This is a genomic window from Agrobacterium sp. ICMP 6402 (assembly GCF_009498615.1).
GTDB classification, from domain to species: Bacteria; Pseudomonadota; Alphaproteobacteria; order Rhizobiales; family Rhizobiaceae; genus Agrobacterium; species Agrobacterium burrii.
On the sequence record NZ_QSNV01000006.1, the window covers coordinates 1 to 57671 of the forward strand.

48 protein-coding genes and 2 pseudogenes (1 of these 50 running past the window's edge) are annotated in these 57671 nt (G+C 57.6%); 24 read left to right on the forward strand and 26 right to left on the reverse strand.

The window, feature by feature from the left end:
- Nucleotides 1–354 precede the first annotated feature (354 nt).
- The gene (locus tag DXT96_RS16685; RefSeq protein WP_194287659.1) at nucleotides 355–567 is read right to left on the reverse strand and encodes a hypothetical protein; all 213 of its coding nucleotides are present in this window, start codon (nucleotides 565–567) and stop codon (nucleotides 355–357) included.
- 127 nt (nucleotides 568–694) lie between these two features.
- The gene (locus DXT96_RS16690; RefSeq protein WP_174374760.1) at nucleotides 695–1414 is read right to left on the reverse strand and encodes a GntR family transcriptional regulator; all 720 of its coding nucleotides are present in this window, start codon (nucleotides 1412–1414) and stop codon (nucleotides 695–697) included.
- A gap of 198 nt (nucleotides 1415–1612) precedes the next feature.
- Between DXT96_RS16690 and DXT96_RS16695 the strand changes: the two genes are divergently transcribed.
- The 10 genes from DXT96_RS16695 to DXT96_RS16740 all read left to right on the forward strand — a co-directional run bounded on the left by DXT96_RS16695 (nucleotide 1613) and on the right by DXT96_RS16740 (nucleotide 10937).
- On the forward strand, nucleotides 1613–2446 hold the full coding sequence (locus DXT96_RS16695) for an ABC transporter substrate-binding protein (protein ID WP_153515616.1): 834 nt from the start codon (nucleotides 1613–1615) through the stop codon (nucleotides 2444–2446).
- A gap of 67 nt (nucleotides 2447–2513) precedes the next feature.
- Nucleotides 2514–3296, forward strand: a complete 783-nt coding sequence (locus DXT96_RS16700; protein ID WP_153515617.1) for an amino acid ABC transporter ATP-binding protein — start codon at nucleotides 2514–2516, stop codon at nucleotides 3294–3296.
- Nucleotides 3297–3305: 9 nt separating this feature from the next.
- The gene (locus DXT96_RS16705) at nucleotides 3306–3968 is read left to right on the forward strand and encodes an amino acid ABC transporter permease (RefSeq protein WP_046802148.1); all 663 of its coding nucleotides are present in this window, start codon (nucleotides 3306–3308) and stop codon (nucleotides 3966–3968) included.
- Between the two features lie 9 nt (nucleotides 3969–3977).
- Nucleotides 3978–4643: an amino acid ABC transporter permease gene (locus DXT96_RS16710; RefSeq protein WP_153515618.1), complete on the forward strand. Its 666-nt coding sequence runs from the start codon at nucleotides 3978–3980 to the stop codon at nucleotides 4641–4643.
- A 25-nt stretch (nucleotides 4644–4668) separates the two neighbouring features.
- Entirely contained in the window at nucleotides 4669–5547 is an 879-nt protein-coding gene (gene dapA / locus DXT96_RS16715) for a 4-hydroxy-tetrahydrodipicolinate synthase (protein ID WP_153515619.1), read from the forward strand.
- 57 nt (nucleotides 5548–5604) lie between these two features.
- Nucleotides 5605–6843, forward strand: coding sequence for an NAD(P)/FAD-dependent oxidoreductase (locus tag DXT96_RS16720; protein WP_371418900.1), 1239 nt, complete (start codon nucleotides 5605–5607; stop codon nucleotides 6841–6843).
- Nucleotides 6844–6878: 35 nt separating this feature from the next.
- Nucleotides 6879–8354, forward strand: coding sequence for an aldehyde dehydrogenase family protein (locus tag DXT96_RS16725; RefSeq protein ID WP_153515621.1), 1476 nt, complete (start codon nucleotides 6879–6881; stop codon nucleotides 8352–8354).
- 11 nt (nucleotides 8355–8365) lie between these two features.
- Nucleotides 8366–9400: a proline racemase family protein gene (locus DXT96_RS16730; protein WP_153515622.1), complete on the forward strand. Its 1035-nt coding sequence runs from the start codon at nucleotides 8366–8368 to the stop codon at nucleotides 9398–9400.
- An 8-nt stretch (nucleotides 9401–9408) separates the two neighbouring features.
- Entirely contained in the window at nucleotides 9409–10167 is a 759-nt protein-coding gene (locus tag DXT96_RS16735) for an SDR family NAD(P)-dependent oxidoreductase (RefSeq protein ID WP_153515623.1), read from the forward strand.
- Nucleotides 10168–10181: 14 nt separating this feature from the next.
- Nucleotides 10182–10937, forward strand: a complete 756-nt coding sequence (locus DXT96_RS16740; protein ID WP_153515624.1) for an SDR family NAD(P)-dependent oxidoreductase — start codon at nucleotides 10182–10184, stop codon at nucleotides 10935–10937.
- A 284-nt stretch (nucleotides 10938–11221) separates the two neighbouring features.
- Here DXT96_RS16740 and DXT96_RS16745 read toward each other — a convergent pair whose 3' ends face one another.
- On the reverse strand, nucleotides 11222–11608 hold the full coding sequence (locus DXT96_RS16745; RefSeq protein WP_371418913.1) for a GFA family protein: 387 nt from the start codon (nucleotides 11606–11608) through the stop codon (nucleotides 11222–11224).
- On the opposite strand from DXT96_RS16745, the gene DXT96_RS27080 reads away from it, so the two are divergent.
- The 3 genes from DXT96_RS27080 (at nucleotide 11518) to DXT96_RS16760 (ending at nucleotide 14091) form a co-directional block, all read left to right on the forward strand.
- On the forward strand, nucleotides 11518–11757 hold the full coding sequence (locus DXT96_RS27080) for a hypothetical protein (protein ID WP_153515625.1): 240 nt from the start codon (nucleotides 11518–11520) through the stop codon (nucleotides 11755–11757). The genes DXT96_RS16745 and DXT96_RS27080 overlap by 91 nt on opposite strands.
- A 307-nt stretch (nucleotides 11758–12064) precedes the next feature.
- Nucleotides 12065–13462, forward strand: coding sequence for a cache domain-containing protein (locus tag DXT96_RS16755; protein WP_153515626.1), 1398 nt, complete (start codon nucleotides 12065–12067; stop codon nucleotides 13460–13462).
- Entirely contained in the window at nucleotides 13459–14091 is a 633-nt protein-coding gene (locus tag DXT96_RS16760; protein WP_046802201.1) for a response regulator transcription factor, read from the forward strand. The genes DXT96_RS16755 and DXT96_RS16760 overlap by 4 nt, the downstream gene beginning before the upstream one ends.
- Before the next feature lie 63 nt (nucleotides 14092–14154).
- Here the strand turns inward: DXT96_RS16760 and DXT96_RS16765 are convergent, their stop codons facing one another.
- The 3 genes from DXT96_RS16765 to DXT96_RS16775 form a co-directional block, all read right to left on the reverse strand.
- Nucleotides 14155–15267: a TRAP transporter substrate-binding protein gene (locus DXT96_RS16765; protein WP_153515627.1), complete on the reverse strand. Its 1113-nt coding sequence runs from the start codon at nucleotides 15265–15267 to the stop codon at nucleotides 14155–14157.
- Between the two features lie 81 nt (nucleotides 15268–15348).
- The gene (locus DXT96_RS16770) at nucleotides 15349–16854 is read right to left on the reverse strand and encodes a TRAP transporter large permease subunit (protein ID WP_371418914.1); all 1506 of its coding nucleotides are present in this window, start codon (nucleotides 16852–16854) and stop codon (nucleotides 15349–15351) included.
- A gap of 15 nt (nucleotides 16855–16869) precedes the next feature.
- Nucleotides 16870–17418, reverse strand: coding sequence for a TRAP transporter small permease subunit (locus DXT96_RS16775; RefSeq protein ID WP_153515628.1), 549 nt, complete (start codon nucleotides 17416–17418; stop codon nucleotides 16870–16872).
- A gap of 630 nt (nucleotides 17419–18048) precedes the next feature.
- Between DXT96_RS16775 and DXT96_RS16780 the strand changes: the two genes are divergently transcribed.
- Complete coding sequence (locus DXT96_RS16780; protein WP_153515629.1) at nucleotides 18049–18264, forward strand: hypothetical protein; 216 nt, start codon at nucleotides 18049–18051, stop codon at nucleotides 18262–18264.
- A 667-nt stretch (nucleotides 18265–18931) separates the two neighbouring features.
- On the opposite strand, the gene DXT96_RS16785 is transcribed toward DXT96_RS16780, so the two are convergent.
- From DXT96_RS16785 to DXT96_RS16810, 6 genes are all read right to left on the reverse strand, one after another.
- The gene (locus tag DXT96_RS16785) at nucleotides 18932–19552 is read right to left on the reverse strand and encodes a thioredoxin domain-containing protein (protein WP_153515630.1); all 621 of its coding nucleotides are present in this window, start codon (nucleotides 19550–19552) and stop codon (nucleotides 18932–18934) included.
- Nucleotides 19553–19570: 18 nt separating this feature from the next.
- Nucleotides 19571–20362, reverse strand: a complete 792-nt coding sequence (locus DXT96_RS16790; protein ID WP_153515631.1) for an amino acid ABC transporter ATP-binding protein — start codon at nucleotides 20360–20362, stop codon at nucleotides 19571–19573.
- Nucleotides 20363–20372: 10 nt separating this feature from the next.
- Complete coding sequence (locus tag DXT96_RS16795; RefSeq protein ID WP_153515632.1) at nucleotides 20373–21662, reverse strand: amino acid ABC transporter permease; 1290 nt, start codon at nucleotides 21660–21662, stop codon at nucleotides 20373–20375.
- A gap of 1 nt (nucleotide 21663) precedes the next feature.
- On the reverse strand, nucleotides 21664–22917 hold the full coding sequence (locus tag DXT96_RS16800) for an amino acid ABC transporter permease (protein ID WP_153515633.1): 1254 nt from the start codon (nucleotides 22915–22917) through the stop codon (nucleotides 21664–21666).
- 104 nt (nucleotides 22918–23021) lie between these two features.
- Nucleotides 23022–24038, reverse strand: coding sequence for an amino acid ABC transporter substrate-binding protein (locus DXT96_RS16805; RefSeq protein WP_153515634.1), 1017 nt, complete (start codon nucleotides 24036–24038; stop codon nucleotides 23022–23024).
- A gap of 149 nt (nucleotides 24039–24187) precedes the next feature.
- Nucleotides 24188–25426 (reverse strand): MalY/PatB family protein, encoded by a 1239-nt coding sequence (locus tag DXT96_RS16810; RefSeq protein ID WP_369809572.1) that lies wholly within the window; start codon nucleotides 25424–25426, stop codon nucleotides 24188–24190.
- Nucleotides 25427–25544: 118 nt separating this feature from the next.
- Between DXT96_RS16810 and DXT96_RS16815 the strand changes: the two genes are divergently transcribed.
- The gene (locus DXT96_RS16815; protein ID WP_153515635.1) at nucleotides 25545–26444 is read left to right on the forward strand and encodes a LysR family transcriptional regulator; all 900 of its coding nucleotides are present in this window, start codon (nucleotides 25545–25547) and stop codon (nucleotides 26442–26444) included.
- A 58-nt stretch (nucleotides 26445–26502) separates the two neighbouring features.
- Here DXT96_RS16815 and DXT96_RS16820 read toward each other — a convergent pair whose 3' ends face one another.
- Together DXT96_RS16820 and DXT96_RS16825 are read right to left on the reverse strand one after the other, a co-directional pair.
- Nucleotides 26503–27951, reverse strand: a complete 1449-nt coding sequence (locus DXT96_RS16820; RefSeq protein WP_153515636.1) for a multicopper oxidase family protein — start codon at nucleotides 27949–27951, stop codon at nucleotides 26503–26505.
- A 98-nt stretch (nucleotides 27952–28049) separates the two neighbouring features.
- Nucleotides 28050–28319 carry a hypothetical protein gene (locus tag DXT96_RS16825; protein ID WP_153515637.1) on the reverse strand — a complete coding sequence of 90 codons (270 nt, stop codon included), beginning with the start codon at nucleotides 28317–28319 and terminating at the stop codon, nucleotides 28050–28052.
- A 174-nt stretch (nucleotides 28320–28493) separates the two neighbouring features.
- Between DXT96_RS16825 and DXT96_RS16830 the strand changes: the two genes are divergently transcribed.
- Nucleotides 28494–29213, forward strand: coding sequence for a response regulator (locus tag DXT96_RS16830; protein ID WP_153515638.1), 720 nt, complete (start codon nucleotides 28494–28496; stop codon nucleotides 29211–29213).
- A complete protein-coding gene (locus DXT96_RS16835) occupies nucleotides 29210–30637 on the forward strand; it encodes an ATP-binding protein (RefSeq protein WP_207135070.1) in 1428 nt (475 codons plus the stop codon). The genes DXT96_RS16830 and DXT96_RS16835 overlap by 4 nt, the downstream gene beginning before the upstream one ends.
- Nucleotides 30638–30676: 39 nt before the next feature.
- Here the strand turns inward: DXT96_RS16835 and DXT96_RS16840 are convergent, their stop codons facing one another.
- From DXT96_RS16840 to DXT96_RS16875, 8 genes are all read right to left on the reverse strand, one after another.
- Nucleotides 30677–31534, reverse strand: a complete 858-nt coding sequence (locus tag DXT96_RS16840) for an alpha/beta hydrolase (RefSeq protein ID WP_194287661.1) — start codon at nucleotides 31532–31534, stop codon at nucleotides 30677–30679.
- 45 nt (nucleotides 31535–31579) lie between these two features.
- Entirely contained in the window at nucleotides 31580–32812 is a 1233-nt protein-coding gene (locus DXT96_RS16845) for an MFS transporter (RefSeq protein WP_153515640.1), read from the reverse strand.
- Nucleotides 32813–32864: 52 nt separating this feature from the next.
- Nucleotides 32865–33545: a cupin domain-containing protein gene (locus tag DXT96_RS16850; protein WP_153515641.1), complete on the reverse strand. Its 681-nt coding sequence runs from the start codon at nucleotides 33543–33545 to the stop codon at nucleotides 32865–32867.
- Nucleotides 33532–34572, reverse strand: a complete 1041-nt coding sequence (locus DXT96_RS16855; protein WP_153515642.1) for an alcohol dehydrogenase — start codon at nucleotides 34570–34572, stop codon at nucleotides 33532–33534. The genes DXT96_RS16850 and DXT96_RS16855 overlap by 14 nt, the downstream gene beginning before the upstream one ends.
- 3 nt (nucleotides 34573–34575) lie before the next feature.
- Nucleotides 34576–35739 (reverse strand): flavin monoamine oxidase family protein, encoded by a 1164-nt coding sequence (locus tag DXT96_RS16860; RefSeq protein ID WP_371418901.1) that lies wholly within the window; start codon nucleotides 35737–35739, stop codon nucleotides 34576–34578.
- Between the two features lie 11 nt (nucleotides 35740–35750).
- Complete coding sequence (locus tag DXT96_RS16865) at nucleotides 35751–36032, reverse strand: hypothetical protein (RefSeq protein ID WP_153515644.1); 282 nt, start codon at nucleotides 36030–36032, stop codon at nucleotides 35751–35753.
- Nucleotides 36033–36151: 119 nt separating this feature from the next.
- A complete protein-coding gene (gene gcvA / locus DXT96_RS16870) occupies nucleotides 36152–37078 on the reverse strand; it encodes a transcriptional regulator GcvA (RefSeq protein ID WP_153515645.1) in 927 nt (308 codons plus the stop codon).
- A gap of 32 nt (nucleotides 37079–37110) precedes the next feature.
- Nucleotides 37111–37614 carry a TetR/AcrR family transcriptional regulator gene (locus DXT96_RS16875; RefSeq protein ID WP_153515646.1) on the reverse strand — a complete coding sequence of 168 codons (504 nt, stop codon included), beginning with the start codon at nucleotides 37612–37614 and terminating at the stop codon, nucleotides 37111–37113.
- 106 nt (nucleotides 37615–37720) lie between these two features.
- Here DXT96_RS16875 and DXT96_RS16880 point away from each other — a divergent pair, with 106 nt between their 5' ends.
- The 7 genes and pseudogenes from DXT96_RS16880 to DXT96_RS16910 all read left to right on the forward strand — a co-directional run bounded on the left by DXT96_RS16880 (nucleotide 37721) and on the right by DXT96_RS16910 (nucleotide 47167).
- Entirely contained in the window at nucleotides 37721–38488 is a 768-nt protein-coding gene (locus tag DXT96_RS16880; RefSeq protein ID WP_153515647.1) for an SDR family NAD(P)-dependent oxidoreductase, read from the forward strand.
- 9 nt (nucleotides 38489–38497) lie between these two features.
- Nucleotides 38498–38848, forward strand: coding sequence for a carboxymuconolactone decarboxylase family protein (locus DXT96_RS16885; RefSeq protein ID WP_371418902.1), 351 nt, complete (start codon nucleotides 38498–38500; stop codon nucleotides 38846–38848).
- A gap of 272 nt (nucleotides 38849–39120) precedes the next feature.
- A complete protein-coding gene (locus DXT96_RS16890) occupies nucleotides 39121–40683 on the forward strand; it encodes a Wadjet anti-phage system protein JetA family protein (RefSeq protein ID WP_210251591.1) in 1563 nt (520 codons plus the stop codon).
- Nucleotides 40673–41323, forward strand: a complete 651-nt coding sequence (locus DXT96_RS16895) for a DUF4194 domain-containing protein (protein WP_194287662.1) — start codon at nucleotides 40673–40675, stop codon at nucleotides 41321–41323. The genes DXT96_RS16890 and DXT96_RS16895 overlap by 11 nt, the downstream gene beginning before the upstream one ends.
- Entirely contained in the window at nucleotides 41320–44754 is a 3435-nt protein-coding gene (locus DXT96_RS27420; RefSeq protein ID WP_153515649.1) for an SbcC/MukB-like Walker B domain-containing protein, read from the forward strand. Before DXT96_RS16895 ends, DXT96_RS27420 begins: the two co-directional genes overlap by 4 nt.
- Nucleotides 44751–45959: a Wadjet anti-phage system protein JetD domain-containing protein gene (locus DXT96_RS16905; protein WP_153515650.1), complete on the forward strand. Its 1209-nt coding sequence runs from the start codon at nucleotides 44751–44753 to the stop codon at nucleotides 45957–45959. The genes DXT96_RS27420 and DXT96_RS16905 overlap by 4 nt, the downstream gene beginning before the upstream one ends.
- A gap of 218 nt (nucleotides 45960–46177) precedes the next feature.
- Nucleotides 46178–47167 (forward strand): annotated as a pseudogene (locus tag DXT96_RS16910) (IS3 family transposase).
- A gap of 17 nt (nucleotides 47168–47184) precedes the next feature.
- On the opposite strand, the pseudogene DXT96_RS16915 reads toward DXT96_RS16910, so the two are convergent.
- The 4 genes and pseudogenes from DXT96_RS16915 to DXT96_RS16930 all read right to left on the reverse strand — a co-directional run.
- Nucleotides 47185–47872: pseudogene (locus DXT96_RS16915) on the reverse strand (transposase); the annotation flags it as partial.
- Nucleotides 47873–48013: 141 nt separating this feature from the next.
- Nucleotides 48014–49480: an HlyD family type I secretion periplasmic adaptor subunit gene (locus DXT96_RS16920; RefSeq protein ID WP_194287663.1), complete on the reverse strand. Its 1467-nt coding sequence runs from the start codon at nucleotides 49478–49480 to the stop codon at nucleotides 48014–48016.
- Entirely contained in the window at nucleotides 49477–51636 is a 2160-nt protein-coding gene (locus tag DXT96_RS16925) for a type I secretion system permease/ATPase (RefSeq protein WP_153515652.1), read from the reverse strand. The genes DXT96_RS16920 and DXT96_RS16925 overlap by 4 nt, the downstream gene beginning before the upstream one ends.
- A gap of 163 nt (nucleotides 51637–51799) precedes the next feature.
- Nucleotides 51800–57671, reverse strand: the 3' portion of a protein-coding gene (locus DXT96_RS16930) for a hypothetical protein (RefSeq protein WP_153515653.1). The gene runs 2480 nt beyond the window's last position; only the last 5872 of its 8352 coding nucleotides appear in the window; its start codon lies off the right edge, out of view; the stop codon is at nucleotides 51800–51802.

The following is a 57671-nucleotide window of genomic DNA, read 5'->3' on the forward strand; positions in this document are numbered from 1 at the left end:
GGGTGGAGCAGCCCGGTAGCTCGTCAGGCTCATAACCTGAAGGCCGCAGGTTCAAATCCTGCCCCCGCAACCAAATCATTCAAAAAACCGGGAAATATAAGCCGCCTAAAGGGCGGGTTTTTGTTGGTAAACGATTCGGGATTTAACCCTTCGTCAGCGGCCCGCTAACAGGCAAAAGTCGACCCAGCCACGCCAACCATGCCCATCATAGGTCCCCCGACGGCAATAGCGTAGTCAGGCGTGAAGCAGCGTCTCGCACCCTGAAAATGTTTGCCTCGGGACAATCGATCGGAATATGGGAAGCGCCGAACCCGAAGGTGAGGGTTATTCCGTCATGATGATGCGGCAAGCCGTTCAGCCGGAAGTGCCCTCTTCATATCTGTCACGCTGATGCAGGGATTGATCGCGCAGGAGTCCGCTGCCACTCGCGCCGAATTGGCGCATAATCCTAGCATTGCCCTTGCTCTCATAGTGCACGCTTTGTTTCTGCTGCGTGTCGATCTCGCCAGCCTCCAGCTTCTCGATGAAATCCGCATGCACCTCGGCAACGAAACGGCGTTCCATCAAGTCGAGAACGTCCATCTGCGCGAGGATGGAAGCGATCAGGCCATGTCCTGCAGAGTTGCCGGCTGGTGCCCGGGGCCATCGCTTCTGAAATTGTCCCGACGAAGCCCATGCTGTTGATGCTCAGGATCTACTCCGCAGCTCGCAATGGACCGAGCGTGACATCCGTTGTGTAGTTCTCGCGCATGAAGTTGATGAAATTGTCCTGGAACTGCCGCGTGTGAGCGTGGGCCAGCTCGTCAGCCAGATCGATATTCCGATCGCGGACGGCCTCGAACATCTTGGTATGCTCGTCAGTCAGGAGATAGCCTTCGTGGGTTCTCTCAAGATACTCGAAATGCAGATGAAGCATACGCTGTCCCTGCGAGAGAAGCTTCTCATAGAAGGACGCGAGATATTGGTTCTTGCCGGCGTAGGCGATCGCCATATGGAATTCTTTGTTGGCCTCCGACATGGCGAGGTGGTTTCCGGTCTTGACCGCGGCGGCGAACGCCTTGTCGCGCTTGGCGATAACCTTGAGGTCGGCGTCCGTTCGTAGCGCCGCCGCCAGCCGCGTGTTCATCCGCTGGGCGATATCGAGCGCCTCCACGTACTTTGGAAACGTCGCGACTTCGATCGGGGCGACGATCGTGCTGCGGTTCGAAAGTGTTACGACCAGCTCGTCCGAGCCGAGACGGATGAGAGCTTCGCGCACCGGAGCGCGGGACATGTTGAAGCGCTCTGCGAGCGTCGTCTCGTCTAGGAGCTGGCCCGGAGAAAGTGCGAGCGAGAGAATCTCATTTCTCAGGCTCTCATATACGCTTCGCGAGCCGGTTCCGCGCGCCCGCTTCGTTTCAGTCTCGTCAGACACTTAGGTCCCTTTCTTTCACAAATGTAGCATTGGGCCAGAAAACCCCGCTGCTCGCAATGTAATTTTTTCGCTTGACTTTGTCGACACGCTGTTGACATTTTATAGTCAGTCGACACCAAGACGACAGATAAGAGCAAAAGAACGGCTCAAGCCGACGAGTGGAACAACGCGCTTCGCGCACAGCAAAGAGGAATGCCGATGCTTTCGAAGATGATAACGTCCGCCTTGCGGGCGATGCCCGCGCTCGCCCTGGTGGCAGGTATGTCCGCCACCTCTGCCCACGCCCAGACCGCCGAAGGGTACTGGCAGGGCGTCCAGAAGGCCGGCGTTCTGAAATGCGGTGCGGCCGTCGCCCCGCCTTACATCATGCGTGATCCCGCGACTGGCGAATACTCGGGCTTTTACGCCGATCTTTGCCGTGAATTCGCCGACGCCCTCAAGGTCAAGCCTGAGTTCGTCGATACGACCTGGGACAACATAGTAGCGGGCCTGCAGGCGAGTAAGTGGGACGTCTCCCTGGCGCTCAACCGCACTCCGGCGCGCGCCATGGCCGTCCAGTTCTCGATCCCGGCGATGGAGTACCAGATCTCTCTCGTCTACAACAAGAACAACCCGAAGATCCCGCAGGGCGCAACGTCGGTCGCTGACGTTGACAAGGCTGGCGTCACGATCGCCGTCATGTCGGGTACCGCGCAGGACAAGGCCATTTCGGCCGCGGTCAAGACCGCCACGATCATGCGCCTGCCGGGCAACGACGAGACGCGCCTGGCGCTGACGTCCAAGCGCGCAGACATCCTGGTTGATGCCTCCGACACCAATTTGCTTCTGACGCAGGCGAATCCAGACTGGGCGGTCGCACTCAGCCCGACGCCGGCGCTCGCCAAGCAGGGCGTTTCGTTCGGCCTGCCGCACAACATGTCTACGGCCGATGTCGAAGTGGTCAACATCTTCCTTGAAGAGAAGGTCGCAACGGGTCACGTCGACGATCTGATCAAGAAGGCGGTCGATCAGGTCCTCAAGGGCTCGAACTAACATCGCCAACAGCGCTGACGCCTATTGGTCGGCGCTGTCCCGCACTCGATGTAAACCGAGATCGGCCATGACCATGTCTTTCAATTTACCTCTCGTTAAAATGCAGGCCTTGCACAAGAGCTACGGCGACGGTGCGATTCAGGTGCTCAGGGGCGTCGACATCGAAATGAAGCCCGGCGACCGCGTCGTCGTCATAGGCCCGAGCGGCGGCGGCAAGAGCACGCTTCTCCGCGTCATGATGGGCCTCGAACAGATTGACAGCGGTTCGATCAGTTTCGACGGCAAGCCTTACATCTCTTCGAAGGGGCCAGCCAAGAAGACCCTCATCGACACCAACGTTCGTCGTTCGATCGGCATGGTGTTTCAGCACTATACGCTGTTCCCACATCTTAGTGTCATCCAGAACTTGATGCTCGCACCACGCAAGGTCCGGGGCGAACCGAAAGCGTCGGCGCAGGCCCGTGCGCAGGCTCTCCTTGAGCGGTTCGGCCTAGGCGCGAAAGCCAAGGCCTACCCGGCCCAGCTATCGGGCGGCCAGAAGCAGCGAGTCGCCATCGCGCGCGCCCTGATGCTCGATCCCAAGCTGATGTTGTTCGACGAGGTGACTTCCGCGCTCGACCCGGAACTTGTCAGCGAAGTCGAGCAGGTGATCATGCAGCTCGCCTCGCAGAACATGCCGATGATGATCGTCACGCATGACATGTGGTTCGCAAAGAACATCGCGTCCCGCGTCATCTTCTGTGCCGGCGGCGTCGTGGTCGAAGACGGTCCGCCCGAACAGGTGCTCGGTTCTCCGAAGGAGGAGCGCACCAAGGAATTCATCGACCGCGTTTTCCACATCAAGCAATAGGAGGTGGCGATGAACTACACGTTCGACTTTAACTCCATTTCCTTTGCGCCGCTTTTGCGGGGGCTGGTGGTATCGCTCGAGCTGACGGTCGCTGCGAACATCATAGGCGTTATCGCCGGCTTCGGCCTCGCCCTGCTGCTGATGAGCCCGTACCGGCTCCTTCGCATGCCGTTCATGCTCTTCGTCGAGTTCTTCCGGTGTACGCCTGCCATCGTCCAGATCGTGTGGATCTTTTACTGCGTGCCAATGCTGTTCGACGTCTTCCTCGATCCAATCACGATGGGGGTGATGGCGCTCGGCCTCAACCTCACAGCCTTCAACGCCGAGGCTTACCGCGCGTCGATTCAGGCGGTTCCCAGGGAGCAGCTCGACGCCGGGATCGCGCTGGGGCTCAATCCTTGGCAACGCGTTCTCTACATCGTGTTTCCGACCGCGTTCCGCGCCTCGGTTCCGGTGCTTTTAACAAACGGCATCGTCATCTTCCAGCAGAGCGCGCTCGTCGCCATCGTTGCAATCGCCGACCTTATGTATGAGGCGAAATCGCTTGCCACCGAAACATATCGTCCGATCGAAACATTCACCGTCGTGGCCCTCATCTATTTCGCCGTGTCGTTCCCCGTCACCCAGATCGTCGGGTTTCTGGAACGCCGCCGTCAAATGCTCGCAAGCTAGGAGGTTCATATGTCGCTTGATTTCTCCGTCCTCGCAAGGTTCGACCATGCGCTCCTTCTCGGGCTCATGACGACGTTGGAGCTCACGGCGGTCTGTATTTTGTTGGGATGCATGCTTGGCTTCCTTGTCGGCCTGGCGCGAACATCGCGCAGCACCTTTCTTCGCCTTATTTCCGGAACCTACGTCGAGTTCTTCCGCGGCACGCCCGTGCTCATCCAGCTTTTCTGGATCTTCTTCTGCCTTCCTCTGATCCTGGGCGTCGAACTCTCCAATTTCGCCTCCGGCGTCATCGCCCTGACGCTCTACATGGGAGCGATCACTAGCGAGACGTTTCGCGCCAGCCTCAAATCGATCGGGTCTGAGCAGAGGGATGCATGCGTCGCCCTCGGCCTGCCGTCGTGGGTGCAGGTGACCAGCGTCATTCTTCCCCAAGCCGTCCTGCGCGCGATCCCGACGCTTCTGTCGAACTGCGTCAGCCTCTTCAAGGAGAGCGCACTAGTCTCGGCGGTCGGCATGGCAGACCTGATGTTCGTCAGTCAAAACATTTCCAACAACACGGCCAGGCCTGTCGAAGTGCTCACCGTGGTCGCTCTCATCTACTTCGTCATCGCTTTCCCGGTCACACGAGCAGTCACGCTCGTCGAGGGACGTATCCTCAAGAAACTCGCAATCTAGCGGCCCGTTACAGGAGAACAATTCCATGAAACTTTCCGGCGTCATGCCCGCGCTCATCACCCCGTTCGACGCGAACGGCAAGGTCGATTTTAAGGCCTACGAAAAGCACCTGACTGCGCTGCGTGCCGCCGGTGTCACGGGCTGGGTTCCGATGGGCTCGACTGGCGAGTATTCCGCCCTTTCCAACGACGAGCGCCTTGAAGTGCTCAAGTTCGTGAAGGACTTTGCGAATGACGGCGAGATCCTCATCGCGGGCACTAACGCGCCAGCCACCCGAGAGGTCATAGAGAACACGTTGACGGCCAAGGAAATCGGTTACGACACGGTGCTGCTCGCAACGCCGTTCTACACCCGTCCGACGCAGGACGAACTCCTCTCACACTTCAAGACGGTGCTGAAGGAAACCGACGTCAATCTCGTTCTCTACAGCTACCCCTACAAGGACGGCGTTGAGATTGGCTTCGACATCCTGGACGCGCTCGCCGACGATCGGCGCGTGCTGGGGATCAAGGAAAGCTCGGGATCCCTCCAGCGCGCCATCGACATCCATTCGCGTTACAGTGGCCGCATCGACCTCGTATCCGGTTCGGATGACATCGCTCTCGACTTCATGTTCTGGGGCGCCGACTCCTGGATCTGCGGACCCGCCAACTGCATGGCGAAGGCCTGCGTTGACCTCGACCAAACCTTCCGCTCGGGCGACCTGAAGGCCGCGCGGGAGAAGATGATCGTCCTCTATCGCGCGATGAACATCCTCGAAAGCGGGAAGTTCGTGCAGAAGGTGAAGTACGGCTGCGAGCTGCAGGGGCTTCCGGTAGGTATCACCCGCGCTCCGCTCGGAGAGCTGACCGCCGAAGAGAAGGCCGAATTCAAGGCTGCGATGCAGCCGATCCTGAATTGGTAAAAGATGCGGCCGGCCGGGACAGACCTCCGGCCGTCTTCCCCAGATCGAGGAGCTGAAGTGTCTCAAACCATCGTCGTCGGCGCCGGGATCATCGGCACAGCAATCGCATACCAATTACAGCGTCGTGGCGAGACAGTGGTGCTCCTTGATCGCAACGAGCCGGGGACGGGCGCGTCCTATGGCAACATGGCGAGCATTGCCGTGACTGAATTCATGCCTGCGTCCCGTCCGGGAATCTGGGTGCAGATGCCGGGATGGATGCTCGATCCCGAAGGCCCGGTTCGTATTCGACCCTCCTACATGCCAAAGCTTATCCCCTGGTTCCTGCGCTTTCTATCAGCCAGCCGACCTTCAAAGCTTCGCGAGCTGGAGTCGGCGGGCGCTGTCCTGTGCCGTCGCGTCTACGAAGACCTGGATGCGCTACTCGACGAGACCGGCCTCCGGCACATGATTTCCGCCGAGGGTTGCCTCAGCGTCTACACCGACGAGGCCGAGTTCAGAGCCGACCACGAACATATCGAAATTCTCGACCGGTTTGGCTTTCGATATGAAGTCCTTGGCAGCAACGCCATTCGCGACCTCGAACCTGCGATCACCACGAAGATTGGCAAGGCGGTGCTCTTCCCGGACAACCGGTCCATAACCAATCCCTATGAGCTCGTCGTAGCGCTTGCGGACCAGTTCAAGACGCTGGGCGGTTCCGTTCAGACCGGCGAGGTCGTGGGTTTTGAACATGAAGGCGGTGGCGTCAGCGCCGTGGGCTTGAAAGACGGACGAAGGATTGAAGCGGGTAGGGTGGTTCTCGCCGCAGGGGCATTCACTGGGCGACTGTCGGCCATGCTCGGCGAGCCGATCCCCCTCGAGACCGAGCGCGGCTACCATACGCAAATCCAGGCGCCCGGCGTCTCCATGCGTCACTCTCTCATCTGGCCGGCTCGTGCCTTCATGGTCACGCCGACCGCAGGAGGCATCCGTGTTGGCGGCACGGTCGAGATGGCGGGGCTGGACGCCGCCCCTGACTACCGTCGGGCTAAGGTGCTGGTGAAGCGGGCAAGGGAAGCGCTTCCCGAGCTGCAGGTGGAGGGCGCCACGGAATGGATGGGCCATCGGCCGGCTATGCCCGACACGGTGCCGGTGATGGGCCGGTCCGCAAAGAGAACGAATGTCTGGTACGCAACGGGTCACGGACATCTTGGCCTGACTTACGGGGCCACCACAGCCCGTCTGATGACGGATCTCATTACGGGCGCTGCGCCGCCCGTTGACATGAAACCCTATCGCGTCGACCGGTTCTAAACCGGCTGCGACCAACGAAGGCAAGGGAACTGACAATGCGAACCGAACTCTATATCGATGGTAAGTGGGCGAAGCCGGTCAAGGGTGGCTCTTCCACCGTGACGAACCCGGCGACCGAGGAAGTCATTCAAACGATTGCTTCCGCCACGGCCGAAGACGTCGACATCGCGGTGAAAGCTGCTCGCCGGGCGTTCGACAAGGACGGTTGGCCTAAGCTCACGGGAGCGCAGCGCGCCAAGTATCTGCGCGCGATCGCGGACGGTATCCGCGCCCGGCAGTCGGAGATCGCCAAACTTGAAGTCCTCGACAATGGAAAGCCGTTTCCCGAAGCGGACTGGGATATTGCGGACGCGGCCGGTTGCTTCGACTTCTACGCGGACCTCGCCGAGCAGCTCGACAACAATCCGGAAGAAATCATCGCGTTGCCGGACGATCGCTTTACATCCAAGGCGGTCAAGGAACCGGTCGGCGTGGCCGGCGCGATCATCCCCTGGAACTTCCCACTTCTGATGGCCGCCTGGAAGGTGGCTCCGGCCCTAGCGGCAGGATGCACGATCGTCCTGAAGCCTGCAGAACTCACCTCGCTTACGGCGCTTGAGCTTGCGGCGGTCGCAGATGAGGCGGGGCTTCCTCCGGGCGTCCTGAACGTCTTGACCGGCACCGGCTCGGTCGCCGGGCAGGCCATCATTGATCACAAGGGCGTCGACAAGCTGGCCTTTACGGGCTCTGGCCCGGTGGGCTCGAAGATCATGGCCGCCGCTGCGCGCGACATCAAGCGCATCAGCCTCGAACTCGGTGGCAAGTCGCCATTCGTGGTGTTCGAGGACGCGGATATCGACGACGCGGTCGAGTGGGTCATGTTCGGCATCTTCTGGAACCAAGGACAAGTCTGCTCCGGCACGTCGCGCGTTCTGGTCCAGGATACCATCTACGATCGTTTCATGGCCCGATTGGTCGAGGAGACGAAGAAGATCAAGATCGGTAACGGCCTCGACGAGGGCGTGCTCCTTGGACCGCTCGTATCAAAGAAGCAATATGAGAACGTCGTCGCCGCGATCGAGGGCGCGCGAAAGGCGGGAGCTACCGTCGCCAGCGGCGGCGAACGTCCGGAAGGCTTTGACAAGGGCTACTACCTGCAGCCAACGATCCTCACCGACGTGCCGCTGGATAGCGACGCCTGGATCGAGGAGATTTTCGGACCGGTCGTCTGCGTCAAGCCGTTCAAGACCGAGGACGAGGCGATCGAGCTTTCGAATGATTCCCGTTTCGGTCTCGGAGCGGCCGTGATGTCGAAGGACGACGCTCGCGCCGAGCGCGTCGCAGCCGCCTTCCGCGCCGGCATTGTCTGGATCAACTGCTCGCAGCCGACATTCACGGAAGCGCCATGGGGCGGCTACAAGGAATCGGGTATCGGCCGAGAACTCGGACACTGGGGTCTCGAAAACTACCTCGAGACCAAGCAGATCACCAAGTACGTGACCAACAAACCCTGGGGCTGGTACATCAAGTGAGGCCAGTGAGCATGGAATTCGGAAAGCACTTCGACCTTATTCTGGTTCATTGCCAGGGAGAACTTGGCCACGTCCTCGTCGGCGGCGCTCCGGAAATCCCCGGAGCGACCATGCTGGACAAGATGAACCATATCAATAACGTGGACGATAGTCTTCGCAGGTTCGTTACGTTCGAACCGCGTGCCAACGTCGCCATGTCGGTGAACCTGCTGGTCGCCCCGACACGGCCGGACGCCGACGCCGGCTTCATCGTGCTTCAGGCTGATCGCGCTCATCCCATGTCTGGCAGCAATTGCATCTGCGTCGTAACTGCCCTTCTCGAGAGCGGCCGCATTCCTATGGTCGAACCTGAGACGACCGTCAGGCTGGACACACCCGCGGGCTTGATCGTGGCCCTGGCCCGCTGTGAGAACGGTCGTTGCGTCGGTGTCAGCCTCAACAACGTGCCGAGCTTTGCAGAGCTGCTGGACCATGAGATCGACACCCCAGCGTGGGGACGCATTAAGGTCGATATTGCGTTCGGCGGCGTCTACTACGCCTTGGTGGACGTTGGGCAAGTCGACCTCACGATCGCGCCCGACAACGCCCGAAAGCTCGCGGAGGCAGGGATCGAACTCAAGTGGCTTCTTGCTGAGCAGGTAAGCGTGTCGCATCCGACGCTCCCTGGCGTCGACGAGATCGCCTACGTCATGTTCCGTGACAACGAACCGGACGGTGCCGTACGCACTTGCACCACACTCCAGCCGGGACGCGTCGACCGCTCTCCGTGTGGCACTGGAAGCTCGGCGAATCTCGCAACGCTTCACGCGCGGGGTCTCGTCACCGTAGGCGATGCGCGGACGTCCAGATCGATTATCGGCGGTGAGTTCATTGCCGAGGCGATCGGAGAGACCGAGATTGGCGGTCGCAAGGCCGTGCTTCCAAGTATCACAGGGCGTGGCTATGTGTACGGTCGAACCGAATTGCGAGTGGAAAGTGATGACCCGTTCATGACGGGTTTTGCATTGTCGGACACTTGGGGATCGCAGGTCGGCCTCCTGAAATGAGGTGAGAGATGACTAAGGCACTCGAAGGGCAGAACGTACTCGTGACCGGCGCCTCGGGCGGCATCGGCATGGCTGTCGTCAAGCAACTAGCTGCTGAAGGCGCTCGGCCGATCATCCACTACGGGCGAGACATCACGAGTGCCGAGCGATTGCTTTCCGACATCGGCGAAGTTGGCTGGATCGTGCAGGGTGACCTTTCATCTGACGAAGGCCCCTTCGAACTGTGGGAGAGATCCCTGGCGGTGGCGGGAAGGATCCATGCGCTCGTGAATAATGCAGGGGTCCGTACCGAAATCTCCATTGAGGCTTCCGCTTCGGACTGGAAGGCCGCCTGGCAACACGAGTTCCAGATCAACTTTTTCGCCGCCGCGGATCTCTCCAAGGAAGCTATCCGGCACTTCAAGGCGAACGGCGGTGGGCGCATCGTCAACATGGCGAGCCGGGCAGGCCAGCGCGGCTATGCGGCAGACGCGATGCCGTATGGATCGACGAAAGCTGCCCTCGTCAATCTGACAAAGTCGATCGCCCGCAGCTTCGGCCCCGATGGTGTGACTGCGATCGCGATCGCGCCTGGATGGGTACGCACCGACATGGCGGAAGAGTTTATCGCGGCGCATGGAAAAGCGGCGGCGGTATCGGACATTCCAATCGGCGAGATGGCCGAACCGGGCGAAGTCGCCGAACTCGTTGCATTCATTCTACGGCCGGGACAGGCGTCGCTTAACGGCGCGACACTCGACGTCAACGGCGGAAGCTATATCAGATAACTTGGAGAGATTCCATGAAACGGTTTGAGAACAAGGTTGCGATCGTGACGGGTGCGGGCGGCGGCATCGGCTCTGCGATCGCGCGTCGCCTGGCGTTGGAAGGTTCGTTGGTCGTGGTCACCGACGTAAACGAAGAGGCGGCTCGGGAAGTTGTGAAGGGCATCGAGGCGGAAGGCGGCGCGGCACTCGTGATCGCTGCCGACATCTCGAAGAAGGATCCGTGCTTCGATCTAGTCCAGAAGGCATTCGCTCTCAAAGAACGGATTGACATCCTTGTCAACAATGCAGGCATCAATCGGCGCGGAAACTTGCTGTCACTGTCCGACGAGGACTGGGACATCAGCTTTACTGTAAACCTCGACTCGATGTTCCATCTCTGCCGGGCTGCGCTACCGCATATGATCGCCGGGGGTGGCGGGGCGATCATCAACACCGCTTCGCAGTGGGGACTCTATCCGGCCCCGAACCACATCGCCTACAACACGACCAAAGCCGCCGTCGCCGCGTTCACGCAGAACCTTGCGCGCGACTACGCACCGGACAAAATCCGCGTAAACGCCGTCTGCCCGGGTGAAATCCATACGCCGATGCTCGAAGCCGGCGTCAAACGCTCGGGGCGGACGATGGCCGACCTCGACAAGATGGTTCCGTTCGGCCGGATCGGCAAGCCTGAAGAGGTTGCTGCGCTTGTCGCCTTCCTTGCCTCCGATGAGGCGGCGTTCATGTGCGGTTCGCTTGTCGAAATCACCGGCGCACAGGCCGTGGCCTGAACTGCCTCGGTGGCGACAAGGTGGCTTACGGCGGCCACGACTGCTACGATCAGGCCGCTGGAAATGGCTGGGCGGGAGCTGTTGTTGGTTTCGGGACTGAAATCCGACAGCAGCCGTCTGAGGTTCCATAGTAGCGGTTATGGCGCAGCCGATAAACTCGCAACGAATTCGGCTGTTTCCAGTGGCTTAGTACGCGATGGGCAAGGATCGGAGGTTCAGATCCCTTCAATAGCCATTGTGTGTAACCTCCTGAAAGCTCGTGCTGAAGCCTTCGGCCTTCATCTCTATCCAGAATCTCGAAAAGATAGAGAAACCCATGTATGGCGGGTCGCTTCATACACGCTCTGAGTTGGTTCCATAGCATCTGGGTCTTCAAAACAGCCCAAGGCGATGGCGACGAGGTTAGGCCGAAATTCCGGTATCCAGTAGACGGTTGATCCGCAAGTGGGGCAAAAACGGAACTCTAGGCGCTTTCCGCTATCTCCAGGTCGTATATAGGTTTGGTGTTTCCCCGACGCCCTGATTTGATCGGCAGTATAAAACACTGCGACACCGAACGCTGAACCGGTACGATGCTGGCATGCACGACAGTGACAAACGGATATCTTATGGGGTTCGCCGTTTGTCACCACTGTTAGCTGATGACATGAACAATGGGCTAGGCGCACAATGTTGCTCCCAATTCCAAATTTTTTTGATCCTGAATATGCGCGATGACGACGATATCGGAGCGGTCAGCTTTGAGCAAATTGACATTCGCAAGGTCGTACCGATCATGATCATCCTTGCGGTATCCTACACTATTCCGTTGCCGGTGTAGTCGCCAGCTTTATTGCCGCATCGAGCCGCCCACCGCAGGCGCGGTCCTGCGATATCACATAAGCGACCAGATAGGGCGCATAACACGGACGAGGGTGGGAACCTTTCAGTCCCCCCCGGCGAGGGCGAATTGTTCTATCTCAGCGGTTGGGTGACACTATTCGGAGGGCGTCACACTGTTCCTCGCGGCACAGATTTCCCGAACCTCTTTCTATCTCGCCTTAGGATCACGTTCTGACACGCTCGACTTGCCGTATGAAGTATTGTTAGCTGAGGGTAAGTGAGAGCGAATGTGTCGGAGGGGCCGCATGAGACTCAGGAACCAGATTCTCGCATTGGCCATCGGGCCTCTCGTTCTTGCGATTATCGTTATCACAGCGCTGATTACGTGGCAGTCCATGACGCTGGCGCGCACGAGCATCGATGCGTTCGAACGAAACATGCTCGCTGCAAAGGAGGCTGAACTCCTTAACCTCACCAATTTGGCCCTTTCGGCGATCCGTTCGGTCTATGACAGGGCGGGAACTGATGACGAGGCTGCGAAGGAGGAGGTCAAGCGAATTCTGACTGACCTCGATTATGGTACGGACGGCTATTTCTTTGTCTATGATTATGACGGCGTGAACGTCGTTCATCCGCGACAAAGCTTTCGTCCAGGGAGTAATTGGCTGGATCTTTACGATCCCGACGGCAACCGCGTCATCTATGACCTGATAGTCAAGGCGAAAGGAGGAGGCGGTCTCGTCCAGTATAAGTGGGAGAAGCCCTCGACCGGGAAGATGGCTGATAAGCTTTCTTTTGCAGCCGGCCTCAACAAATGGCACTGGATGATCGGTACAGGGGTTTATCTGGATGATGTTTTTGCCGCGACAGCGGCGGCGAAGGAGGAAATGCGTCGTTCCATTACATGGAATTTCCTGATTGTTGCACTGTTTGCGGTCCCTGCCGTGTTGCTGGTGTTCGCCACCTGCATGCTGCTCAATCTGCGTCAGCAGAGGCTGGCAGACGGACGGCTCAAGGAACTGATGCAGAGGGTTATCGATACCCAGGAAGAGGAGCGCCTGCGCATTGCTAGAGAATTGCATGACGGCATTTCTCAAAATCTCGTCGGAGTGCGCTTTGCGATTGATCTCGCGCGGCGCAAGGTGGCGCCTGACAATGTCGGAGCCGCCGAGGCGATCGGCAAGGGCGCCGTCGCATTAAATGAGGCGATCAAGGAGGTACGTCGTATTTCCCACGATCTTCGACCGCGTGTCCTCGACGATCTGGGGCTGACGGCAGCTCTGGAATCCCTCATCTCGAGTTTTTCCGAACGTACGGGAATAGCGGCGATGCTTGAATCCGTAGCCTTCAAGCATATGCTTGTCCCGGAGGCACGGGTTGCGCTTTACCGTGTCGCACAGGAGGCGCTGACCAACATCGAGCGCCATGCCGGCGCGACACAGGTCGCCATCCGGTTTTCCAGTCGCGATGAACGGGTACAGATGGATGTCAGCGACAATGGCCGCGGCTTTCCGACCGTTCGGACAGAGAACGGGATGCCGGCAAGCAAGGGGCTCGGTTTGAGAAACATGCAGGAACGCATGACGCATTTCGGGGGCAGGCTGGATGTCGAAAGCTCCGCAAGGGGAACCGTTCTGCGGGCGGTGCTGCCCATCACCGCTATGAAGGATCGCAATAGCGGCTTACAGGAGGCCGCCGAGTGACCGTTCATCCGATCCGTGTGCTGCTGATCGACAACCATCCTCTGGTTCTGGATGGGTTGAGGGCCGTCCTCGAGACTTACGAGCATCTCGCAGTCGTTGGAACCGCATTGTCCGCCATGGCCGGTATCGACGCGGCTGTCGCCACGCGGCCCGATGTGGTGCTGATGGATATCAACATGCCGCAGATCAATGGCATCGATGCCCTGGAACTGTTCAAGGAAAAGCAGCTTTCCGCCCGGGTGCTGATGCTGTCGATGCATGACAGCCGTGAATATATATCGACATCGGTCATGTATGGTGCGGCCGGTTACATTCTGAAGGACGTGGCGACCGAAGAAATAGTCGCCGCAATCGAAACCGTGGCTGCCGGCGGCACCTATTTTTCCTCTGGCGTTCGCGATGTGCTGATGGAGGGGTCTTCCGGCAGGCTGAAGGCGCTGACGACACGCGAGCAGGAGGTTCTGCTGCTGATCGCGCGCGGAAAGAGTAATCGCGACGCTGCCCTGGCGCTCGACATCGCCGAGCGCACGATGGAAACCCATCGCAAGAATATCAAGAGGAAACTGGATATAGCGACGACTGCCGGTCTCATTCGCTATGCGATAGATAACGGGCTTATCAAAGAATAGCCGCCAGAGGCTCGAGGCCCCGGAATGTCGCCATCCAGGGGCCTCGGTAAAGTCTATGTCGGCTTATTTGCCGGCCGTCTGCATGGCATAGCCGTAGCTGTCATAGGTATATTCGGCGACGCGGAACCATTCGAAGCTCTCGTCGCGGAATTTCTTCCAGCCCGGATAGATTTTGGCCCATGCGGGATGCTTCTGTGTGTACTCGTCATAAAGCTCGAAGGTCGCCTTGTAGGCGGCGTCGAGCACATCGCGGGGCAGCGGGCGAAGCTGCGTGCCCTTGGAAACCAGCGAGCGGATCGCATCCTTGTTCTTGACGTCGTAAAGCGCCTGCATGTTGATGTTGGCGGCCTTGCAGGCGGCGTCGAGTGCTGCCTTGTATTCATCAGGCAGGGCTGCATATTGGTCCTTGTTGACGAAGAAGTGGATCGTCAGTCCGCCCTCCCAGAACGCGGGGTAATAGTAGTATGGCGCGATCTGGTAGAAGCCGAGCTTTTCGTCGTCGTAGGGGCCGACCCACTCTGCGGCATCGATGGTGCCCCGTTCCAGCGCCGGATAGATGTCGCCGCCCGGGAGCTGCTGTGGCACGGCACCAAGCTTGGCAAGCACCTGCCCTGCGACGCCGGCAATACGCATCTTGAGGCCCTTGATATCCTCGACGCTCTTGATTTCCTTGCGATACCAGCCGCCCATCTGGGCGCCCGTCGCTCCACCGGGAATGCCGATGACGCCGTAGTCGGAAAGGAATTCGTTGTAAGCCTCGTTGCCGCCGCCATGGTAGAGCCATGCGTTCTGCTGGCGGGCGTTCAGGCCGAAGGGGATGGTCGAGCCGATGGCGAATGTCGGATCTTTCCCCGTGAAATAGTAGCCGCAGGTATGGGAAATCTCGACGGTATTGGCTTTTACGGCGTCGATGGCCTGGGCGCCGGGAACGATTTCACCGGCCTGGAAGACCTGGATTTCAAACTTGCCGCCGGTGATTGCCTTCAGCGCATTCGCCATGACCACGGCGCCGCCGTAGATCGTGTCCAGATTGTTCGGAAAGCCTGACGTCAGGCGCCAGCGAACGTTCGGTAAAGATTGCGCTATGGCTGGCGTGGCGAGCGTCGAAGCGGCCGCAGCCGCCCCGGCAAGCACGCCGCCGGACAAGAAGTGTCTGCGGTCCAGATTGTTCGTCATAAGATTACCTCCTCCTATTGAAGTGACCGACGCTTGGTGCGTCGATGGGGTGTGGCGGGCGCTTGTATGCCCGTCCGAATGTCAGGGGTTGCTTGGCTTGCCGAAGCTTGGTGCGTTGCCGCCAGGGGCGAAAGGATTAGCGAACGGATCGGCGTCGCCACCTGCGCCGGGCATCGGTACATTGATATGGACGGCCGAGGGATCGGCGACCTTGGCACCCGACTTGTAGTGCATCACTATTCCGGGGAAGGCGATGATGATGATGACCATGGCGAGCTGGATGAAAAGATAGGGAATGGCGCCGAGATAAATCTGGGTCGAGGTGACCGGCTGGATCGTCTGTCCCGTGATCCGATCCTTATAGGCACGCGTCGGTGCGACGGACCGCAGGAAGAACAGCGAAAAACCGAAGGGCGGGTGCATGAACGACGTCTGCATGTTGACCGCCAGCATCACGCCAAACCATATCAGATCGATGCCAAGCGCATCGGCGACCGGCGCCAGCAGCGGGATGATGATGAAGGCCAGCTCGAAATAGTCGAGGAAGAAGGCCAGGAAAAACACCAGCAGGTTGGCGACGATCAGGAAGCCGATCTCGCCACCGGGGATCGATGTCATCAGATGCTCGACCCAGACGTGACCGTTCACGCCATAAAAGGTCAGGGAAAAGACGCGCGCGCCGAGCAGGATGAGCAGAACGAAGGACGACAGCTTTGCCGTGGCGTAAAGCGACTGCTGGAGCAGGCCGAAATTGAGCTTACGGTTGGCAAGCGCAAGGGCGAGCGCGCCGACAGCACCCATGGCGCCACCTTCCGTGGGGGTGGCGATCCCGAGAAAGATTGTGCCGAGCACGAGGAATATCAGGACGAGCGGAGGCACCAGCGAGGTGATGACCTTGAGCAGCAGCTTGGTGCCGCGCAGGGTCCGCGCCTCCAGCGGCAGGGCCGGGACCTTTGTAGGGCTGATGATTGAGGTCACGATGATATAGAGCGTATAGGCCGCCACGAGCATGAGACCCGGAACGAGCGCGCCCTTGTACATGTCGCCCACCGAACGGCCGAGCTGGTCAGCCAGCACGATAAGGACGAGGCTGGGCGGGATGATCTGCGCCAGCGTGCCGGAAGCCGCGATCGTGCCGGCGGCGACCTTGCGGTCATAACCATAGCGCAACATGATGGGAAGCGAGATGAGGCCCATCGAGATGACCGAGGCGGCGACGACGCCGGTGGTGGCGGCCAGAATTGCCCCGACGAAGATCACGGCAAACGCAATGCCGCCGCGGACCGGTCCAAACAGCTGGCCGATCGTGTCCAGCAAATCCTCCGCCATGCCGCTCTTTTCAAGAATGAGCCCCATGAAGGTGAAGAACGGTATCGCCAGCAGCGTTTCGTTCGACATCTGGCCGAATATGCGATCGGGAATGGCCTGGAACAGCGTGGCTGGCAGCAGGCCGAGTTCTATCCCGATGAAGCCGAAGACAAAGCCGACAAAAGCCAGCGCGAAGGCTACCGGATAGCCGAACAGCAGCACGATGATGAGCGCGGCGAACATGATCGGCGCGAGATTTTCCGCAAGGAATGCCATTATTGTTTCTTCCTTCGATCAGAGCATTGCTGCCGCGGCATCAGCCGCTGCAACCGGATCGGGGATATCGCCGCGCAGGATTGCGACGCGTTTGATGAGTTCCGACACGCCCTGAAGGGCGAGTAAGCTGAAGCCGATTGGTATCAGCGCCCAGACCGGCCATTGAATGAGCCCGCCCGTGTTGTTGGAAACTTCACCGGAGGCAAATTTCTGCAGGAACACCGGCCAGGAGAGATAAACCGTGATGAGGCAGAAGGGCATAAGAAAAAAAATGGTCCCGAGGATATCGACCCACAATTGCCCCTTGCGCGGCAGGCTTCCGTAAATCAGGTCGACCTTCACATGCTCGTTGTTGAGGAGCGTGTAGGCGGCGGCGATCAGAAACACAGCGGAGAACAAATACCACTGGGATTCAAGCCAGGCGTTGGAACTCATCGAGAACGCCTTGCGCATGGCGGCATTGATGGCGCTGATGAGAATGGCGGCGAGCAGCAGCCACGAAATACCTTTGCCAATAGCAGAATTGGCGGTATCAATGGCGCGCGAAAGCGCCAGAAAAAACTTCATGAAATCCTCCCCGAAGCGGCCGCGTACTCCTCGATACGCGTGCTGCCGCTATAGTTCGGGCACGATATCAATGGCATCTTCACGCTCAAGGGCTGCTGCCGGCGAATTTCTTCAGGCGTACCGAGAACTGGGTATGTGAGGGGCAACTTCAGTAGGACGGCAAGGGATAATGAAATGAAAGAGCGTGCTTGGGCACCCAATACTTTGTCGTGCTCGACATCAACCCAGAGGGCAAGCGAAATACTCTTGGCCAACTGGTCCAGTTTGAAGGATTAAGATCGAATCTCGGAGTTGGAGCGAACTTCCTTTTGATTCCCGCATGGTCATGGAAAGAGGTTTGACAGTTCGTCCTGCCGTCAGTTCATCTTCACGCCCCGTTGCTCCAGCTTATCGAGAATCTCACTCGTCGCGTGGTTCGCTTTAAAGTGGCCGCTTTCTTAAATGATAGCATATCCAGCAATGCACAGAGGTTTTCCGACGGAATGTTGATCTCCGTAGGCTTCGTCACGGTTGGTCTCGCCACCAGTATACCCGTGCTTGTTATTGCTGTTGTGTGTGTCAGCGTTGGTGATGCCCTTGCAAAGCCGACTTACCTTGCGGCGCTGACGCCGACGTTTGCTTCAGGCGCGCTTGGAGCCTGGCCAGGCGCTCCTCAAGGTTGTCGAGCTCGGCGGCACGGTCGCTGATCTGCTGGATGATCTGGCGCTGCTCCTGTTCGACAGCCTTCGACTCCCCGGAAATGCGCTGGCGCTCGTCGGGTTCATTCTTGACGGTCGCTGCGAGGTTGCGGCGCGCCTGTCCGGCGACATCGTCGAACACATGCCGAAGAATGCGGCGGGCAGATAAGACAGCACCCGATCCTCTAGGTTCTTGCGCAGGATGGTCTGGGAGGAGCCGTAGCGTTCCTTGGCATATCGTTGATGAGACGGGTGCAAGGGTCGGACGAGTCGAGTTCCGCCGTCTTGTCGGCGCGTTGGTAGGCAGCATGCCTCTGGAGGAGGCGGGTTTCCTGGAAAAAAGCCGGGGTTTTGGTGATCGCTGAAGCTCGTGAACAGGAGTTCCGTCGCCATATCCATGTCGGCGGAATTGATACCTATGGTTTCCGGTTTGTCGCGATAGCATCCACGGATTCCTTCGCTGGCGAACGCTCCATCCCCACCGGGTATAGTCATCGATTGCGCCGCCCCTCCAAATTCCTTTAGCGTCCGTCGAGGTGAGAAGACTGACGGAGCAAGGCGTGCGGTTCACGAATGCACAAATCATCGAGATTTGAAGGGGCAGGAGAGCGGGCAGCGACGTTTGCCGCCAGCAAGGGATGTTCGAAGTTAAACTTGGAGCGAAGAACGCGGAGGATTTTATTGCGTTTAAAGCCATCTATTCCCGCCGTCTCCGGATACCTCACATGGTCCCGCAGCGCCTGGCCAGTGATACGATGTACGAGGAACTCAACCGGCGCGGCTTCTTCGTCGTGCGAATTGTGCTGTCAGGCTTGCGCGCCGGTTGGCAACAGAAGCTATTTTCTTTCCAGAGCCGCGGCGATCTCGCGCCGCATTGCTTCAAGGCTTGGGGCGCCGGAAATTTTCTTACCGTTGATGAAGAATGTCGGCGTGCCCTCCACCTTGAAGTCGTTCTGCGCCTGATCGGTAAGCGTCTTGAGGTTGTTTAATACAGATTGGTCCGCCACTGCCGCATTAAAAGCGTCGCGATCGATTCCCACAGAGGCTGCGATTTCGCGTAACGTCTGTTCCAGATTACTGGAGTTCGCGATCTCGTCCTGACGGGCGTAGTACCTGTCCAGAACGAGCATCGGTTGCGGCTGCGCCTCCGCTAGCATGAAAATGACAAGGTCCACGTTATTGCGAACCAAAGGCCGGAACAGAATTCTAATCTGCCCGCTTTCAACAAATTCCCCCTCGATCTTCGGCGCTGTCTCGTTTCGGTATGTCGCACAGTGAGAACAGGTGGGAGATGAGTATTCGATCACCGTGACCGGAGCGGTCGCGGAGCCCACCGGGAGGTCCGCGCGGCCGAGCGGTTGCAGAAGATCGGTCGCGCCTGCGGCAAACGGTAGAAAGAGCACGATACCGAGCAGTACCGCGGCGTGGCGGATCGGTTTGAATAGCAGTGTAATCATTTTTAGTCCGTCAAAAACTCAATGCCCCAATATCTGACCGAGGAATGCCCGCGAGCGTTCCGATTGCGGGGCGCTGAAGAAGGCCTTGGGTTCGTTTTGCTCGACGATCTGACCCTGGTCCATGAAGATCACCCGGTCGGCCACAGCCTGCGCGAATCCCATCTCGTGGGTCACGCAAAGCATGGTCATACCGTCTTCGGCAAGCGCGATCATTGTATCGAGTACCTCCTTTATCATCTCCGGATCAAGTGCGGAGGTGGGCTCATCGAAGAGCATGATTTTCGGCTTCATGCACAATGATCGCGCGATCGCCACGCGCTGCTGCTGGCCGCCTGACAATTGGCCCGGATATTTGTGCGCCTGATCCGGTATCCTGACCTTCTCCAGAAAGTGCATGGCAAGCTCCCGGGCTTCTTTTTCCGGCAACTTGCGGACCCAGATAGGGGCAAGAATGCAGTTTTGAAGGATGGTCAGGTGCGGAAAGAGATTGAAGTGCTGGAATACCATGCCGACTTCACGACGGACTTCTTCGATTTTCTTCAGGTCGCTGGAGAGTTCGATGCCATCAACGGCGATTTTGCCGGATTGGTGCTCCTCGAGCCTGTTGATGCAGCGGATCATGGTCGATTTTCCAGAGCCGGACGGTCCGCAGATGACGATCCGTTCTCCCCGCCGCACCGTCAGATCGATATCGCGCAAGACATGGAAGTCGCCATACCACTTGTTCATGGACGTGATTTCGACAGCGATACCTGCAAATCCGATCCGGTCGTCCTGCAAAAGCGCGCGTTGCGTGTTTGTATTGGTCATCCATATTCTCCTAACGATGATCCGTTTTCAGCCGGCGCTCGAGATACATCGAGTAGCGCGACATGCCGAAACAGAAGACAAAGAACACGGCACCGATGAAGATGTAGAGTTCCCAATATATGCCTTGCCAATTGGTGTTGGCGCGAATGGCGGCGGCGAGAGCGATTGGGTCGAGAAGGCCGATGAACATGACGAGCGTCGTGTCCTTGAAGAGCCCGATGAACGAGTTGACGATGCCGGGTATCGAGATTTTCAGCGCTTGCGGGAGAATGACCAGGCGTTGTGCTTTCCAATAATCCAACCCCAGCGCCTCGGCAGCCTCGTATTGACCGCGCGGCAGTGCCGCCAGTCCGCCGCGAACGACCTCGGCCATATAGGCGCTGGCAAAGAGGGTCACCATGATCACGACACGCAGGATGAGGTCGAAATTCGTACCCGGCGGCAGGAAATAATTGAGAAGGAGCGAGGCCGTGAACAGCAGCGTGATCAGCGGAACGCCGCGGATGAATTCGATGAAAACAACGCTCAAAGTCCGAATGAGGGGCATGCCGGAACGCCTGCCGAGTGCGAGCAGGATGCCGAGCGGCAGCGACATTGCGATACCGGTGACCCCGATGATCATCGACAGCAGAAACCCGCCGATTTGCCTCGATGCCACGCTTTCAAGCGAGACCGGGGCCGCTTTTTCGAGGAATGTCGCGAGTGGACCGGCGAGATAGACCCACCAGAGGACGGTCGTGAAGATTGCCATTGCGGTTGCCGCCGCCGCGTTTTTCCGCGTCAGCAGGGCGAAGGCGACCGCGCCAGCGGCGAAGGCAAGATAAAGCGTGACGGGAGACCAGAACGAGCCACCCCAGATCAGCCAGCAGACCAATCCCGGATAAACGGCGCTGAACCAGAGCATCTTTCGGGGCAGGGCTGCAAAAAGGGCCGGCGCCAATGCAGGCAGGAGGAGCACGAAGGCCGCGACCGGCCGCCAATAGGATTGCGGCGGATAAAAACCGAAAAGAAGCTGCGTCCATCGATCCCGAATGACGCCCCAGCAGGCGCCGGACGCTCCATCGAGAATCTGCCGACACTCGGCAAGGGAATTGGCTTTCCAGATGGAATTGCCAAGCCATGGGGCGATAGCCGATACGAGCCATAGGACCGCGGCCACCGAAGCGATGCTCAGAAGTGTGCTCGTCCAGCTGTTAAACAGGTTCTTCTTCATCCATTGGAAGATACCGGTTTGGCCTGCCGGTCGCTCATAGGGGGGCAACATGTTTTCTCGGACCCAGGAGACACTATGGACGTTCATCTCAGCGCTCCTTCAGCATGATACGATTATTGTAGACATTCATGACGCTGGAAATGGTTAGGCTGATCGAGACGTAGATCAGCATCATCATCAGCATTCCCTCGAGTTCACGGCCCGTCTGGTTGATGGTGATGCCGCCAAGCGTTGAGCGCAGATCCATATAACCCACGGCAAGGCCAAGCGATGTGTTCTTGGTGATATTCAGATATTGTGAGATGAGCGGCGGAACGATGATGCGCAGGGCCTGCGGAAGGATCACCAGACGCATCGTTTGTCCCGGCCGCAGGCCGAGCGCATGGGCCGCTTCCGTTTGTCCCCGCGAAACTGCAAGAATACCCGAGCGGACGATCTCGGCGATAAACGCCCCGGTATAGATGCTGAGCCCGATCCAAAGCGCGATCAGGGAATTTCGAAGCTGCAAGCCACCGGTGAAATTTAGTCCCTTCAACTCAGGACATTGCAGGTGGAAGCCGAGCGCGTACAGCAATGCCAGAACAGGTATTGCGAAAACGGCGATGCTTTTCCACCAGATATGGGGACGCTTGCCGGTGCGGCTTTGCCGCCGCCGTGCATTGTCTAGGAGGAGGCGGTGCATGGCGAACGAGCCGGCAAGCACGGCAATCATTGCCGGCAGATCGAGACTGATGGACCCAAAGGGGAGGTCGAGTTCTCCGAGACTGCTCGAAAAGCTGGGCGAAGGGACGTAGATTCCCCGGTTTGTTACCGCGACGCTGTTCCATAAAAGCATAGAGGCGCGAGCGTTCTCGCCGCGGAAATCGGTGGGTGCAGGCATTGCCTCGGACATGACGGCGGCGATGACGATAATCCACAGAAGTGCCGGCACATTGCGGAAGCTCTCCACGTAGAGCGTCATCAAGCGCCCAACGATCCAGTTGTTGGAAAGCCGCAGGACGCCTGCGAATATGCCCAGAACAGTTGCGGTGATGCATGCCATAACGGCAACGATCAAGGTATTGAGTAGTCCGACCAATGCGGCGCGGGCATGACTACTCGCGCTCGAGTAGTCGATCGGCCGTTGTGATATGTCATAGCCGGCGGTGCGCCACAGGAATTCAAAGGAGAAATCCTTACCCAGCGCGGCGAGGTTCCGCACCGTGTTGTCGACAAGCCAGAAAAGACCGATTGCCAGAAGGGCGAAGGTTATGACCTGGATCGTTCCATTGCGATAACGGGTGTCGCGAAGGAGCATGCCCAGGCGAAACGGCCCGTTCCGAGCGGCGTTTCTCGTAGTCATGAGTTCTCACCATGTAGCGTGAAGGTTATCGTGGCTCGCGCCGGCTGCGCGAGGTTCTGTTCGTAAAATGCGATGCGGCGCGGTGAACCCGCGCCGCGAAGACATCAACGAAACGGCAGCGCGTACATCAGGCCGCCCTGCTCCCACAATGCGTTTTGCCCACGGGACAATTTGATCGGTGTGTGCTCACCGAGGTTTTTGGCGAAGAGTTCACCGTAGTTTCCGCCCGCCGCGATCGCGCGTTCGGCCCAGACCGCGTCGAGGCCAAGCTGCCGGCCGAGATCGCCATCCTTGCCCAGAAGACGTTTGATTTCCGGATTGTCGGAGTTTGCGGCGAGTTGTGTCACATTCTCGGCGGTGATGCCGAGTTCCTCGGCGGAGACCAGAGCGTTCAGCGTCCAGCGCGCAATGTCGGCCCATTGGTCATCGCCCTGGCGGACCAGCGGTCCGAGCGGTTCCTTTGACATGATATCGGCGAGGATGACGTGATCATCAGGGTTCGCGAAACTGGAGCGGATCGAGGCCAGATCGGAACCGTCACTCGTCATGACGTCACATGCACCGGCCAGATATTTCTGCTGGTTTTCAGCGCCGTTTTCGACGGGGACCGGCTCATAGGTGAGGTTGTTCTTTTTAAAGTATTCGGCGAGATTGAGTTCTGTCGTCGTTCCGCTGGTGATGCAGACGGTTGCGCCGTTGAGATCCTTTGCGGAGCTTATCCCCAGAGACCGGGGAACCATGAATGTTTGACCGTCATAAAACGACACGCCCGCAAATGTGAATTTCAGATCGACATCGCGTGAAAAGGTCCAGGTCGTCGTGCGGGACAGAATGTCGATTTCACCCGAAGCGAGAGCCGAAAAACGGGTCTGCGCCGTCGTGGGAACGAAATTTACCGCCTTGGGGTCTTTGAGGACGGCCGCCGCAACGGCGCGACAATAGGAGATGTCCAGGCCCTGCCAGGTGCCGGAGGCATCTGGCGCGGAGAAACCGGGCTGGCCGGTGGTCACGCCGCAATTCAGTTTGCCGCGCGCCTGAACATCGGCCATGGTGCCGGCTGAAACGATACCGGCCGTCAGCGTCGCCGCCGCAAGCGTGGCAAGAGCAGTCGTCATTTTCATTGCTATTCTCCCAGTTGCGATCCGGCGGCGGGTGGCTTTTACCGATTTCTCCGCGGCCCGGTTCGGTTGCGTTTCCCTATTTCATTCGGTCCTGTTTGATCCCGCGTTCGGCGAGCGGTGTTCGATAGGCTATGATATTGGCTTCGCCCTCACAGTCCGGCGACGGCGGCGGTTATGCGCTCGATCGCTTCATCGACCGTGGAGCGTGGGCAGCCGAGATTGACGCGCATGAAGCCATGGCCTTCAATCCCGAATTTCTGGCCCTTATCGAGCCAGACCCGCGCCTTGGTCAGCATGAATTTATTGAGCGCTTCGGCATCCAGCCCAAGACCGCGGCAATCCATCCACGCCAGATAGAGGGAGTCGGTCGGAAGGACTTTCAGGCGCGGGTCCGCTGCGTTGATCGATTTGGCGAAATGTGCGTGATTTGCGCGCAGATAAACCAGCATCTCCTCAAGCCACGGTTCGCCATGGGCGTAAGCCGCTTCTGCGGCGACCATTCCCATGACGTTCACCAGCTCGAAGACGTTGCGCTCATACTGACGGCGCAATTCTTCCCGCAGCCTTCTGTTCGGGACAAAGACATTGGCGCTTTGCAGGCCGGGCAGATTGAACGTCTTGCTTGGGGCGGTGCAGGTGATGCTATTCTGCGCGAATTTTTCGCCGAGCGAGGCGAAAGGAATGTGTTTCCTGTCCGGATTGAGGATGAGGTCCTCATGGATTTCGTCGGAAATGACCAGCACGCCATGGCGGGCGCAGATTTCGCCCATTGCGCGCAATTCGTCTTCCGACCAGACATTTCCGGTGGGATTATGGGGGTGACTCAGGATGAAAATTTTCGTGTTGCCGCGTATGGCCGCCTCGAAGCTCTTTTCATTGAACCGGTAGCCGTCGCTGGTAAATTCGAGCGGCGCAAAGGCTAGATGACGGCCGTTCAGCAGAACGTCGTTATGGAAATGCGCGTAGACTGGCGGTTGGATCAGAACGGTGTCGCCCGGGGCCGAGAAAGCCTGCACGGCCGTCTTCAGCGTCGTGATGATGCCGGAGGTCTGGAGAACCCATTCCTTCGGCACATCCCAGCCGAAACGCCGCTGCTGCCACCTGACCACGGCGTCCACATAGGATGACGTAGCGCCGCCGGGATAACCGAATACCCCGTGTTCGACGGCTTCATGGAGTGCGTCAATGACGGCTTGAGGTGCTTTGAAATCGGTATCGGCGACCCACATTGGCAGGGGATCGGCCGCAGCTTCGTCCGGCGTCAGCAGCTTGCCCGCATAGGCCCATTTCATCGAGTTGCTGTTCTGGCGATCAATGACCTCGTCGAAGATCGACGGAGAAAATCCATTGCGTGTCGCATGCTGGGCTGCAGTCGCCGGTTTTGTCACTGCTATGTCCTTTCGTCCATTCAGGCTGGCATCGATCCACCTGTTGACGAAAAGGTTAGCTGCAATCCATTATGAGTGGAAATGGTATGATTTCATTATTCGATGAGGTTTTTTCATAATGCTCGATAGACACCATCTAGCGATCCTGCGGGAAGTCAGCCGCCGCGGTAGCGTCACCGCCGCCGCCGAGAAGCTGAATGCCACGCAGTCGGCGCTCAGCCATATGATTGCCAAGTTAGAGGAGCGCCACGGCATCAAAGTGTGGACGAAAACCGGTCGCGGACTGCGATTGACTCAAACGGGCGAATATCTGCTAAGCGTCGCAGAGCGAATTTTGCCGCAGATGGAGCATGCGGAACGGGTTCTAACCGACTTCGCGTTGGGACGAAGGGGCGCGTTGCGCGTCGGCATGGAATGCCATCCCTGCCAGCGATGGTTGTCGCGCATTGCCACTCCCTATCTCACTCACTGGCCTGACGTCGATTTCGACGTTCGGACCGCCTTTCGCTTTGATGGCATTGAAGCACTCCTGGGCTTCGAAGTCGATCTACTCATCACCCCGGATCCGGTCGATGTGCCGGACCTGCTCTTCACGCCCGTTTTCGATTATGAATTGGTACTGATGGTACACGAAACACATCCGCTTGCAGCGCGGCGTTTTGTGTTACCTCAGGATCTGATCGATCAGGAGCTGATCACTGTGCCGGTAACCCTGGAACGACTGGATATTTATACCCAGTTTCTGGTTCCTGCCCATTGCCGGCCCCGCCGGCACCGTACCGCCGAGACCATCGATCTCATGCTGCAACTCGTTTGCGCGGGCAGGGGAGTCACTGTCCTGCCGGATTGGCTTTTGCAGGAAGATGCTGCGGGATTGCCAATCAGGGCGCTCAGCCTTGGCGAAGCGGGAATTCGCAAGAGCATTCATCTCGGTGTACGCCGTGGCGAGGAGACGACGTCTTATATCGAAGGCTTCCTCGAACTCGCACGGGGGATGGGACGCTCACCTTTGCCGTGATGCTGTATGTCAATCATAACGTGCGGCCGGGTTAGCAGACGCCCCTTTCCCCTGCACGCTAAGCCTGAACTTGGAGTTCCGTCATCATGCCGGTTTCCAGGTGTCCCATGTGGTGGCAATGGAGCATCCACGGTGCGGCTTCGCCGGCATCGAATGCGATGGTTACCCTGTTCATCGGCGGAACTTGGACAGTATCGCGCAACGCGCCTGCGATCCGCCGCATGCCGACACCGACCACCTGAAAGACATGGCCGTGCAGGTGCATGGGATGGGCCATCATCGACATGTTGTGGAACGTTATTTCCACCCGCTCGCCGGTTCGGGCCGGGATGGGGGTGCGATCGCCCCAGCCCCGGCCATTGATTGTCCACCGATAGGGCATCATCGAGCCATCCAGCACGACATCGTGGCGTCGAACGATCTCGCTCTGCATCAACGGCGTCATGGCGCGCAATACCGTCTCCTGGTCGAGATTGCGGGAAAAGGCGGGATGTTGCGTGTCCGCCCTGTCGGCCATCCGGGCAATGGATGCGCGTGCGGGCGCAAGGATGATACCCGTCCGCTGCCGCGCGCCTTCGCGAAGGCAAAGCACGGGCAGCGCCGATCCGTCCGCCGGCATGTCGATCTCGATGTCGAGCCGCTGGGCTGGCGCAAAGCCGAAACGGGTTGCCTCGTGCGGCACGCAGGCTTCGCCATCGGTGGCGACGAGCCGTCCGCGCACGGTTCCGCGGTCGATCCAGAATGCGGTCATGGCCGAGGCGTTTACCGCCCGCAGGAGAACCCGTCCACCGCGTTCGACGCGCACCACCTCCGGGTCGCCGAGCGTGCGATCATTCGCCAGATAGGCGTCAAATTCGAAATCGTTCAGATCCGTCTTCATGGACGCCATGTCCATCATACCCGGCATTTCCGGCATCGCTTTTGTGTCCGGTGCGCCGCCATGGCCCATCGCGGCGTGATCCATGCCCGTTCCGCCTGCCACTTCGCTGAGCACGGCCTCAGGCGTCTTGAAGGAGAAGTCGTGCAGAAACAGCACAACCTCCTGCCGGTCAGCGGCAAGATCGGCTTCAGAACGCACGATCAACGGCGCAGCCAGAAGGCCGACCTCCTGTGCCGGAATGTGGCTGTGCATCCAGAAGGTGCCTGCTCTCGCGGCATAATCATAAGAACGCGTTTCGCCCGGGCGCAGCATCGGGCTGGTATTGGGCACGCCGTCCTGGGCGTTGGGTGGAATCTGGCCGTGCCAATGGATGATCGTCTCTTTGTCGAGCCCGTTGGTCAGATCCACGCGGAAGCGTTGCCCGGGGTCAAGGGTAAGTCCGAGTTCCCCTTTCGCATTGATAAGTCCCATGACGGTGGCGGCGCGTCCTGCCACCTCGATCGTGCGTGTCGTGGCAGTGAGCGTGGCTACGCTGGGGGCGGCCCCGGCGCGGGCGGGCAAGAACAGTGCAGCGGTCGTGGCGGCGGAAGCCGCAAGAAAGCTACGGCGTGAGATAGGATGGGTCATTGTTCAATCTCGCGATTTTTCCCACAATCGGACCGTCAATGAGGTCGGGTCCGCAGGTGGCAGGAGGACCAAGGCTATGAAAGGACAGCCGGCGACTGTCAGTCGGGCTTTGCCGGAGACTGGGTAAGCGAGGTGATCAGCAAAACGGTCAGGGCAACAAAGCCGCCGAAGGTGAGGAGCATGGCGAGCGGCCCGAACAGCATCATCCAGCCCATTTCGTTCCTCATGTCGGTCATGAGTGACATTCCGTTAAAGCCCGCCGGTGGGAAGGGCGGAACCGGGCGGAAATTGTGATACAGGGCCATTGTTGTCACGCCGGTGAGCAGCGAGAGGATGGAAATCGTGGCGAGTTTCGTTCTGTGGGTCATGGTTTTCTCCAGGTGGTTTTAGCCGTTCAATGGCCACCATCTGGCGCGGCAAACGTCACCCAAGTTTTTCAGGGCGCTGCGCTTTTGTGACAAGTTGTTACAGAGAGGCTTTCAGGCAAAACTTGTTTCATCTTTTCCCGGCAGTCTCTTCACGATTGGGATAAGTTGAAAGTCATGCAAAGCAGTCCTCATATACTCATCGTCGACGATCACCGCGAAATCCGCGAACTGGTCTCGCGCGCGCTCGTCAAGGAGGGTTTTCGCACCAGCGTCGCCGCCGACGGGCGGGCGATGCGAAAGGTCATGGCGGATGCTCACATTGACCTCATCATTCTCGACCTGATGCTGCCGGGGGAGGACGGCCTCTCCCTCTGTCGCGGGTTGCGCGCGCAATCGACGATCCCGATCATCATGCTGACGGCCAAGGGAGACGAGATCGACCGTGTCGTCGGCCTTGAGCTCGGTGCCGACGATTATGTCTCGAAGCCTTTCGGCAGCCGTGAATTGATCGCCCGGATAAGGGCCGTGCTGCGCCGGAGCGAGAATGATGCGGCGTCAGAGCAGACCCGGCGCGCCAGGCAATATTGTTTCGACCGTTGGCGTCTCGACACCGGCACAAGGGAACTCCAGCGGGAAGACGGGATCGCGGTGCCGCTCAGCACCGGCGAGTTCGATCTTCTGCTTGTCTTGATAGAAAGGCCCGGACGGGTGCTGAGCCGCGATCAACTTCTGGATCTGGCCCGGGGAAGGGCCGCCGGCTCGTTCGATCGCAGCATCGACACGCAGGTGAGCCGGCTGCGTAAAAAACTCGAGGTCGATCCCGCCACACCGAAAATTATCAAGACCGTCTGGGGCGGCGGCTATATGTTTGTGCCAGAGGTAACATCCGAATGAAGCGCTTGCTTCCACAGAGCCTGTTCGGCCAGACTTTGCTCATTCTTCTGGCCGGTCTGTTGGCGTCCCATCTCATCGGCACATGGATATACAGCGCCGATCGGGGACAGATCGTGCGTGCGGTCGGCGGTTTCGCGATAGCGCAACGGATCACGAACCTGACACGGCTCGTGCGCGATGCACCTGCGGAGTGGCGGGATCGTATCACGCAGGATTCCAGCGACGAGACGTTTAACGTCGCGCTTTCGCCAGAGCCGCCCCCGGCGATATTGACCGATAGCGACACATCTGCTGCGGAGGCACTGAAACAGGTCCTTATCGAGCGCCTCTCGCTGCACGGTTCTTCTGAACCGCGGGTCTCGGCCTCACGGCCGCGCGGCATGATGGCAGGCATGGCAGAACGAATGATAGCGCAGCATGGTATGGGCGAGACCCCGATGATGTCCGGGTTTGGCAGCTTGGGTCCGTTCGCGGGATTTCGTGAATTGCAGGTCGCCATTCCGGTTGAGCAAGGACAGTGGCTGACCTTTAAAACGGTTCTGCCCGAAAGCGGCGGCGCCTTTTCCCTGCGCTTCCTCGTGTCGATGGGGATGATGGCGGCGATAACCGTGCTGGTGACGATCTGGGTCGTTCGGCGGGTATCGTCACCGCTGACAGCGCTTTCAAAGGCAGCCTTGCGACTGGGGGAAGACCTGAACGCGCCGCCGATGCTGGAGGTCGGAACGGTCGAGACCCGGCAGGCAGCACGCGCCTTCAACGCCATGCAGGCGCGCTTGCGCGGCATGATCGACGATCGCACGAAAATGCTGGCCGCCATCTCTCACGATTTCCGCACGCCGCTGACGCTGTTGCGGCTTAGGGTCGAGAATGTCGAAGATGCGGCCGAGCGGGAGAAAATGCTCTCGACCATAGCCGACCTCAATAAAATGGTCGCAACGACACTGGAATTCGCAAGCGGCGCGACGCAACAGCCTGTCCGCCGTCCGACGGACCTCGCGGCCCTGATCGAGAGCATGACGGACGATCTTTCCGATGCCGGCCTGCCGGTGGTGTGTATGGATGCTGCTCAGCCGATCATCTACGCCTGTGACCCGGCAACGCTGAAACGCGCATTGACCAATCTGATCGACAATGCCGTGAAATATGGCGGCCGCGCCGAGCTTGCAATCCATGAGACGCCGCAGACGATTGAAATCATGATCGATGACGCAGGCCCCGGTATTCCCGAAGAGGAACTCACGCATGTTTTCGAGCCGCTTTACAGGCTGGAAAGTTCACGCAGCCGGGAAACAGGCGGGATGGGGTTGGGGCTCGCGATCGCCCTGTCCATCATTCGCACCCATGGAGGGCAGCTCACACTTTCAAACCGGGCTGAAGGCGGGCTCCGTGCACTGATATATTTTCCGAGAGCCGAAGCAAGTTAGCCAGTTGAACCCGGACGCTCGTTTTCGCAACCGGGAAGTTCAGTCGCCGAGTGTTGCCTGGAGTCCCCACATGAAACCCGGCCTTACGGCGCTGATATGGTCCGTGCCCTCTATGACCTTCGAGGACATATTCAATCCCCCGTAGCCGCGTGAGCGAAGACGGGACTGGAACTTCTGCATGCCGGCCACCATGTCGTTCGTCTTTCCCTTCCGCGCAGGATCGTGGCGAGACGTCTCAAGACCCCCGACATAGAAGAGTACATGCGCGTTAAGTTGGTGGCGCCTTTTGGCGTAGTCGTCTTCGAGTCTGTAGATTACTTCGTCGGCGAACCAAAAGGATGGGCTGCCGAGGATGTAAGTCTGGAAAAGCGAAGGTTCGGTCAGGAGGATATGGGCACCCAGCAACCCTCCATAGGAATGTCCCCAGAAAATGCGGCGACCGGATGCAATCCGGTAGCGATCCTCGACATAACGCAGGACGACGTCGCGCAGGTAGTTTTGATAGGCGGCCGCGCCGCCATAAATCCTGCCGCTTCCCGGGAGCGTTACAGGCGTGTAGTCGCGACGGCGGCTGTCCTCAAGCGCCTCGCCGAGCGCGTAGGAAAGGCCGACGACAACGGCCTCCTCGACTTGACTGTTTTCTGCAAGCAGGCGGGCGTCGCAGCTCAACTTTGGAAAGGCGCGCCCGCCATCGGCGATGACTACGAGGGGATAGCTTCTTTCTCGACGCTCCAAATAATCTGCGGGCAGACTGATATAGATCTCGTAGCGGCGGCTCGACGCGGGATCCGGTAGTTGCACGGTCAGGGCTTCACTTTTCGAACAAAGCGATTTCGCTTCGGATGGCGAGGAGAATGCGGGCGCTGCTGTCGTGACGAATGTCGCAATGAAAACCAACGCCAATCTCCAGATCGATATGGATGTCATCTTTTGTCGCTCTGTTTATCGGCTCTTCTTCAGTCGGGCGGCCTGCCAGACCAAAGGTACAAGAATGATCGCAACGGCGGGCAGGACGAGCCTGTTGATGCTGCCCCATCCCGAATTATAGAGAAGCGAGCCAGCGAAGAACGAAGCGCAGGCGACCGTTCCGAAAACCAGAAAATCGTTTGCGCCCTGTGCCTTACCGCGCTCCGCCGGCGTATGGCAATCCGCGACCATGGCCGTGGCGCCGATGAAGCCGAAATTCCAGCCGATACCCAGCAGGATCAGCGAACCCCAGAAATGCGCGATGTCGAGACCGCCGAGTGCGATCAGGGCCGATATGCCGATCAATAGAAGGCCGACGGCTGCAACCCGCTCCTTGCCGAAACGGGCCATCAGACGACCGGTGAAGAAACTGGGCCCGAACATTGCCAGGACATGCCATTGGATGCCGAGGGCAGCGGAATCGACGGAATGACCATGGCCCACCATCGCCATCGGGGCGGCGGTCATGACAAAGGTCATGAGCCCGTAAGACACGATACCTGTGGCCACGGCCAGCATATAGCGCGGCGAAAGCAGGATACCGGAGAGCGGACGGACGCCTGTCGTATCGGCCCTTGTCAGTCCCGAAAGGGGCGGGCGGCGGAGGTATAGCAGGACCGGTATGGCAAGGCCGGCCAGCACCGCCTGACTGAGAAAACTGCCCGCGAAAGAATGACCCGGAAAAGCTTCGCGCGTCCAGATCACCAGTTGCGGTCCGATTACGGCCGCGATCAGGCCACCGATCATCACACGGGAGATCGCCCTGTCGCGATCGGCGCCTGTGAGACCGTCCGTAGCCGCGAAGCGGTAGCTCTGCACGTAGGAGCTATAAAAGCCGGCAAGGAAGGTGCCGATGCAAAAGAGCGCAAAACTGGACTGGACGATGCCGGCCGTCGCCACCAGACCGGCTGCGATGCCAAGGATTGCTCCAAGGAGATAACCCGCCCTGCGGCCGAACCGGAGCATCATGGCAGCCGCCGGAAGCGTTCCGACAGCAAGCCCGAGATTGAGGAGACTGACCGGCAGGGTAGCGGCAGCCGGGTGCGACGCCAGTTGCTGACCGACCAGCCCTCCCAGCGAAATGACGATGGGAGAGTTGGCCCCGCCAAGGGATTGCGCCGCCGTCAATATCCAGACGTTTCTTGAGGCAATGGTTTTGTATTCCGATGAACCTGCGTCCTTGCAGGGGGTCGGTTTGACGATGTTCATTCGTCATATTCCTTCAGATCGAGCTATTCATATGTGGCGGCAGTCGATGCGCCTACTCCGGCATGCGCAACACGTCAGGATGCAGGAGAGGGCCTTGCTTCAGCCATATCCGCACGCCATCGGCACCGGTGGTGACGTCCATATCCGCTCCGGCCGGCAATCGCCCCCAGCATTCGGAGGACAGTATTTCTCCGTCCCGGATCATGCTCCCTGAAATGACGAGAAATTCCAGCCCGGAAGGGTTTTCGACGCGGACCTGTGTGTTCCGGCGCCATTGTTCGATGCAGACGCGCTCGTGACCGTCATCGAACAGTATCCGAGAGGATATGCTTTCGCTGCGCGCGGTGCCTTGAACACCATCTCCCGCTTGTTGGACGATCTGCACGTCATCGCCTTCACGAAATTGCCAGAGGCGAACGAAAATCGTGCAGCCGTTGATGGATGCCGGCACATGGGACGTGCCCGGCGGGTTGCGGAAATAGGTGCCGGCCGGGTAGTCGCCGTGCTCATCCTGAAATGCGCCTTCGAGAACCAATATTTCCTCGCCGCCGGCGTGGACATGGCGCGGAAATGCGCTGCCCGGTGCATAACGTACAATCGACGTTGCTCGCGCCACCTCCGCTCCGACGCGATATAGCATCCGTCGATCAACGCCGGCTGCCGGGCTCGGAATCCAGTCCAGCCTGGATGCGTGGACGATGACGGGGACGGTCAGGTCTTCATTGATCAGCATCGGCCCGATCTCCCATGGTCAGCACCATCCGGAACTGGACATCGCCGGATCTCATGCGTTCCACCGCCTCGGGAGCGCGCTCCAGCGGCATGGTTTCGATCATCGGCCGAATTCCGGTCAGGACGCTGAAATCCAGCGTCTTTTCGTTTTCGAAGGGAGAGCCCGTGATCGAGCCGATCACTCCGCGCTCGCCGCCGACGAGGAAGCCGGTGGAAACGGGAAGCGGGTCCTTGCCGATACCGAGCACGACAAGACGCCCGCCGGGAGCCACCGAGGACATGAGATCGGCGACCGCTGTAACATTGCCAATCGTTGTCAGGATCGCCTTTGCGCCGCCCATTCCGCGGAGGATGTCGACCGCGCTTTCGGCATTTGTATCGATGTATCGGTGAGCGCCAAGGCTGAGCGCGACCTCGGCTATATCCGCACCGCGGCCAATGGCGACGACACGAAATCCCATCTTGCGGGCATATTGCAACGCCATATGACCGAGGCCGCCAATGCCGAGGACGACCACCGTATCGCCTGCTTCCGCGCCGCTTTTCTTGAGCGCATTGAAGGTGGCGATGCCGGCGCAAAGGATGGGGGCCGCTTCCTCCGACGAAAGATCGTCGGGGATCGATACAAGCCCGGTTGCCCTGGCCGTCATCATCTCCGCATAGCCGCCATCCCTTGACGATCCCAATACGGGCTGGTTGCGGCAGAGATTGAAGCGCCCGCGCCGGCACTGGTCGCATTCGTTGCAATGGCCGCCGAGACGGCCGACACCCACGCGCTGGCCGATTTTCCAGATCGCCGGCGTATCGGCGCCGAGAGCGACGATCCGTCCGACGACTTCATGACCCGGCACCCGGAGCGGCTGAAGCGCCGGGTCGGCGCGATCGATGTCGCTGGCATCGGCACCGCAGATGCCGCAGGCTTCCACGGCGATCAACACTTCGCCAGCCGGCGGTGAGGGCGTCGGCCGCTCGACAATTTCCAACTTTCCGGGGCTGGAGATCTGCACGGCCTTATAGGTGGATTTCATGAGCTATTGCCCTTTCGGTGAGGCAGGTTCAATGACATCTGAATTGCAGCGAATAAGGTTCGCCGCGGCCCTCTCGCCTGCTTCAATGGCTCCCGCCAGATAGCCGGGCGAATTGGCTGAGGTTTCACTGCCGGAGAGGGTAATCCACTCGCTCCAGTCAGCATCGACCCAGTCGCGCTGGCCGCCGGCGGGATGTCCTGCCGCCGTTAGGTCAAGCTCCGTAGCGGTCAGGGTGTCGATTGCCCAGTCCTTGTAAAGCGTGGCAATTGGATGGAGGGCTTCCGCACCGAATATCTGGCCGAGTTGGGCGATGGAGGCGGCAAGCAGGGCATTTTCATTGAGTTGCGTCCGGCTCCGGGCGGGAATGCCGACAAATCCGAAAAGCGCAGCCTTGCCGGACGCCGTCGTCGCATCGTGGATTTCAACCAACGGTCCGGCCATGCTTTGCGCAGCACCTGACAAGCCGGCTTCGCGCCAGAACGGCCGCTCGTAAACGGCGAAAAACTTCGCATGCGGGGCCATCCAGGTCGGTGTGGCTCGCCACAGGGCGCGTGTCGCGTTCCGGGGCGGTGGCGAGAATTCCACCGTGGCTTCAAGGAGACGCGGCGGTAATGCGAAGACGACATGTGTGGCTTCGATTGTTTCGACACCTGATGCCGTCGAAACGATCACGGCAAGGCCGGCCTGCGTGCGGGCGATATCGGTAACCCGCGATTCGAGGTGCAGGCAATCCTGCGGGAGGCGAGCGGCCAGCGCCGAGACCATTGCGCCGGTGCCGCCCGCCAGCCGCATTGATGATGGTTCTTGACGGAACGCGGGATAGCGCTCTGGCATTCCTCCTTGCGAGCGCTGGAAAAGCATCAAGCCGTCGGTGTATTGCGGAACGAATGTCAGCCCGAGTTCATCGACAAGAGGCAAAATCTCCGGCGTCATGTCCGGCCAGAACCAGGACGGTCCGAGGTCGAGGCCGTCATCCGACGGGCGGTTGTCCTCGCCCGCCGACAGGATGCGGCCGCCGAGACGGCTGCGGGCCTCGATCAGGCAGATAGGCAGGCCCGCCCGATGCAGCCTGTAGGCCGTCACCAGGCCGGAAAGTCCGCCGCCGACAATGAGTACGTGTTTGGTGCCGATAGGGATCATCTGATTGCTGGAACCTGAAGTCAGCACTAGGCCAGCCCTCAGACAACCTCGTAGATGCGGATTTCAGGTGCGGCCACAAGCAAGGGCTTCAATCCTGTCACGACATCGTCGTTGAACATTGCGCTCTCGAGATAGGCTTTCGCGTGGTCGCTCGTGTTGAAGCCGTGCAGGACCTGGACGTCATCCGGGCGGATCAACAACTCCTTGGATGTGGCTCCGGCGATCTCAGACAGGAATGATTGCTTGTATTTCTGATAGATGCTCGCGGCAGCGGCGCGGTCGCTTTCCTTGATTTGAAGCGTAATTTCGAGGTAGGCCATGATTTCCCTTTCGGTTCGCGCACGGCCGGCGGCCGTCAGCAGTTTGCATGCGCAAACTTCAACGGAAGTCGCTCCTTGGACAAATGAGACTTTCTTCGTTGCGGGAAAGAAAAACTATCTCACGATATGAAACGTGCCTGCGCTTCATCGAATAGCCAATCGCGGAACGCCTTCAGTTTAGGCAGCGCGGCATATTCTGTTCGGTAGACAACATAATAGGCCAGTTTCGAGGCCACCCGGATATTGGGAAAAAGCTTCCGTAGCCGGCCGGCGGCGAGATCGTCATGGGCGAGAATGCTTCTCGCCAGGGCGATACCTCGTCCCTCTATCGCGGCCTGCAGCACAGCGGCCGAGTTGTTGATCCTCATGCCCCGTTGTGGCGGCGGCCCGGCGACGCCCGCAGCCTCTAGCCAAGCCGGCCAGCTAATGAAACCCACCGAAGGGTCAACGGACAGATCATGAATGAGAGGCGCGTTTTGAAGTTCCTGTGGTGACGCCAGATCATGTGCGGCGTGAAAATCGGGCGAGCAAACGGGAAAAACATCCTCGTCCATCAGTTTCTCGGCGATAAGCTCCGGCCATGTACCGTCGCCGTAGCGCACGCCGATATCGAGGCTCTGCGCCTTGAAATCGGCAAGTTTCAGGCTCGTCTCGATCCGGATATCCGTGTCCGGGCATCTAGCCTGAAAACGGTCGATCCGAGGCATCAGCCATTTGGCTGCAAAAGCGGGACTAACGGTGACGTTGAGGATACCGCTTGTCGTCGATTCGTGCAGACGCTGCAGCCCGATGCCGAGCCGGTCGAGACCGGCGCGAATGTCCGGAAGCGCATTTTCCGCCGGCTCCGTCAGCTTCAGCCGGGTTTTGCCCGAGGTGCTGCGATGGAACAGCGGCATGCCGAGCCACTCTTCAAGTCCGCGTACAAGTTGGCCTACCGCTGCCGCGGTAACGTTGAGTTCCTCTGCCGCTCCGGAAAAACTGCCGTGCCGGGCGCTGGCCTCGAAGGCGCGTAGCGCATTGAGATAGACCGGCGCTTTCTTCTGCATGGCGGACTTTCCTCCCTGGCCGGCGCATGCTCTCATACGAGGGCAGCGCTGCCATTCTCGAATATTGACGGGTTCTCCAGGACGTTTGCGATGAGCATCGCGCCTTCCAGCGTCGCCAGCGCATGAAACGCCTTATCTCTGCCTAGGCCGGCAGCCTCCAGTTTTTCGATGCCCAGCAGGAAGAAACGTTTCACTTCCATTCGCACATCTTCCGGCAGGTCGTTTGAGGTCGCCGCCAGCGTGCCGCACAGACACATGCGCCCGTCACGCCGCAAAGCGATGAAAAAGGTTCGTTTCCAGGCTTCTATGGCACCCGTTCCCCGGTCGATCTCGGCGTCCACGGCAGCCATGAAGCGGTCCGTGTAACGTTTGGCCACAGCCGCGGCGAGCTTCTCCTTCGCCGGAAAATGGTAGTGGACGGAAGAAGCTTTCACGCCGACATCTGCGGCCACGTCCCTGAAGCTGAAACCGCTGTAGCCGCCGCTTCGAATTCGTCTTTCCGCGGCATCCAGAATAGCGCCTGTCGTATCGGTCATTCTCAAAATCCTCTCTATCTAATGTTAGATAGGGCTTGCATCCGCGAAGTGCAATCCATAAGTAAGTTGTCTATCTAACGTTAGATAGGTAAAAAGGAGACAGAGAATGCGTTTTGAAAACAAGGTTATTGCGATCACCGGTGGTGGCTCTGGCATTGGCAAGGAAGCTGCGGCCCGATTCCTGGCGGAGGGCGCAAAGGTCGCCATCAATGGCCGCGATCTGGCAAAACTGGAGGCTGCCGCGAAGGAGATCGATCCGAGCGGCAAGAACGTCATCGTGTCTGCAGGCGACATCGCAAAGCCGGAGACCGGCGCCGCGCTCATCAATGCTGCGGTTTCGGGGTTCGGTAAGCTCGACGTTCTGGTGAATAATGCGGGCGTCTTCAATCCGAAACCATTTCTCGAACTGACCGAGACGGATTACGACTGGTATCTGGACACGATCCTGAAGGGCAAGTTTTTCACGGCACAGGCTGCCGCGAAGGCGATGCAGGAAAAGGGCGGCGCGATCGTCCAGACCGGTTCCCTATGGGCGATCCAGGCTATCGGTGCGACGCCATCCGCAGCCTATTCCGCAGCCAATGCCGGCGTCCACGCCATGGTTCGCAACCTCGCCATAGAGCTTGCGCCCTATAATATCCGCATCAATGCCGTCGCTCCGGCCGTTGTCGAAACGCCGGTCTACAACACCTTCCTGTCGGACGATCAGGTCAAACAGGTTCTACCGACCTTTAATGCCTTCCATCCGCTCGGTCGCAATGGCCAGCCGCGCGATGTCGCCGAAGCGATCCTTTTCCTGGCGTCCGAACAGGCATCATGGATCACCGGCACGATTCTTCCCGTAGACGGCGGCGTCACCGCCGGCCGCCAGTAGGAGGCTTTCATGAGCAACATGCAGGACTGGAATTCATACCGCGACGCCCTGATCGGTCGCGTCGGCGATTTCGCAAAGCTGAGCCCCGATGTTCTTCGCGGGTTGAACATCATGGAAGCCAGCGGCAACAAGACCGGCAAGATTGAGCCGAAGATGCACGAGATCATTGCTCTGGCGGTTGCGGTCACGACGCGATGTGACGGATGCATCGCCGTTCATGCCAAGAAGGCCATCGAACTGGGTGCCAGCGAAGAAGAAATCGCCGAGGCCCTCGGCGTGGCTATCTCGCTTAATGCCGGCGCTGCGCTGACCTATACGGCTCGCGTGTTTGATGCGATCAAAAGCCTGCCGGGTAAATGATGTAAGTTCGATCAGCGCGGGATTACCCTCGCGCTGATCGCGCATCTAGCTGGATTGTTTCTCGAATTCTCTATTTTTCGACATCCGACGAGGCCGTATTCATGTGTGGTTCGCTGGAGCCAACGCTTGGAATCAGAACTTTCCGACAGCCAGACCCATTGGAGTTTATCTGTCGGCAACTTTAACGAGTTCCATTTATGATTGATTTCGTGACGATCTACCCTTGACGTATTCTTTTTTTTGCCGAAATTTCTCAAGGACAGGGGGACGTCTTGGCAGAAAGCGGTTCTACATCTTCAGTTGAAAAATCTACCACACGGCTGTTTGGGCAGCTCGAGCCGGAGATATTTACACTCTTCGCGGGTGCCAATCGTGTGCTTTATGAACGGGTAGTACTCTCGGTCTATAGGAACCTTTACCGATCGGATTTACTTTTTCCCAGTCAAGCCGAGGTCGTGAATGTCATCTACGATTGCCTCGGTCGAGAGCCCGGCCTGTGGGCGGAGGAAGAAGTTGCTGTTGATCTCGATCGTCTCGTCGTGCGAACGGGTCGGCGAGTGCGACGACGTCGCGTCGAAGGTGTGAACGACGAAGCAACAGGAATTGCCATCAGTCGCAGTCGTCATATTTACAATCGAATGCTCCAGACCGGTTGGCTGGATGAGGCCAGTTACGGACTAAAAACGACCGTGGAAATGCCGTCGGGTGCAATGCGCCTGGCAGAGTTCCTATGCTCGCTTAAGGAAGGTGTTGTGGAGCAACTCGGCGGTCTCGTAATCGAGGTCCGCAACGCCATACGCGCGGTTGAGGAGAAGCCCGCGGAAAATGCACTGGGCTTGAACAAGGCGGCGCGTGATGCGGCGGCTTTCGGACGATATCTTCGCAGCGTGCTTTCGGCACTTAGGGATATCGACCGCCAGGTTCTTTCCTCTGATACGCTCGCCGATCGTCTGCGATATTATTTCGAGGAATTTGTCGAGCAGGTGCTTCTGCGGGACTATACCGCAATTACGACCAATGCTCATCCTTATCGCCATCGCCGTGCGATCTTAACCGCCTTGGAAAGGCTTGAAGATTCCAGCATCGATACGGATGCCATCGCTGATGCCTATCTTGAAGCAAGGTTGGCGCCGAACGCTGCGGCAGCGCGCGATCTGGTCTATGAAGACATATCAAGTATTCGTCACGTGTTTGAACGAATTGAGGAAGCTTTCGAGGCCATTCAGCAGCACCGCACGCGGCTTGAGACGAGGCTGCGCAACGTGGTTCGATATGCTGGCAGGCGCACCAGTTTTCTTCAGCGTAGCGAGCGGCTTATCCAGAAGCTGGATGAGGTGATGTCGTATCCCGGCAGTGAAGTGGAAGTTCGAGGGTCGCTTGAGCAACGGACACCTGTTGTTGCACCAGATCTGCTGGCGAAGCCGCGCGGCGCACGCCCCACCCTGTCGGAGGGCGATATTTCAATAGCTCCGCCCGATCCAATCGCGGAATACCGCCGGCTGTTGGACAAGGAATATCTTGAGCGTCTGATCATCTCACCGGTAAAGGTTAGCCGGTTTCTGGAGCGACAGGTGCCGCCGTATGGAGAGGTGCATGGTGCATCCCTGATCATCGAGACTGCGGACGATTTTCTTGTGTTCGAAGCTTTGCGGCTGCTTGTAGCCAGCGGCCTCGGCACGGATGACAGCTCTGCACTATCGATCGCGATGCGGAACCGCTTCGAGTTCATTCATGACAACACGCGGGACATCTCCAATGATTGGCTGGACTCCCCGGGATTTATCGTCAAACGCCTCGACGGCGGCATTGCATTGGAGATGGGCCATGCTTCATGAGTTCGCCTTGCTGGAAGAGACCAATGCACGGGACTCCCAAAGGGTTACGCAACTGATAGCGCATCTGATGCGCGATCAGTTCGTGCACGTAGAGGATCGCGGCTCTGCCACGCTTCTGGAGACGTTATTTCGTCCGAAATTGAAGGCGTTGATAGAGGCTTACTTCGACGTCGCCGGATATCGTCTGGTGCATCGCGAAACCGAAGGATGGGCGGGAATATTGCCGGATCCGGAGCGGATATCTTTGCCGCGAATGCGTACCGACGAAACCGTAGTGCTGCTGATATTGCGCCGTCTCTGGGAGGAAGCACTGCAGCTCGGGGAGATCGAAGATAAAGGCACAGCACGGACGAGCTTGAACGAAGCTTATGCGGCCTATCAGGAAATTGTCGCTGGTGCACGTCGGGCGAGTTTGTCTCCAAACGCTTTCCGTGAGGTGCTCGAAATGCTGGAGAAGCGCGCGCTGGTCCGATTGGGCGCACTCGACACGGAAATGCAGGACATGGATCTCGATATCCGTGCACTTGTCGCCACAGTGGCTGGAGACGATTTCGTGGCGTCGCTGGAAGCACTTCTGTCCGGCGTTGTCGCTACTCCTCCTGAGGCGAAAGAGCAGATAACCGCGGAGGTCGTATCGTGATAGAACTCAGGCGGATTGTCCTGATCAATTGGCATCTTATGGCGTGCGCCGATCTTGATCTGGCTGGCGATGCCGCGATTCTTGGAAGGAACGCGGCGGGCAAATCGACGATCATCGATCTGATCCAGGCGGTTATGGCCGGTGGTTCGTCACGGTTCTACAAGTTCAATCGATCCGCCGGCGAGGGCGGCCAACGGTCGGAACGTACCCTGACCGGATATTGCCTCGCGCAACTCAACGACGATACGTTTCTTCGACAAGATGCGCGGAGCTATATTGCGCTGGTTTTTGAGGACACGGCCGGGCAACGGCGACCGGTCACGCTTGGATTGGCGATTGAAGCGATGCGTGGGCAGACGGCGGATATCGTAGGCCGTTTCGTTGCGGACGGCGTTCGTCTGGATTCCGGAATGTTGATCGATGAGAACGACGGAGTGCGGCGACCGACGGAATGGCGCGCGATGAAGCGGCGACTGGAACAGACGTGCAATGCGGCTGATGGCCAGCTTCATACACACGATGACGCAAGGACATTTATTCGCGAATATATGCGTGTGCTCTTTACGAACAAGCTGCGCGGTGATCCGGAGCGGTTTATCCGCACGTTCATTGCGGCACTTTCTTTTACGGACATGCCGTCAGTCGAACAGTTCGTCAAAAAACATCTTCTCGAACCAAACCCAATCAAGATAGGGGAGCTGAGGGATTCTATTAAGCGTTATCAGGAAATCAAAAAGACTATCGGTAATCTTGAGGAGCGTCTGGAGGCTCTGCAGGCAATCAGTCTTCAGATCGAGGAATTCATAAAGCTTGTGAACGAAGAAGCGGCCTGCCGCGCCGTCGAGAAGACCGCCTTGCTCCGGGAAGCAATCAGCGCTCTTTTCGGCAACCTTGCGGATAAAAGGCTGAAGCAGGATAAATTGCGTGAGGCGGAGGCCGAACTTAGCCGTGTCGACGAGGAGATTGAGCGGGAAGAGCAGACGCAGAAGGCAATACAGGATCAACTGGCAGCGAGCAGCGCGCAAGCCCAGAGAAACGAGGTCGAGAGATATATCAAAGAGCTTGACCGAGAGAGCGCAACCGTTGTGGATAGGCTTAATCGAAGGCATCTCTTTGCTGCGAGAGCCGTACAACTGCTTACGCTGCGTGACCGGCTGGCAATCATCAATCCCGGCGAGTTGATCAGTGCGTTGGATCAGGTCGAGGAGGCCAGTCGGGGCGTGACGCCACCCGAGTGGCCCCGTGACCCTGCTGGCATGGAAACGATGCTTGAGGCTGTAGCAAAAGCAGCCCGCTCGCGCATGGACAAAGTCACACAGCAGCGCGACGAAGCGATCTATCAGAAACGTATAGTCGAAGGCGACATAAAACGGGACAGCGAACAACTCGACGCCGCGCTGGGGGGACAGGTGCTCCTTGATTCAGCAACAATAAGATTCATGGATGTCCTCCGCCGTGAAGGGATGCGGCCTCGAACGCTCTGTGAGGTCGCGGAGGTTCTCGATGAAAACTGGCGTAGTGCTGCCGAAGCATTGCTCGGCCGCGACCGGGAAACGGTGATCGTCGATCCTGACCATGCTTATCGAGCAACCGAAATTCTCAGGCGCGGAAGAGGTGACTATCCGGGTTGCCGGGTCGCGAATACTCGCAAACTCCAGTCGCGTTCAAACGCGCCCGAGCGCGGAACACTGGCTTCGATCATCCATAGTGACGATTCTTTGGTGATGGCATTCGTGGTTTTCAGGGTTGGAAACGTTCGCCTTGCCTCGAACCAGGACGAACTTCTTTCTGGAGGTCGGGCGGTCATGGCCGATGGGGCATACTATGATGGCCTCGTCACGGAGGTGCGGCGTGCCCAGGGCGTGAAGATCGGGCGCGCTGCCGCGCCACTCATGATCGAAACGCTGCAACAGCGGATTCGTGAATACACCAGCCTGCGGCAAGTCCATTATGACAGAGAGCGCTTTTTTGACGATGTTCTGCGTCGACTCGAACAATGCGCCGAGCCGGTTGATGAAAAGGACAGGCTGGAGGCCATCACATCCACCTATAGTGACCTTGCCGAAAGGCGCGCCGAGGCCCGCCAGCGTCTTGGAAGGATCAGCGCGCAGGTCGATCCGCAGCTTATTGAGGCCGAACAGCGTGTATTGCGCACGATCAAGAGCCTGAAGGACGATCGTGACGGACTCATCACCACACGTGCGTCTGTGACATCAGAACTTCAGCAGATCGCGCAAAAGTTGAAAGGTTCCGATGAGCACCCCGGTTCATGGCTTTGTCTGTCTCACCGCCGTCGCCAATTCAAAAACGAAATTCGTTCGGTATTGCACTTTCAGGCTGTGCGGAAGCGTTATGGTGAGCACGCTTTACGTTCGCCCCGTAAAATTGCAGAAGATATGGCGAACCGCGCCAGTCAGGCAAAGGATGAATATCAGGAACTGCGGGGGAGTATCAGAAACGCATTGGGACGTTATGCCATGGCGTTTCCAGACCCGTTGGAGGGCTACGCTCAGGCCTTGATTGTCGAAACGGTCAAACCCTGGGTTCTGGAAGGCATTGCAACGCTTCAAGGCAACGAGCTTATCCGCTACCGGGAGCAAGCGGATGAAGCGGCAAGCCGCGTCACCCTGCTATTCAAGACCACGTTCATTCATGAGCTGAACAGCCGGTTCGGGCAAATGGAGGTCGAGATGGAGAGGCTTGCGAAAGCGCTCCGGTCGCGTCCATTCAATAACGAAGCCTACAGCCTCAAGGCTTCGATCAAGCAGGAATTTGAGGATATTTATCGTCTCGTGCGTGATAGCGAAACCGACGACAGCGTGCTCGATGCATTGTTTGGGCAGGTGCCGCCTCGAGATGAACGACATGGCAGGGCCATAAGGCAGGTTGAGCAATTGCTGGCGGACGACACCTTCGATTTTACGGTGTTTGAGGAGTATCAGAACTATTTCACCTACGATCTGAAAATATATGATTCTGCAGCCGATCGCACAACGAGTTTCGACCGGCGACGCGGGGTCGCAAGCGGGGCCGAACGACAGGTGCCGTTCTATGTGGTGATTGGCGCAGCACTTTCTGTCACCTATCACGGCGCGCGGCAGTCAGAGGATAATACCGGGATCGGCATGGGGCTTGCCGTGTTTGACGAGGCGTTCAGCAAGATGGACGGGCCGAACCAGCGAACGCTACTGAATTTCTATCGCGATATCGGACTTCAGGTCGTCATCGCCGCGCCGACCGAGAAGCGTGCCGTTGTCTATGAGAATCTGAATTACATCATCGATATATTTCGTAGCGGTGATGTCTCGATGGCGGAATCCATCAAGATAAAAGATCGGGTTCGTCAGGAGATGCGCGCGGCTAATCCGCAATATATAACAAAGGAAGAGCTGGCTATGCGCCTGAATGCGGAGGCCCAGGCTGCAGAATGAGCCGCCGCCGTTTTTCCAATTTGGCATCCTTGATCGACTACCTGCTCGACGGATACGAGAAGAACCCGGATGCGAGCCGTTGGATAGCCGCGATTGATCAGGATAGCTTGACCGTTAATGCGAGTGATGCGTTCGAAGAAGCTCTCGCCCTCCTGGAGAAGGAAGGTGGACTGGAGATTGTTTGGACCGGCCAGAAATGGGAGCGCTCGATAAAGAGTGTGAAACTTCGAAATCCCGAAGTGCTTTATCGACAGACTGAGCGGCGGCCAGCCCAGGAATTTGCGATGGCATCTTTAGCGACACTTCGCGCTCGGCAAGACCTTCCAGGTAAGACTGCATTGCTGATCGATGAAGCCGCCCTCGCTTGGGGCCGCAAATGTTCGTATATGAATATTGCACCGGGGGAGAGTAGAACACTCGATCAAGTCCTGCGTCTTGCCGACGCAATATCTGCACGGCTTACTGAACCCTCCGCAGGTGACGTCGATTTTCGCAGTTTTTCCAGACTTATATCGGGCGATAGTAAAGCGCTCGAAAGCAATCTCACCTCGGTTGCGTCCGCAATCTCGCGGCTTTCTTCATTAAACGAAGTGCAAGCCGCGCTGGATGCGGAGGAGCTTCTCGCCAGCGTCGGGATAAAACGACTTCCCCAACCTGTTCTTATTGGTGGCGCGGTCTCGCTAGATGAGCAGCCGTTTCCGAAAATGCCTTTTGTTGGCGTGCCTGCCGAATGCGCGGGGCGCGTAAACCTTTATAAGAGGCCGGAATATCTGCTTACCATCGAGAATTTTGCCTCCTTTGTTCGGTATGTCCGTGAGATCGGGCAAAGCGAAAATGGACTGGTGATTTATTCAGGCGGGTTCCCGTCGCGGCCCGTGTTGGAGACGATAGTGAGGCTAACGGGGCAGGCTTGCGCACCGGCCTACCATTGGGGAGACATGGATGGGGGCGGTGTGCGCATCTTCCGTTATATCGAGCAACATCTTGCATCGATCGGAGTAAGCTTGCAGCCACACATGATGAATACAGACCTTCTTTGGCAAGTCGGTTCGAAAGCGCAGCGTGCAAATCGCGTTGGTGGCGATATGACGGAGAGCGCAATCGCAGAGCTCGCTTCGCTAATTGAGCAGGCAGGACTCGTGCACGAACAGGAGGAGTTTGATCCACAAAGTCCGCTTGCAGCTTTACGGCGCGCCGAGATGTAATCAATCGCTGCCTTCTCCGTCTTGAGGAATTGTTGTCGGTGACGGGGCTGAAGATTTGAAGGCAGCCTATATCTCTGAATTAACAAGTCTCGGCGTACTCAGGCCCCCGCAACCAATTACTACGATACAATATTCGGCGAGAGCCCAAAGCTGCTGACCTTACCCCGTTGAAATAATCCGTTTTGAAGTAAGCTCTGGCCCATTGAGAGGACCAGAGGATGAAGCGCAACCGTTTCACGGACGAACAGATCATCGGCATTCTAAAGGAGCATGAGGTAGGCACTTTTGTCTCGGAGCTTTGCCGCAAGCACGGCGTCAGCGATGCCATCATGAGATGAGCGAACGGCGGGCGTGTAAAGCCATTGGTTCTTGCCGAATGACGATCCGTTACGATACCGGGCGCGAAGATGATCATGAGCTTCGCGAGCGAATGAAGGCGTTGGCGCATGAACGTCGCCGCTTCGGATATCGACGCATTCATGTTCTGCTCCGGCGGGAGGGTCACCTCGTGAACCACAAGAGGCTCTTCCGGCTCTATCGGGAGGAGAAACTGACGGTGCGCAAGCGTTGCGGTCGCAAACGAGCAATAGGCACGCGAGCGCCGATGCTGGTGCCGACGGCGGCCAATGATCGTTGGTCGCTGGACTTCGTGTCGGATCAGTTCACCGATGGGCGCAGGTTGCGAATTCTGACCGTCGTCGATGATTGCACCAGAGAGTGCCTGGCACTCGTCGCCGATACATCGCTTTCCGGTCTTCGCGTCGCACGAAAGCTTGACCGGATTATACAGGAGCGCGGCAAGCCGAGGATGATCGTTAGTGACAATGGTAGCGAGTTCACCAGCAGCGCGATCCTGCAATGGGCGGACCAAACCAAGGTTGACTGGCATTACATTGCGCCGGGCAAGCCTATCCAGAACGCTTTTATCGAAAGCTTCAACGGGCGGCTGCGAGAAGAGTTCCTGAATGAAACTCTGTTCTCGTCGCTTGCTCACACCCGGTCTGCGCTTTCGAACTGGCGTAGCGATTACAACGATCTACGCCCGCATTCAGGCATTGGCTGGCTGACACCGGCCAAATTCGCTCAGACACTCAAACCGCGACGTGATGCCGTGCTGCGCAACCGAAACGGCTCCGCACCGCAACCCGCCCGCTACCGACCCAAATACAGCAACCAAAAACCGCCGGAGCGAACTCAAAGCTGGATAAAACTTGGGGGTAAGGTCACCTGATATCGATGTGTCTGGGAGTGCCGCCAACCATTCGCGCGTGACATCATCTACCACATTGAGGATGTGGAAGCGTCTGCCGCAGGCGAATTGATAGTGGACGAAATCCAGCGACCAGCGTACATTAAGCCTTTGCTTCGACGAGGATCGGAGCACGCATGCAAACAGCACGCCGCTTGGCTTTCCGCTTGCGTACGCGATGACCTTCTTCGAGATCGACACTGGACGATCCCCATCTCGCCAAAGCAAGATGAATAATCGACGATAGCCAAACCGGCGGCGCTCATTGGCCAGATCGCGCAGCTTCGCTCGCAACTCGACCTCTGGCGATCGAGAGGATCGATAGCGGATCGTTTTTCGGTCTGCGGATATGATCTGGCAGGCCGCCGTTCCGAAAGGCCTATGATGGCCTTCAGGTGCTCGACAGCGTCACGCTGGGCGGCAGGCCCGACCATTTTTTTGAAAGAAGCTCGCGGAATGCGGCGGTATCCAGCATCTGCTCGGCGAGCAGTTTCTTCAGCCTGATGTTTTCGTCCTCAAACGCCTTCAGGCGCTTGGCCTTAGACACCTCCATGCCGCCAGATTTCGCCTTTTGGTTGCAAAATGTCACCTCGGAAATCCCGTGTTTGCGGCAAAGATCAGCCGCTTTCGCTCTGGCCTCCTACTCTTTCAACACCGCAATGATTTGCTCTTCCGTAAATTACTGCTTCTTCACAAGTGGTCCGCAATGGACCGGATCCTAATCCATTTTGGAAAAAAAATCGCAGTGGCAGGTCACTAAGTACAAATAAAATTTCCTTACGAAAGATATATCCACGCCTTGATGTCATCTTTCCCGCAACGCCTCTGAAGCGATCTGCACTACCGGTGACCAGAAATAATCGATAATCCGCCGGCTTCCGGTTTTGATTTCGACGGAAACGGCCATGCCGGGAACAAGCTGGCGGCTTACGCCACCCACCTCTATCCCGGCGGTGTCGGGCACGATCGTCGCCGGATAAACGAGATTTTGAAGCCTCTGGACATTTCCAAAGGGAACGACGCTTCTGAATTGCGGAGCGGCCTGTTCTTCCATGGCCTGCGCATCGGGGTTTGGTATCGCGTCCTGCGCGACCGATTTCACCCGCCCTGTGAGCACTCCATAACGGGTGAAAGGAAATGTCTCCACTTTGATGACAGTGGATTGGTCGGGTTGCACGAAGCCCACATCCTGGTTTGCGAGAAACACCTCGATCTCAAGCGGTAAATTCCTAGGGACGATGCGCATGATTTCCGTTTCGGCGGAAATCACCTGACCGGTGGTCGTGATTGCAGAGGCTTGTATTATACCATCTAAAGGGGCGTGAATGGCGGTAGCGCTTTGCCGCTTTTGCGCCTTCACCAATTCCTGTCGCGTTTCGTCCGCCTGCCGGGCGAGATCGCCAATCTTCTGAACATTCTCGGCGATGAATGTTGAAAGCGTTTTTTTCTTCTCAGTTTCCGCAACGACAAGGCTTGCCTGTGCTTCCAGCAATTGTCCATTGTGAGCGGATAAAGTCGCTTCTTCTTCTCGTAAAGCCTGTGTTGCATCCAGCACGTCGGATTTTCGTCCCGCCGATCGTTCTACCAGACCGGATCGCATCGCCACCCGCTCGTTCAACGTTGCAATCAAATTTTCCTGGGTTCGCACCATGGCTTGCAGGCGCTCTATCGTCGCCGACTGCAATCGCATCTGCGCGACGAGATTGCGCAACGTTTCTTTCAATTGCTGCAGGTTCGCCGTCAAAATCGCCCCCTCACGATGGCGAACCTCCAATGGTGTATCCTCGGCGAATTGCAATGCCATATCGGTGACAATCTCGGGCGTGCCATTCGCGGTATACGTCTTCAGGGCGGTTAGTTCCGATGTGCGGCGCACCTGTTCGGCCATCAGTGCCTGAAGCGTGGTGACCAAACGGGTTTCCTCCGCTTTTACCTCCACATCGTCGAGTTTGACCAGCAAGTCACCTGCCATGACTTCCGCGCCATTTGCGAATGGCGCGGAAATGACACGCCCCGCCAGTGTCGACTGTACAATCTTTACCCTGCCGGATGGCTGCACTTTTCCTTGCGCGGTTGCGACGATGTCGATCCTGCCGAAATAGCTCCAGACGAACGCCGCAACAAAGAGGATGCAGATGAACCAGATGAGAACATACCGAAGGGGCGAGGCGGGCTTCTCGACGATTTCGAGGGCGGCGGGGAGAAAGTCGCTATAATCAGCGCTGACTTTTGTGTTTAACGCCTTTTGAGGGCGTAGCCTGCGACTCCTCATCGGCCTGATCCAGTCTGCAGTTCCCAAAGGTGCCTGTACAGTCCGCCATCCCGGGCAAGCAAATCATCGTGGCTGCCTTCTTCGACAATCCGTCCGTCGGCCATGCCAATGATGCGGTTACACGTGCGGATGGTCGCAAGCCGATGGGCGATGATCAACACCGTTCGGCCCTGAACAATATGACGCATATTGGCGAGGACCAGCCGCTCGCTTTCATAGTCGAGAGCGCTGGTCGCCTCGTCCAGGATTAGGATCGGCGGATTGCTGGACAGCGCCCGGGCGATCGCCAGCCTTTGCCGCTGGCCGCCGGAGAGGTTCGCGCCGCGTTCCTCGATGACTGTGTCATAACCCTTCGGGAGCTTGGCGACAAACTCATCGGCACCCGACAGGCGGGCGAGATTGATGACGGCCGCACGCGACATAGCGGGATTGGTAAGGCTGATATTTTCGTGGATCGTGCGATTGAAAAGCATATTTTCCTGCAGCACGACACCGATATTCGAACGCAGCCATGCGGGGTTGACGTGGGCGATGTCCTGTCCATCGACCATGATCTGGCCGCTTGAAGGCAGGTAAAAACGCTGCAAAAGTTTTGTCAGGGTCGACTTTCCAGACCCGGACGGACCGACAATGCCAATAACATCGCCCGGGCGGACAGAAAGGGAAATATTCTTAAGGATATCGGGACCATCGCTCGCATATCGGAAGTTCACGGTCTTGAATGTGATGGAGCCCTTGGGTGCAGGAAGGCTGACAGGAACCGCCGGTTTCGGTTCCTCCGGCGCATTCAGAATATCCGACAGGCGTTCGACGGAAACCTGCACCTGCTGAAAATCCTGCCAAAGCTGCGATAGGCGCAAAACGGGCTGGAACACCTGACCGGCGATCATGTTGAACGCCACCAGCCCGCCCACCGTCAGCTCATTGTCAATGACGGCCTGCGCGCCAAACAGAAGCAGGGCGGCGGAGGTGATCTTGTTGACATATTGGATGGTCGTCTGGCCCTTTGCGGCCAGCATGGTGGCCGCGAAAGATGATTGCACATAGGCCGCCAGACGCTCTTCCAACTGCGCCGCGACCACCGGCTCGACCGCGGCGGCTTTCAGAGTCTGCATGCCAATAACGGATTCGACGAGCAATTGCTGGCTGAGCGCGCCGCGATCGAATTTTTCATCGATGCGATGTTTCAGGGAAGGCCGGATGACAAATCCGATAAAGACGAAAAACGGGATGGAGGCGACCACGATCCAGGCCAGCACGCTGGAATAGGCAAATAGCACCGCGATGAACACCACCGTAAAAATAAGGTCCAGAACCGAAAAAAGTGCTTGTCCGGTCAAAAAGTCACGGATCGTTTCAAGCTCGCGAACACGCGCGATGGTCTGGCCGGCGGCCCTCGTTTCAAAATAGTTCAGCGGCAAATTCAGGAGATGCCGGACCAGCCGGCGCCCTAACTCGACATCGATCCGGTTGGTCGTGTGGGTCAGCGCGTAGGTTCGCAAATATTGAAGAATGACCTCAAAGAGGCCGATTGCGGCAAGTCCGACGACCAATACCGTCAACGTCGAATAGCTTCGGTGGGCCAGTACCTTGTCGACCACAACCTGAAAAAACAAAGGGGTGATGAGCGCGAAGAACTGCAGGAAAAGCGACGCGATAAAGACGTGGACCAGCGCGCTGCGGTAACGCCACAGGGACGGAAGGAACCAGACGAACCCGAAACGCCGCTGGAATGCTGACGCATCCGAGAAGCCCCTTTGCAGCAGAATGAAGTCTCCTGAGGTGAGAGACAGCAATTCATCGACGCCTATGGACCGGCTCGTAAAGCTCAGCGGATCGACCAGCCGATAGCTATTCTCATCCGTCTTTCCTGCAAAGACCGCAAAGCTGCCGTCAGAGAGGACGGCGATACAGGGCGTCGGAAGAACCCTGCCGGCGGAAAAGCGCTTCTCATTGACAGGCTTCGCCTTGAGGCCGACACGCTTTGCCGCCCTTAAAATATCGTCGCGCGCGGCCGGCGCCGTCAGAGCCAGTTCCCGCGCCAAATCCGCAGGATTACAGGAGACTCTAAAAAACGCCGCGACCGCCGCAAGCGACGCTAGTCCCGCATCGGTGTCCATTGCCGAAGAAGATGAATTCGGTATGCCTGTGTCCATTTGTCAATTCAAATATGGATAAATTTTCTCGGTCGCGCAGAGGCGTGCCTGGAGCAATTCCAGAAAACTATGTCGCGTTAAACGCGGTGAAACAAAGAGGTGCGGCATTCCCGGAACAAACTACCGGCCGGAAATGCCGCTATGAAAATCAACAAGCAAATGATCAGGCAAAGGCCGGGGAAGGCCGATAGGCCAACCTGACGTCTCCTACGAGCTGCGTTTTACCATCAAGTTTTTCGAGCAAGCTCGTCCCGGTTATGGCCGAACCATCGGCAAAATTCCTGGCGCCCTCGGGCGTCGGTATCAGGTTGATATATTTGATACCAAGCTGATCGAGCGCCGAAAGCTCCCCAGCCTCGCTGACCCCGTTCTGGTTAATATCCTGCCAGATCCGGAATTCACTCCAGCGGGCATCCTCGACACTCAGCAAACCGTCGCTATCGGTATCGAAGACAAGTCGAAGTGCCTGCAGGTCAGAGTGGGTCGCGCCTTGCTCTTCTGTCGGCCATAGGGTGAATGCGAGTTCTTTTGCTTGGTTGATTTGACCGTCGGGACCGGAGGAGCCGTCTACCGCCAAGTCAATCGCAAGGAAGCCATCTTGAGGACCAGCCCAGGCAGTAGCGTCGCTTAGACCGTCTCCGTCCCAGTCAAAATGGGTCGGACCAGTCGCAGGGCCGTCGCTACTCAGACTAATCGGCCTCAAATCGATATGGCTGTCATTGTTTAGATCAATAACGACCGGGCTCATGTCTTGGTCACTTTCGTGAAAACCTTGGTAGGGTTCGGGCTGATTATATTGGTCATATTCCCAAGTAATACTTCCCTCTCTGTCAAATATCAGTACTTTTTTTTCTTCCCACCGACCCCACATATCGCCAAATAAAGTGACCTTTCTTGTGCCGTCATCGTATACAACATCAATATAGTTAATCCGTCCAGAGCTATCTTGATCTCTCTCGTATCGTCGAAAATAATTTTTGGTATCGTAGACATCTATCTCTATGAATATAACCGTTCCATCATCGTATTGTCTTTGAGTATAGTAGTTGTTTCCTGATCCATCATACATATTAAAGAATAGGTTCCAAGCTTGGCTGTTAGCAGAATCATATACGTATTCAACTCGATGTCCGTTATCCAAATATTCGATATTAATGGTCATTCGCCCGGCCGCATCGAATAGTTGATCCGCTTTTGACCAAGGTTGCACATTCGTCACATCCAGATGAAGTACGTTTGCGGTGCCATCATCATTCAGTTGATGGGAATAAAAATGTCGCCCATTGCTGTCGAATTGACTAGTGTAACGTTGCCAAGGCTGACTGTCGGCAGGATCATATGTATAGTCGGTTCGATATCCGTTATCCATATATTCGACATTAACGGTCATTCGTCCGACGGAATCAAACAGCTGCTCAACTTTCGACCACGGTTGCACGTTGGTCGCATCCAGTGTCATTGCATTCGCAGTACCGTCATCGTTGAGTTGATAGAAAGACGAATGACGACCGGAACTATCAAATTGGTTACTGCGCCTCGACCAACTTTGAGTGCTTGCTGCATCGTAGGTGTATTCGATCCTGACCCCATCGTCCTTAAATTCAGTTTGGGTCAATACATTGCCGCTCGCATTGTAGGAAAGTTGCATTTCGCGCCAAGGCTGAGTGTTGAGGACGTCGTATTCGATCGACCCTGTTTTCACACCAGCCGCATCGAAATGCTCGGACTTCATCTGCGCGCTGGTTTCAGGGACAAAGGAAATCGTGATCGAAGTCCCATTATCGAGGAATTGCTTCTCGATGGTTTTTCGCCCGGCACCGTCAAATTCAGAGACAAAGGAGATCGTAACCGAAGTCCCATTATCGAGAAACTGCTTTTCTTTAGTCTTGCGGCCCTCGACATCAAATGTCTGCTCGATCCGGATCCATTCCTTGTTGTTCGCGTAATCGTACAAGGTCGCGGATATTAAAACATTCGCCGAGGACACCTTGCTGACGCTCGTTACGCCGCCCGTGGCAGCATCGAAGGCCGTTATTCGAGAACTGCCATCAAATTCTGTCGTCACTTGGTGAGCTTTGCGCCCGAGATCGTCGAAAGTTGTGCGCGAGGTCAGCGTTCCAACTAAGTCCACTTGGTCTAGAACCGAAGCGGACACGGTTCCATCCTGTCGCAACGTCTCTTTTCTGAGAAGAATCGAGTCATCTTCTCTGGTGATGGAGGTCTGCCGCTCGTCGATATCGCCATCACTATCCATATCCTTGGTAAGAATGGTCGTCCGACCGTCCGCCGCAGTGAATATCGATCCCTTCGCCACAACGGAACCGCTGGCGGTTGTTTCCACAGCGTCGGCGCTAACGGAGCCATCAATATTGGAGCGGGAGATCACCTCAGTCTCGAACTTGCCGTCCCCATCATAGTCATAACGTGAGGTCCGCACATCACCATCGAGAGAGTTTTCGCTTTCCACGAAATGCGCAATCGCATTTTTCCAGATTACTCCACCGGGCGTCAGGTATTTGATGTCGCGGGCTGTGACATTGTTAGCGATTTTTGATTTTGTCTGGCCCGTTATTGTCGTCTCTATGGTCTCGATCTGGTCAAAAACACCGTCGCCGTTGAGATCCTTGGAGATCGTACGAAGTCTTCCATCTGCTCTCATAGCGTCGGTGGAAACGGATTTGGTTTTCTTCTTGATGAGATCGGTGTCGGTCTGAGTGATGAAACGGCTGCCGTCGGCGTTCAGCCTGATTGTTTCGACTCTTTTCTGGTCGAGGATCCCGTCACCATTCAAGTCCCATGTCATGAACGAGGAAAGACCGTCCGCCGCCGTCACCGAAACGATACGCTGAAGAACGGCGCCCTTCGCTCCAAAATTCGTCGTGTCCGATATTTTTTCTCCCCACCATTCCAGTGTTTCTCCTCGCTTCTGGTCGATGATGCCGTCGCCATCGGCGTCGATAGACGTTACTTTTCTTCGTTTATCGGGGCGTGTTATAATTGAGGTTTTACTAAGCAGTTGGTTATCGATACTAAATTGCGCAATTTCATCGGTAGTGGAGCCGTCAGCCAGGAGAGTGGTAGATGAGCGGGTCTTGCGCGGGGCCAGGCCGGCCCGTCGTTCAATTGTTTCTGTTGTTTGACCGTCCGCCGTCGTGGTCGTCGTTAAGTGCGACAATTCGGTTCCGTCAGGTCTGACGTTGAGAACCGTTCGTTGTAGCATTCCGTCAGGAGTATGGACGGTAACATCGGTGGATGTCCGCACAAACTTTCCGGCTCCAGTCATGTCCTTCAGTGTGATGGTCGTCAACTCGTTCGCGCTGGTTGCGATAACGCGCCTGCTCTCCAATACATCATTGCGGCGAGCATCCAGAGTTCGGAACCTTTCGCCGTTTTCTTCGAACCGTGTCCAGTCGACCGTATAGTAGTCCTTGGAAAGATCCCCGCCGATATCGAAGTCTTTCAGAGTGTGGAGACCGTCCGCGTTTTCATTGGAAAACCACCTATTGGTGAGTTTCCAGCCACTTTTAGTCATGACCCAGTCAAACGACCATACGCCTTTTTCACCCTCGTTTCCGATGATGGTTTCGGATTGGATTTTTTTGTCCAGAACACCATCGCCGTTGAAATCGTATTCAACGATCTCACGCGCAACGCCATCCAGGCGGCTGTTTACCGTCTTTGTGGCAGCTATCCTGCCGTCTACGGCAAAGTCTTTGTATTTTTGCTCTATGCTGCCATCGATTTGCACCGATTTTGTAATTTCTTGATCGATTTTGCCGTCACCATCGGTGTCGCGCGAAAGCGTCGAAACAAGACCATGTTTCGATTCCTTCCGGACCTCACGGCTCGCAAGGGTACCGTCGGATTTTGTTATCGTGGTCGTTTGCGTCGTGTCGCCGTCGCCTTCCAGCACTTTCACGTCCAGCTGGGTCTTTTTGACGGAAGAGCCCTCAGACCACGAGACACGCTTTGTCAAACCGTCCGCACTTGTGAAAGTCGTTTCTTTAAGGGACTGACCATCGTAGCTACGCGTCCGGGAAACTGTTCTTGTTCGGCCACCATCTACTGAAATCGCACTGATATCAGTGCCGGTCACCTCGAAGGTCCCATCACCGTCAAGATCGGTGCGCCAGGATGCGGAAAAGCCGTTGGCCGACACCTCCGTTACATGGCGGCTGGAAACTGTTCCGGGACGAAACAGCGTTTCGGTCGTCTGGCTTTCGACGCCATCCGCACGGATGGACGTTGTCATGCGACGATCGACGATGCCGTCACCATTCGTGTCAGAGTCCGTTTGTTTGCTTTTCTGATCCGTGCTGACAGTCGTCATCGTTTTTGACAGCAGTTTTCCATTGCCTGATTTGACAAGTTCCTGATCCGAGGTTGAGCCATCCGCATTGATGACCCGGAGCGTGGTAAGAACCCGATCCAGATCACCGTCGCCGTCGACATCGCGCGAAACCACGGTGCCCAGGCCGTTACCGCTTGTCACGGTCTCCTGCCTGCTGATCAGAGTTTTGCCGCTATAGCTGGACTCAGATTTCGTTATCGACCCATTTGCATTGTAAGTGGTGGATTGTACGACGCGACCATCTCCCGCCTTGCCACTCCCGTTCAGGTCCTGTTCGACGGTGGTGGCAAGCCCGTTGCCGCTCGCTATCTTCGTGGAGCTGGAGAAGGTTCTCTGATTGGCGTTGACATTTTTGGTTGTCTCGGTTCGGCTTCCGTCGTCATTCATGACGGTCCCGGTAACGGTTGTAAACTCAATCACGCCGTTGCCATTGGTGTCAGTGCCGACGGTGGTTTTTAAACCGTTGCCACTCACAGTTTTCGTGGAAGATTTATAGGCTTGACCACTTCGCGTGAAGAGTTTTTCCTCAATCACGGTTTGGCCGTCGGCAAGCGTGCTTTCTTTTGTGGTTTGATCGACAATCCCATCGCCATTGGAATCGACTGTGACGACAGTTGTTCGACGGTCGGCGGAAATATCGGTCGTCGTGCGCTCGAGAAGCGTCGAATCGCGGCTTTTGATCGTGACCGTTCTCTGACGACTGCCGTCGCTATTGAGCACGACGCTATCGACTGTCTGGCGATCGGCAACTCCATCGCCATCGAGATCTTCGGAAAAGTTCCGGCTCGTCGCATCAGGGCTTGTCTTCGATATCGTTTGCGAGACAAGCTTGCCATTCCCCGTCAGGGTCTGTGTCGTCACGGTGGAACTCTTGTCAGGTGCCGTGATTTTCGTGGTGACAATCTTACTATCAATGACGCCATCGCCATTGGCGTCATTCGTGACTGTTGTAGAATTACCATTCGATGACGTAACAATCGACGAACGGGAAACGACCGAGCGGTCGGTATTGAAGCGTGTTTCCGTCGTGGTGGTGGCCCCGTCGGATCCGGTCGTCATAACCAGACTTTTATCGAACAAATCGTCGCCATTTATATCGAATGTTTCTATGTAGCTTTTGCGATCAGGCTGCATTTTGAAAGTCCACTGGGAAAGAAGCGGTCCGGCGGCGCTTCTCGCTCTCTTGGTCCGCACCCAGGCGCCTGCAGCATCCAAAGCGATGATATCAGAGGTATAGGTATCGACTTTGCCGTCGCCGTCGATATCTGTAGAACTGAAGTTTGAACGCCCGTCAGCCGTTACTCGGAAAACTTCCTCTTTCAGAACGGCGTTGTTACTGCTGTAGCTCGTGCGTTTCGTGATGACGTCGCCGACGTTATCAGTGGATGTCCGTTCCTGAACATAGCGATCGCGCTTGCCGTCGCCATTGAAATCGTTGTCGGTCAGAGTTGTTACAGCGGCTGCGATAGTCGTGGTCGTGGTGGTTTCTTTGGAGAGGAGGGCGCCGTTGCCCGCGAGCTCGGTAACCACCCGTTCCTGCGCCGTTTTTCCTGACGTCTTGATGTCCGAAACATAACGGTCCGCAACGCCGTCGCCCGTCAGATCGGTGGACGTTGTTTTGCTCAAACCATCGGCGGAGACATTTATGATAACGGTTTTCGATGCCGCGCCGTCCAGATGCAGT

Bases quoted from the DNA above. Each gene is read 5' to 3' on its own strand.
- DXT96_RS16695 (WP_153515616.1), top strand. From the start codon at position 1,613: ATGCTTTCGAAGATGATAACGTCCGCCTTGCGGGCGATGCCCGCGCTC.
- DXT96_RS16700 (WP_153515617.1), top strand. From the start codon at position 2,514: ATGACCATGTCTTTCAATTTACCTCTCGTTAAAATGCAGGCCTTGCAC.
- DXT96_RS16705 (WP_046802148.1), top strand. From the start codon at position 3,306: ATGAACTACACGTTCGACTTTAACTCCATTTCCTTTGCGCCGCTTTTG.
- DXT96_RS16710 (WP_153515618.1), top strand. From the start codon at position 3,978: ATGTCGCTTGATTTCTCCGTCCTCGCAAGGTTCGACCATGCGCTCCTT.
- dapA (WP_153515619.1), top strand. From the start codon at position 4,669: ATGAAACTTTCCGGCGTCATGCCCGCGCTCATCACCCCGTTCGACGCG.
- DXT96_RS16725 (WP_153515621.1), top strand. From the start codon at position 6,879: ATGCGAACCGAACTCTATATCGATGGTAAGTGGGCGAAGCCGGTCAAG.
- DXT96_RS16730 (WP_153515622.1), top strand. From the start codon at position 8,366: ATGGAATTCGGAAAGCACTTCGACCTTATTCTGGTTCATTGCCAGGGA.
- DXT96_RS16735 (WP_153515623.1), top strand. From the start codon at position 9,409: ATGACTAAGGCACTCGAAGGGCAGAACGTACTCGTGACCGGCGCCTCG.
- DXT96_RS16740 (WP_153515624.1), top strand. From the start codon at position 10,182: ATGAAACGGTTTGAGAACAAGGTTGCGATCGTGACGGGTGCGGGCGGC.
- DXT96_RS27080 (WP_153515625.1), top strand. From the start codon at position 11,518: ATGCACGACAGTGACAAACGGATATCTTATGGGGTTCGCCGTTTGTCA.
- DXT96_RS16755 (WP_153515626.1), top strand. From the start codon at position 12,065: ATGAGACTCAGGAACCAGATTCTCGCATTGGCCATCGGGCCTCTCGTT.
- DXT96_RS16765 (WP_153515627.1), bottom strand. From the start codon at position 15,267: ATGACGAACAATCTGGACCGCAGACACTTCTTGTCCGGCGGCGTGCTT.
- DXT96_RS16775 (WP_153515628.1), bottom strand. From the start codon at position 17,418: ATGAAGTTTTTTCTGGCGCTTTCGCGCGCCATTGATACCGCCAATTCT.
- DXT96_RS16785 (WP_153515630.1), bottom strand. From the start codon at position 19,552: ATGATTACACTGCTATTCAAACCGATCCGCCACGCCGCGGTACTGCTC.
- DXT96_RS16790 (WP_153515631.1), bottom strand. From the start codon at position 20,362: ATGACCAATACAAACACGCAACGCGCGCTTTTGCAGGACGACCGGATC.
- DXT96_RS16795 (WP_153515632.1), bottom strand. From the start codon at position 21,662: ATGAACGTCCATAGTGTCTCCTGGGTCCGAGAAAACATGTTGCCCCCC.
- DXT96_RS16800 (WP_153515633.1), bottom strand. From the start codon at position 22,917: ATGACTACGAGAAACGCCGCTCGGAACGGGCCGTTTCGCCTGGGCATG.
- DXT96_RS16805 (WP_153515634.1), bottom strand. From the start codon at position 24,038: ATGAAAATGACGACTGCTCTTGCCACGCTTGCGGCGGCGACGCTGACG.
- DXT96_RS16815 (WP_153515635.1), top strand. From the start codon at position 25,545: ATGCTCGATAGACACCATCTAGCGATCCTGCGGGAAGTCAGCCGCCGC.
- DXT96_RS16820 (WP_153515636.1), bottom strand. From the start codon at position 27,951: ATGACCCATCCTATCTCACGCCGTAGCTTTCTTGCGGCTTCCGCCGCC.
- DXT96_RS16825 (WP_153515637.1), bottom strand. From the start codon at position 28,319: ATGACCCACAGAACGAAACTCGCCACGATTTCCATCCTCTCGCTGCTC.
- DXT96_RS16830 (WP_153515638.1), top strand. From the start codon at position 28,494: ATGCAAAGCAGTCCTCATATACTCATCGTCGACGATCACCGCGAAATC.
- DXT96_RS16835 (WP_207135070.1), top strand. From the start codon at position 29,210: ATGAAGCGCTTGCTTCCACAGAGCCTGTTCGGCCAGACTTTGCTCATT.
- DXT96_RS16845 (WP_153515640.1), bottom strand. From the start codon at position 32,812: ATGAACATCGTCAAACCGACCCCCTGCAAGGACGCAGGTTCATCGGAA.
- DXT96_RS16850 (WP_153515641.1), bottom strand. From the start codon at position 33,545: ATGCTGATCAATGAAGACCTGACCGTCCCCGTCATCGTCCACGCATCC.
- DXT96_RS16855 (WP_153515642.1), bottom strand. From the start codon at position 34,572: ATGAAATCCACCTATAAGGCCGTGCAGATCTCCAGCCCCGGAAAGTTG.
- DXT96_RS16865 (WP_153515644.1), bottom strand. From the start codon at position 36,032: ATGGCCTACCTCGAAATTACGCTTCAAATCAAGGAAAGCGACCGCGCC.
- gcvA (WP_153515645.1), bottom strand. From the start codon at position 37,078: ATGCAGAAGAAAGCGCCGGTCTATCTCAATGCGCTACGCGCCTTCGAG.
- DXT96_RS16875 (WP_153515646.1), bottom strand. From the start codon at position 37,614: ATGACCGATACGACAGGCGCTATTCTGGATGCCGCGGAAAGACGAATT.
- DXT96_RS16880 (WP_153515647.1), top strand. From the start codon at position 37,721: ATGCGTTTTGAAAACAAGGTTATTGCGATCACCGGTGGTGGCTCTGGC.
- DXT96_RS16885 (WP_371418902.1), top strand. From the start codon at position 38,498: ATGAGCAACATGCAGGACTGGAATTCATACCGCGACGCCCTGATCGGT.
- DXT96_RS16895 (WP_194287662.1), top strand. From the start codon at position 40,673: ATGCTTCATGAGTTCGCCTTGCTGGAAGAGACCAATGCACGGGACTCC.
- DXT96_RS16905 (WP_153515650.1), top strand. From the start codon at position 44,751: ATGAGCCGCCGCCGTTTTTCCAATTTGGCATCCTTGATCGACTACCTG.
- DXT96_RS16920 (WP_194287663.1), bottom strand. From the start codon at position 49,480: ATGAGGAGTCGCAGGCTACGCCCTCAAAAGGCGTTAAACACAAAAGTC.
- DXT96_RS16925 (WP_153515652.1), bottom strand. From the start codon at position 51,636: ATGGACACAGGCATACCGAATTCATCTTCTTCGGCAATGGACACCGAT.